This is a genomic window from Dactylosporangium sp. NPDC051484 (assembly GCF_040689395.1).
Taxonomy (GTDB): domain Bacteria; phylum Actinomycetota; class Actinomycetes; order Mycobacteriales; family Micromonosporaceae; genus Dactylosporangium.
Genome location: NZ_JBFAZX010000023.1, coordinates 57,351 through 113,780 on the forward strand (window position 1 = coordinate 57,351; position 56,430 = coordinate 113,780).

General features: G+C 68.7%; 57 protein-coding genes, 2 tRNA genes and 3 pseudogenes (1 of these 62 cut by a window edge). 21 read left to right on the top strand and 41 right to left on the bottom strand.

The genetic code is table 11. From position 1 onward, the window contains the following. From AB0367_RS28875 to AB0367_RS28890, 4 genes are all read right to left on the bottom strand, one after another. Positions 1–309, bottom strand: partial view of a DUF4407 domain-containing protein gene (locus tag AB0367_RS28875; RefSeq protein ID WP_366229599.1) — the beginning only. It extends 2,352 nt beyond the left edge of the window; 309 of the gene's 2,661 nt are visible here — the first part of the coding sequence; it begins with the start codon at positions 307–309; its stop codon lies off the left edge, out of view. Further along, positions 306–1,028, bottom strand: a complete 723-nt coding sequence (locus AB0367_RS28880) for an FHA domain-containing protein (protein ID WP_366229600.1) — start codon at positions 1,026–1,028, stop codon at positions 306–308. The genes AB0367_RS28875 and AB0367_RS28880 overlap by 4 nt, the downstream gene beginning before the upstream one ends. Continuing rightward, on the bottom strand, positions 1,025–1,177 hold the full coding sequence (locus AB0367_RS28885) for a hypothetical protein (RefSeq protein ID WP_366229601.1): 153 nt from the start codon (positions 1,175–1,177) through the stop codon (positions 1,025–1,027). The genes AB0367_RS28880 and AB0367_RS28885 overlap by 4 nt, the downstream gene beginning before the upstream one ends. 260 nt (positions 1,178–1,437) lie before the next feature. Beyond that, positions 1,438–2,406 (bottom strand): NAD(P)-dependent alcohol dehydrogenase, encoded by a 969-nt coding sequence (locus AB0367_RS28890; protein ID WP_366229602.1) that lies wholly within the window; start codon positions 2,404–2,406, stop codon positions 1,438–1,440. Between the two features lie 93 nt (positions 2,407–2,499). Here AB0367_RS28890 and AB0367_RS28895 point away from each other — a divergent pair, with 93 nt between their 5' ends. Continuing rightward, the gene (locus AB0367_RS28895; protein WP_366229603.1) at positions 2,500–2,811 is read left to right on the top strand and encodes a thioredoxin family protein; all 312 of its coding nucleotides are present in this window, start codon (positions 2,500–2,502) and stop codon (positions 2,809–2,811) included. 49 nt (positions 2,812–2,860) lie between these two features. Here the strand turns inward: AB0367_RS28895 and AB0367_RS28900 are convergent, their stop codons facing one another. The 5 genes from AB0367_RS28900 to AB0367_RS28920 all read right to left on the bottom strand — a co-directional run bounded on the left by AB0367_RS28900 (position 2,861) and on the right by AB0367_RS28920 (position 8,976). Further along, positions 2,861–3,970: a hypothetical protein gene (locus AB0367_RS28900; RefSeq protein ID WP_366229604.1), complete on the bottom strand. Its 1,110-nt coding sequence runs from the start codon at positions 3,968–3,970 to the stop codon at positions 2,861–2,863. A gap of 44 nt (positions 3,971–4,014) precedes the next feature. Then, the gene (locus tag AB0367_RS28905) at positions 4,015–6,963 is read right to left on the bottom strand and encodes an AAA domain-containing protein (protein WP_366229605.1); all 2,949 of its coding nucleotides are present in this window, start codon (positions 6,961–6,963) and stop codon (positions 4,015–4,017) included. After that, positions 6,960–8,288 (bottom strand): serine/threonine protein kinase, encoded by a 1,329-nt coding sequence (locus AB0367_RS28910; RefSeq protein WP_366229606.1) that lies wholly within the window; start codon positions 8,286–8,288, stop codon positions 6,960–6,962. Before AB0367_RS28910 ends, AB0367_RS28905 begins: the two co-directional genes overlap by 4 nt. 169 nt (positions 8,289–8,457) lie before the next feature. Then, the gene (locus tag AB0367_RS28915; protein ID WP_366229607.1) at positions 8,458–8,649 is read right to left on the bottom strand and encodes a hypothetical protein; all 192 of its coding nucleotides are present in this window, start codon (positions 8,647–8,649) and stop codon (positions 8,458–8,460) included. Between the two features lie 3 nt (positions 8,650–8,652). Continuing rightward, positions 8,653–8,976 carry a hypothetical protein gene (locus AB0367_RS28920; protein WP_366229608.1) on the bottom strand — a complete coding sequence of 108 codons (324 nt, stop codon included), beginning with the start codon at positions 8,974–8,976 and terminating at the stop codon, positions 8,653–8,655. Between the two features lie 497 nt (positions 8,977–9,473). On the opposite strand from AB0367_RS28920, the gene AB0367_RS28925 reads away from it, so the two are divergent. Then, the gene (locus tag AB0367_RS28925) at positions 9,474–12,563 is read left to right on the top strand and encodes a DUF3427 domain-containing protein (protein ID WP_366229609.1); all 3,090 of its coding nucleotides are present in this window, start codon (positions 9,474–9,476) and stop codon (positions 12,561–12,563) included. A gap of 160 nt (positions 12,564–12,723) precedes the next feature. Here AB0367_RS28925 and AB0367_RS28930 read toward each other — a convergent pair whose 3' ends face one another. The 3 genes from AB0367_RS28930 to AB0367_RS28940 form a co-directional block, all read right to left on the bottom strand. Further along, on the bottom strand, positions 12,724–14,439 hold the full coding sequence (locus AB0367_RS28930) for an Hsp70 family protein (protein WP_366229610.1): 1,716 nt from the start codon (positions 14,437–14,439) through the stop codon (positions 12,724–12,726). A 95-nt stretch (positions 14,440–14,534) separates the two neighbouring features. Next, positions 14,535–15,197, bottom strand: coding sequence for a response regulator transcription factor (locus tag AB0367_RS28935; RefSeq protein WP_366229611.1), 663 nt, complete (start codon positions 15,195–15,197; stop codon positions 14,535–14,537). After that, entirely contained in the window at positions 15,194–16,345 is a 1,152-nt protein-coding gene (locus AB0367_RS28940; RefSeq protein ID WP_366229612.1) for a histidine kinase, read from the bottom strand. The genes AB0367_RS28935 and AB0367_RS28940 overlap by 4 nt, the downstream gene beginning before the upstream one ends. A 234-nt stretch (positions 16,346–16,579) precedes the next feature. Here AB0367_RS28940 and AB0367_RS28945 point away from each other — a divergent pair, with 234 nt between their 5' ends. Both AB0367_RS28945 and AB0367_RS28950 read left to right on the top strand, forming a co-directional pair. Further along, complete coding sequence (locus AB0367_RS28945; RefSeq protein ID WP_366229613.1) at positions 16,580–17,266, top strand: hypothetical protein; 687 nt, start codon at positions 16,580–16,582, stop codon at positions 17,264–17,266. 293 nt (positions 17,267–17,559) lie between these two features. Then, a complete protein-coding gene (locus AB0367_RS28950; protein WP_366229614.1) occupies positions 17,560–19,314 on the top strand; it encodes an ABC-F family ATP-binding cassette domain-containing protein in 1,755 nt (584 codons plus the stop codon). Positions 19,315–19,436: 122 nt separating this feature from the next. Here the strand turns inward: AB0367_RS28950 and AB0367_RS28955 are convergent, their stop codons facing one another. From AB0367_RS28955 to AB0367_RS28970, 4 genes are all read right to left on the bottom strand, one after another. Then, on the bottom strand, positions 19,437–20,213 hold the full coding sequence (locus AB0367_RS28955) for an ABC transporter permease (RefSeq protein WP_366229615.1): 777 nt from the start codon (positions 20,211–20,213) through the stop codon (positions 19,437–19,439). Further along, complete coding sequence (locus AB0367_RS28960; protein ID WP_366229616.1) at positions 20,210–21,214, bottom strand: ATP-binding cassette domain-containing protein; 1,005 nt, start codon at positions 21,212–21,214, stop codon at positions 20,210–20,212. Before AB0367_RS28960 ends, AB0367_RS28955 begins: the two co-directional genes overlap by 4 nt. Before the next feature lie 162 nt (positions 21,215–21,376). Continuing rightward, entirely contained in the window at positions 21,377–22,252 is an 876-nt protein-coding gene (locus AB0367_RS28965; RefSeq protein ID WP_366229617.1) for a permease prefix domain 1-containing protein, read from the bottom strand. Then, positions 22,249–22,644, bottom strand: coding sequence for a PadR family transcriptional regulator (locus AB0367_RS28970; RefSeq protein WP_366229618.1), 396 nt, complete (start codon positions 22,642–22,644; stop codon positions 22,249–22,251). The genes AB0367_RS28965 and AB0367_RS28970 overlap by 4 nt, the downstream gene beginning before the upstream one ends. 355 nt (positions 22,645–22,999) lie before the next feature. Between AB0367_RS28970 and AB0367_RS28975 the strand changes: the two genes are divergently transcribed. Continuing rightward, the gene (locus tag AB0367_RS28975; RefSeq protein ID WP_366229619.1) at positions 23,000–23,239 is read left to right on the top strand and encodes a PspC domain-containing protein; all 240 of its coding nucleotides are present in this window, start codon (positions 23,000–23,002) and stop codon (positions 23,237–23,239) included. An 86-nt stretch (positions 23,240–23,325) separates the two neighbouring features. On the opposite strand, the gene AB0367_RS28980 is transcribed toward AB0367_RS28975, so the two are convergent. From AB0367_RS28980 to AB0367_RS28990, 3 genes are read right to left on the bottom strand one after another with little or no spacing between them, the layout of a single operon-like run. After that, a complete protein-coding gene (locus tag AB0367_RS28980) occupies positions 23,326–23,700 on the bottom strand; it encodes a type II toxin-antitoxin system death-on-curing family toxin (RefSeq protein WP_366229620.1) in 375 nt (124 codons plus the stop codon). Next, on the bottom strand, positions 23,697–23,900 hold the full coding sequence (locus AB0367_RS28985; RefSeq protein WP_366229621.1) for a hypothetical protein: 204 nt from the start codon (positions 23,898–23,900) through the stop codon (positions 23,697–23,699). Before AB0367_RS28985 ends, AB0367_RS28980 begins: the two co-directional genes overlap by 4 nt. Positions 23,901–23,916: 16 nt before the next feature. Next, a complete protein-coding gene (locus AB0367_RS28990) occupies positions 23,917–24,558 on the bottom strand; it encodes a hypothetical protein (protein WP_366229622.1) in 642 nt (213 codons plus the stop codon). Here AB0367_RS28990 and AB0367_RS28995 point away from each other — a divergent pair. The 3 genes from AB0367_RS28995 (at position 24,532) to AB0367_RS29005 (ending at position 25,972) form a co-directional block, all read left to right on the top strand. Continuing rightward, the gene (locus tag AB0367_RS28995; protein ID WP_366229623.1) at positions 24,532–24,864 is read left to right on the top strand and encodes a helix-turn-helix transcriptional regulator; all 333 of its coding nucleotides are present in this window, start codon (positions 24,532–24,534) and stop codon (positions 24,862–24,864) included. The genes AB0367_RS28990 and AB0367_RS28995 overlap by 27 nt on opposite strands. 232 nt (positions 24,865–25,096) lie before the next feature. Continuing rightward, the gene (locus AB0367_RS29000; RefSeq protein ID WP_366229624.1) at positions 25,097–25,279 is read left to right on the top strand and encodes a hypothetical protein; all 183 of its coding nucleotides are present in this window, start codon (positions 25,097–25,099) and stop codon (positions 25,277–25,279) included. Positions 25,280–25,318: 39 nt separating this feature from the next. Continuing rightward, on the top strand, positions 25,319–25,972 hold the full coding sequence (locus tag AB0367_RS29005; RefSeq protein ID WP_366229625.1) for a hypothetical protein: 654 nt from the start codon (positions 25,319–25,321) through the stop codon (positions 25,970–25,972). A gap of 120 nt (positions 25,973–26,092) precedes the next feature. Here AB0367_RS29005 and AB0367_RS29010 read toward each other — a convergent pair whose 3' ends face one another. Together AB0367_RS29010 and AB0367_RS29015 are read right to left on the bottom strand one after the other, a co-directional pair. Next, a complete protein-coding gene (locus AB0367_RS29010) occupies positions 26,093–26,224 on the bottom strand; it encodes a hypothetical protein (RefSeq protein WP_366229626.1) in 132 nt (43 codons plus the stop codon). A 74-nt stretch (positions 26,225–26,298) separates the two neighbouring features. Next, positions 26,299–26,364: pseudogene (locus AB0367_RS29015) on the bottom strand (hypothetical protein); the annotation flags it as partial. 304 nt (positions 26,365–26,668) lie between these two features. Between AB0367_RS29015 and AB0367_RS29020 the strand changes: the two are divergent. The 3 genes from AB0367_RS29020 (at position 26,669) to AB0367_RS29030 (ending at position 28,271) form a co-directional block, all read left to right on the top strand. Further along, positions 26,669–27,559, top strand: coding sequence for a hypothetical protein (locus tag AB0367_RS29020; protein WP_366229627.1), 891 nt, complete (start codon positions 26,669–26,671; stop codon positions 27,557–27,559). An 89-nt stretch (positions 27,560–27,648) separates the two neighbouring features. After that, on the top strand, positions 27,649–27,990 hold the full coding sequence (locus AB0367_RS29025; protein ID WP_366229628.1) for a hypothetical protein: 342 nt from the start codon (positions 27,649–27,651) through the stop codon (positions 27,988–27,990). Positions 27,991–28,139: 149 nt separating this feature from the next. Further along, positions 28,140–28,271: a hypothetical protein gene (locus AB0367_RS29030; protein ID WP_366229629.1), complete on the top strand. Its 132-nt coding sequence runs from the start codon at positions 28,140–28,142 to the stop codon at positions 28,269–28,271. Here AB0367_RS29030 and AB0367_RS29035 read toward each other — a convergent pair. Beyond that, positions 28,268–31,144: a hypothetical protein gene (locus AB0367_RS29035; protein WP_366229630.1), complete on the bottom strand. Its 2,877-nt coding sequence runs from the start codon at positions 31,142–31,144 to the stop codon at positions 28,268–28,270. The two genes, AB0367_RS29030 and AB0367_RS29035, sit on opposite strands and share 4 nt — an antisense overlap. Before the next feature lie 199 nt (positions 31,145–31,343). Between AB0367_RS29035 and AB0367_RS29040 the strand changes: the two are divergent. Then, positions 31,344–31,514: pseudogene (locus AB0367_RS29040) on the top strand (type II toxin-antitoxin system RelE/ParE family toxin); the annotation flags it as partial. 1,174 nt (positions 31,515–32,688) lie between these two features. Here the strand turns inward: AB0367_RS29040 and AB0367_RS29045 are convergent. From AB0367_RS29045 to AB0367_RS29065, 5 genes are all read right to left on the bottom strand, one after another. Continuing rightward, on the bottom strand, positions 32,689–33,810 hold the full coding sequence (locus AB0367_RS29045; RefSeq protein ID WP_366229631.1) for a hypothetical protein: 1,122 nt from the start codon (positions 33,808–33,810) through the stop codon (positions 32,689–32,691). Between the two features lie 48 nt (positions 33,811–33,858). Then, complete coding sequence (locus AB0367_RS29050; RefSeq protein ID WP_366229632.1) at positions 33,859–34,167, bottom strand: calcium-binding protein; 309 nt, start codon at positions 34,165–34,167, stop codon at positions 33,859–33,861. 180 nt (positions 34,168–34,347) lie between these two features. Beyond that, on the bottom strand, positions 34,348–35,577 hold the full coding sequence (locus AB0367_RS29055; protein WP_366229633.1) for a hypothetical protein: 1,230 nt from the start codon (positions 35,575–35,577) through the stop codon (positions 34,348–34,350). A 243-nt stretch (positions 35,578–35,820) separates the two neighbouring features. Beyond that, the gene (locus AB0367_RS29060) at positions 35,821–36,327 is read right to left on the bottom strand and encodes a PIN domain-containing protein (RefSeq protein WP_366229634.1); all 507 of its coding nucleotides are present in this window, start codon (positions 36,325–36,327) and stop codon (positions 35,821–35,823) included. Beyond that, positions 36,324–36,596 (bottom strand): hypothetical protein, encoded by a 273-nt coding sequence (locus AB0367_RS29065; RefSeq protein ID WP_366229635.1) that lies wholly within the window; start codon positions 36,594–36,596, stop codon positions 36,324–36,326. The genes AB0367_RS29060 and AB0367_RS29065 overlap by 4 nt, the downstream gene beginning before the upstream one ends. 540 nt (positions 36,597–37,136) lie before the next feature. Here AB0367_RS29065 and AB0367_RS29070 point away from each other — a divergent pair. From AB0367_RS29070 to AB0367_RS29085, 4 genes and pseudogenes are all read left to right on the top strand, one after another. Next, positions 37,137–37,643, top strand: a pseudogene (locus AB0367_RS29070) (type I restriction enzyme endonuclease domain-containing protein); the annotation flags it as partial. Next, on the top strand, positions 37,636–37,905 hold the full coding sequence (locus AB0367_RS29075) for a type I restriction enzyme endonuclease domain-containing protein (RefSeq protein WP_366229672.1): 270 nt from the start codon (positions 37,636–37,638) through the stop codon (positions 37,903–37,905). The pseudogene AB0367_RS29070 and the gene AB0367_RS29075, both read left to right, overlap by 8 nt. 209 nt (positions 37,906–38,114) lie before the next feature. Beyond that, positions 38,115–38,747: a DUF433 domain-containing protein gene (locus AB0367_RS29080; protein WP_366229636.1), complete on the top strand. Its 633-nt coding sequence runs from the start codon at positions 38,115–38,117 to the stop codon at positions 38,745–38,747. Beyond that, entirely contained in the window at positions 38,737–39,144 is a 408-nt protein-coding gene (locus AB0367_RS29085; RefSeq protein WP_366229637.1) for a hypothetical protein, read from the top strand. Before AB0367_RS29080 ends, AB0367_RS29085 begins: the two co-directional genes overlap by 11 nt. Positions 39,145–39,359: 215 nt before the next feature. On the opposite strand, the gene AB0367_RS29090 is transcribed toward AB0367_RS29085, so the two are convergent. Then, positions 39,360–39,432: transfer RNA gene (locus AB0367_RS29090), tRNA-Thr, on the bottom strand. Between the two features lie 236 nt (positions 39,433–39,668). Between AB0367_RS29090 and ugpC the strand changes: the two genes are divergently transcribed. Continuing rightward, positions 39,669–40,760 (top strand): sn-glycerol-3-phosphate ABC transporter ATP-binding protein UgpC, encoded by a 1,092-nt coding sequence (ugpC, locus tag AB0367_RS29095; RefSeq protein ID WP_366229638.1) that lies wholly within the window; start codon positions 39,669–39,671, stop codon positions 40,758–40,760. A 71-nt stretch (positions 40,761–40,831) separates the two neighbouring features. Here ugpC and AB0367_RS29100 read toward each other — a convergent pair whose 3' ends face one another. The 3 genes from AB0367_RS29100 to cysS form a co-directional block, all read right to left on the bottom strand. After that, on the bottom strand, positions 40,832–43,591 hold the full coding sequence (locus tag AB0367_RS29100; protein ID WP_366229639.1) for an Hsp70 family protein: 2,760 nt from the start codon (positions 43,589–43,591) through the stop codon (positions 40,832–40,834). A 68-nt stretch (positions 43,592–43,659) separates the two neighbouring features. Further along, on the bottom strand, positions 43,660–44,754 hold the full coding sequence (gene rlmB / locus AB0367_RS29105; RefSeq protein ID WP_366229640.1) for a 23S rRNA (guanosine(2251)-2'-O)-methyltransferase RlmB: 1,095 nt from the start codon (positions 44,752–44,754) through the stop codon (positions 43,660–43,662). A 4-nt stretch (positions 44,755–44,758) separates the two neighbouring features. Further along, a complete protein-coding gene (gene cysS / locus AB0367_RS29110) occupies positions 44,759–46,165 on the bottom strand; it encodes a cysteine--tRNA ligase (RefSeq protein WP_366229641.1) in 1,407 nt (468 codons plus the stop codon). 166 nt (positions 46,166–46,331) lie between these two features. Here cysS and AB0367_RS29115 point away from each other — a divergent pair, with 166 nt between their 5' ends. After that, the gene (locus AB0367_RS29115) at positions 46,332–46,964 is read left to right on the top strand and encodes a helix-turn-helix domain-containing protein (RefSeq protein ID WP_366229642.1); all 633 of its coding nucleotides are present in this window, start codon (positions 46,332–46,334) and stop codon (positions 46,962–46,964) included. 10 nt (positions 46,965–46,974) lie between these two features. Here the strand turns inward: AB0367_RS29115 and AB0367_RS29120 are convergent. From AB0367_RS29120 to AB0367_RS29135, 4 genes are all read right to left on the bottom strand, one after another. Next, positions 46,975–47,047, bottom strand: a tRNA-Arg gene (locus AB0367_RS29120). Positions 47,048–47,078: 31 nt separating this feature from the next. Next, entirely contained in the window at positions 47,079–47,423 is a 345-nt protein-coding gene (locus AB0367_RS29125; RefSeq protein WP_366229643.1) for an ankyrin repeat domain-containing protein, read from the bottom strand. Between the two features lie 226 nt (positions 47,424–47,649). After that, entirely contained in the window at positions 47,650–47,892 is a 243-nt protein-coding gene (locus AB0367_RS29130) for a hypothetical protein (protein ID WP_366229644.1), read from the bottom strand. A 111-nt stretch (positions 47,893–48,003) separates the two neighbouring features. Then, complete coding sequence (locus AB0367_RS29135) at positions 48,004–48,417, bottom strand: hypothetical protein (protein WP_366229645.1); 414 nt, start codon at positions 48,415–48,417, stop codon at positions 48,004–48,006. Between the two features lie 65 nt (positions 48,418–48,482). Between AB0367_RS29135 and AB0367_RS29140 the strand changes: the two genes are divergently transcribed. Continuing rightward, positions 48,483–49,247, top strand: coding sequence for a methyltransferase domain-containing protein (locus AB0367_RS29140; RefSeq protein ID WP_366229646.1), 765 nt, complete (start codon positions 48,483–48,485; stop codon positions 49,245–49,247). 75 nt (positions 49,248–49,322) lie between these two features. Here AB0367_RS29140 and AB0367_RS29145 read toward each other — a convergent pair whose 3' ends face one another. Continuing rightward, positions 49,323–49,997 carry a hypothetical protein gene (locus tag AB0367_RS29145; RefSeq protein WP_366229647.1) on the bottom strand — a complete coding sequence of 225 codons (675 nt, stop codon included), beginning with the start codon at positions 49,995–49,997 and terminating at the stop codon, positions 49,323–49,325. A gap of 327 nt (positions 49,998–50,324) precedes the next feature. On the opposite strand from AB0367_RS29145, the gene AB0367_RS29150 reads away from it, so the two are divergent. Further along, positions 50,325–50,855 (top strand): hypothetical protein, encoded by a 531-nt coding sequence (locus tag AB0367_RS29150; protein ID WP_366229648.1) that lies wholly within the window; start codon positions 50,325–50,327, stop codon positions 50,853–50,855. Positions 50,856–51,049: 194 nt separating this feature from the next. On the opposite strand, the gene AB0367_RS29155 is transcribed toward AB0367_RS29150, so the two are convergent. Both AB0367_RS29155 and AB0367_RS29160 read right to left on the bottom strand, forming a co-directional pair. Beyond that, entirely contained in the window at positions 51,050–51,589 is a 540-nt protein-coding gene (locus tag AB0367_RS29155; protein ID WP_366229673.1) for an AAA family ATPase, read from the bottom strand. 226 nt (positions 51,590–51,815) lie between these two features. After that, on the bottom strand, positions 51,816–52,685 hold the full coding sequence (locus tag AB0367_RS29160) for an AraC family transcriptional regulator (RefSeq protein WP_366229649.1): 870 nt from the start codon (positions 52,683–52,685) through the stop codon (positions 51,816–51,818). A 261-nt stretch (positions 52,686–52,946) separates the two neighbouring features. On the opposite strand from AB0367_RS29160, the gene AB0367_RS29165 reads away from it, so the two are divergent. Next, positions 52,947–53,654, top strand: a complete 708-nt coding sequence (locus tag AB0367_RS29165) for an SDR family oxidoreductase (protein ID WP_366229650.1) — start codon at positions 52,947–52,949, stop codon at positions 53,652–53,654. Positions 53,655–53,826: 172 nt separating this feature from the next. Here AB0367_RS29165 and AB0367_RS29170 read toward each other — a convergent pair whose 3' ends face one another. The 3 genes from AB0367_RS29170 to AB0367_RS29180 all read right to left on the bottom strand — a co-directional run bounded on the left by AB0367_RS29170 (position 53,827) and on the right by AB0367_RS29180 (position 56,188). After that, a complete protein-coding gene (locus tag AB0367_RS29170) occupies positions 53,827–54,273 on the bottom strand; it encodes a hypothetical protein (RefSeq protein ID WP_366229651.1) in 447 nt (148 codons plus the stop codon). A 248-nt stretch (positions 54,274–54,521) separates the two neighbouring features. After that, positions 54,522–55,073 (bottom strand): hypothetical protein, encoded by a 552-nt coding sequence (locus AB0367_RS29175; protein ID WP_366229652.1) that lies wholly within the window; start codon positions 55,071–55,073, stop codon positions 54,522–54,524. A gap of 317 nt (positions 55,074–55,390) precedes the next feature. Further along, positions 55,391–56,188, bottom strand: coding sequence for a class I SAM-dependent methyltransferase (locus AB0367_RS29180; RefSeq protein WP_366229653.1), 798 nt, complete (start codon positions 56,186–56,188; stop codon positions 55,391–55,393). Between the last annotated feature and the right edge of the window lie 242 nt (positions 56,189–56,430).

Sequence of the window (56,430 nt, forward strand, 5' to 3'; positions counted from 1 at the left end):
CCGGCCCGCGGTGATCGGCGTCTTGCCATCGTTGGTCTCGTCGAGCTTGCCGTAATGGATCGTGGAGACGAGCCACCGGTCGATGTTGAACACGAAGACCGCCCAGAGCAGGCTGAACGGTGTGTACGCCCACCAGGGCCCGCCCAGCGAGAGCGTCAGCGCGAACGTCATCGACACCGACGAGGCGAGCGCGGTCAGCAGGACGGAAAGCCCGAGCGCCTGGTACCAGGCCCGCTCGGTGCGCGACTTCAGGTGTGCCCGATCGGCGCCGGCACACGAGTAGAGGAACTGCCCTGCCCGCGTTGTCATCCGTTCCCTCCGTTGAGGCCTTCTCGCACGATCCGGAACTCCGTGTCGCCGATCCGCAGCAGTTGCCCTGCCCGCAGCTGCACCGGCTGTGTGATCCGCGCGCCATCCACCCACGTCCCGTTGCGAGAGTTGAGATCCTCGCAGCGCAGCCGGTCCGCGTCGACGGGGCGTATCCGCGTGTGATGACGTGACACCCGCGGATCGAGCACCCGCCCCGGCCCGTGGCCGCCCCGCCCGAGCACCAGCCCGCCGGTGGGTACCGCGAACGTCTGGCCCGCGGCCTGGGAGCGCAGCGCGAGCCCGCCCTCGGGCGGATACGGCATTGTCGGCACCGGCGCGGCGTGCTCTGGCCGGTGCACCGGCACGTGGTTGCGTACCCGGGGCGCCGCGACCCACAGCCGCCGCCGGGCCCCGCCGTGCGGCCGGACCTGGATGCGCACCGACGCAGTGCCGTCCGGGTCGAGCCGCTCCGCGACCCGCCGTTCCATCGCCGGGAGCCCGGCCTCGAGCACCGTCGCCAAGCGCTGGTACGCCTCCCGCGGCAGGTACAGCACCGCGATCGGCGGGTAGGCGACGGCGTTGCCCCACCACAGCGCCTGGGCCCGCAGCACGCGGACGACCGCCCGCTCCGCGAGCGGCGCCGACACTCCGCCGACGGCCGCCACGAGTTCGTCCACGAGCTCCCACGCTCGCAGGACGACCAGCGACGGCCTGCTCACGCCAGTACCCGGATGACGAGCAGCAGCGCGAGGCATGCGACGGCGAGCGCTATCCCGATCACGCCGAGCGCGGCGCAGGTGACCAGCGCCGCCTTCGGCCGGGTGAGATGCCCGACGGTGCCGCGGGGCCACCCTTCTTCGCCTGTCACGATCCCCGCCCTCCCCTGGTAGCCCCCGTTCGTGCTACCACTCTGGGCTACCTGGGCCGTCGCGGGGCTTCCGAGCCCTCGGACTACGTCCGCCGGACCGGCCTGGCGCGCAGCAGTGCGCGAGCCCGGCGTGACAATATGCGACGAAGCGGGATGTGGAGATCAGCTGTTTGGTCCGGACGGGATGAGCATCGACCGGCCGATCGGCCCATGGGATCTGGACCTCGTCGGGTCTGGGCAGCTGGGAGAGTTCGGCTACCTCATACCGTCACGACGACGTTGCCCCGCTTGTGTCCCGTCTCGACGTATCTGTGCGCCTCGACGATCTCGTCCAGGCTGTACTGGCGATCGACCACGATGCGCAGCCCGTCCCGCTCGAGCAGCTCCCGCAGGTACCGCAGCGCCTCGTGCTTGCGCACCGACATGCCGGCGCGGACCCGCGGCCCGGGGCGAAGTCTGGTCAGGATGGCCAGCACGACATTCCACAGCCCGGTGGTCGACAGGTAACAGCCGGTCGGGGTGAGCACCCGCCGGGCCTTGCGGAACGAGCTCTTGCCGACCGCGTCGAACACCACGTCGTAGCGCTCCGCCCCCGCGGTGAAGTCCTCGGCGCCGTAGTCGACGACCCGGTCGGCGCCGAGCGATGTGACCAGCTCCACGTTGCGCGCGCCGCAAACGCCGGTGACGTGCGCGCCGAGGTGCTTGGCCAGCTGTACCGCGTAGCCGCCGACGCTGCCGGCCGCCCCGTTGACCAGGACCCGCTGTCCAGGCCGAACGCCGGCGAGGTCACGCAGGAAGTACAGCGCGGTACTGCCCCCGTCGACGGCGGCGACCGCCAGCTCGTAGGGCAGGTTCGCCGGCTTGGCGACCAGGGAGGCGTCGGCCGGCAGGCACGCGTACTCGGCGTACCCGCCGAGCCGGAACGCGGTGAAGCCGTAGACCTGCTCGCCCGGCCGGAACGTGGTCACGCCCCGGCCAACGGCGGCGATCTCCCCGGCCAGCTCCATCCCGAGCACCCGGGTCCGCCGCCGCGGCCGCAGCACCCCGATGACCAGCCGTCCCCAGATCGGCCGCCCATGTCGCATCAGGCACTCGGCGGTGGTGACGGTGGTGGCGTACACCCGGACCAGCACCTGCCCTGGTCCCGGCTCGGGGCGGGAAACCTGCCGAACCTGCAGCACCTCTGGCGGGCCGTACCTGGTGAAGATCGCTGCTCGCACTCGATCCATGCTCGCCGCACGCCCTGCCCAGCCTGAGCCCAGCTGTGCCTCAGGCTCCGCCCGGGACGACTCGTCGCCGCGCGGAGGAGCAGTATTGACGGCATGCAGGTGACGCTGTGGTACTTCGCGGACTGCCCGAACTGGCGTGTTGCCGACGACCGGCTGCGCCAGGCGCTGAACGAGACCGGGAACACCGACGCCGAGGTGCGATTGATGGCGGTGGAGACGGAGGAGGAGGCCAGCGCGGTCGGCTTCGCCGGCTCCCCATCGTTCACGGTCGACGGCGTCGACCTGTTCGACGGGGCCCGGCCCGCGGGCACCCTGGCCTGCCGGATCTACCACACGCCAACCGGCCTGGCCGGCGTGCCCGAAGTGGCTGACCTGGTCGCCGCACTCGCTGCAAGACGACCCTGATCCTGCGAAGCGGGCGTCGGGCGTTCTCCGGCTGGTCGCCGTTGACCCGTCACTCCAGCGCGTCCAGGCGTGCTGCGTCCTCGTCACTGGCGTGCGCGCGCAGCTCGGCCAATGTCGGCTCGGCCAGCTCCAGCAGCCGCGCCAAGTCGGCCATTCGCTCGATCAGATCGACGCGGGCCCCGACGGCGCGGCTGCGGGCCATCGCAAGAGCACGGTCCAGCAGCACGCGGCGGCGAAGCGCCGCGTCATCGCACCACAGCTGCGCGAAGTGCCGCCGGCGCAGCTCGAACGAGCCAACGCGGCTCGGCGGGAGCTTGGGCGGGCCCGCGAATGCTTCGGCGCGCAGGGTCACCCGCCAGACACCGTTGATGAGCTGCCGGAGGGTGCCGCGCCCGTACTTCCCTTCCGCGAGCCAGCCGGTCCAGATCTCTTCCGGGTCTCGCGTCTCCTCCGCCCCGATCAGGTCGTGGATCGCCGGGACGTCGGCGCAGACCCCTTCGAGGAACGCGTCCCGCCGCGGTGCCGCGCTGCTGTAGACGATGACACCGCTGTCGACCGTCTCCACGAGGTACACCGGTAGAAACGCGTCCTGATGACTCTCGACCGCAATGTTCCGCAGGAGCCTCGGCACGTTGAACTCGGTCCGGTCGGGGCGTCGCGCCAGCCGCGCGACGGATTCCGGGATGAACCACGTCGGGGCGAACAGCCCGGTGAATCGGGACCGGTCGGCGAGGCGGTCCTCCGGCACCTCGGGCGTCGGCAAAATGGCCACTGACCCGTCGTAATGCCCGCGCGGCAACGGGCGATGGGTGAACTGCTCGAACAGCAGGTCCTGCCGGACCTCCTTCGGCTCAAGGCGGACGCCCACGCGCAGCGCCTCCAGCCCGAGTGGGGTCAGCTCGGCCCGGTCGCCGGAAAACCGGACGTGCCCGATCCGCGTGAGGAACGCAAGGCACCGCTGCACGAGCGATACCTGGATGCCCAGGAACGAGGCGAGCTCCTCGGGGCGTGACATGGCACCCTCGTGGATCGCGCGCACGAGGAAGCGGTCGACGATTTCGTACGCAGGCTCGTCGTAGACGCTCGCCGAGACCTCGACCCGCCACAACGGCCAAAACACCGGAAAGAGCCGCAGCGGCTGTACCGTGGGCAGCGTCATCGTGTGCTCCAGTGCCCGACGCGCGGGGAAGATCACCTGACGGCTCACAGAAGCCCTTCCAGCTGCTGCTGTACCTCGCGCGACGGCCGCAGGTCGCCGGAGTGGGTCAGGTGGTCGGTCAGCGCCAGCATGAGTTGGGCGAACGGCCTGTCCTTGGCGGCCCGTAGGGTGCTCCCGTCGCCGACGAGCACCAGCTGGCGCCGGGCCCGGGTGATGGCCACATTGATCCGGCGGAGCTCCTTGAGGAAGCCGATGTCGCCCTGCTGGTTGCTGCGTGTGAAACCGTAGACGATCAGATCCCGCTCGCCGCCCTGAAACGCGTCGACAGTGCCGACGTTGTCCGCGATAACGGTGGCGTCGCCAAGCGTCTTGGTGAGCCGCTCGGTGACAAGTTCGACCTGGGCGCGGTATGGCACGATGACCGCCCAGTTCGGGTACTGGTGGACGTACCAGGTGATCAGAAGGGTAATAAGGTCGGCCTCGAACGGATTGATGTAGCCGCCCCGGCCCCACTCCTCCTGGCGGCGCCCCGGCCGCTCGGCCCGGCGGGCCATCGGCTGATCGGCGGTGTCGACCATCGCGAACGGCGCGCGGAAGATGGAGTCGGACGGCCCGCCGGGATGTTCGGTACGCAGTACCCCCGAATAGAAGCGGCCGGAGACGAAACGGGCGAGCGGCTCAGGCATCCGTCGCTGGATCGTCAACATGACCCGGTGCTGGTCGTCGGCGCTGAGGTAGAGGCGCTCGAACGCGCTGCGGCGCAACAGGTCGGCGACCTGCTCGGCGGCCCCGCCACGCAGGCTCTCCATCCAGCCCTTGACCTCATCGTCGAGATACGGCGGCAGCTGGTGGTGGTCGCCGACGAGCACGCTCCGTTTGGCCCGCACGAGCGGGACGAGCAGGTTGGGCGTGGAGATCTGGCCGGCCTCGTCAACGATCGCGAGGTCGAACTCGAGCTCCGCCAGCAGCGCCGTGGTCGCGGTGCCAACGCAGGTGGCCACGACCACGTCGGCGTAGCGGACGAGCTCCCGCTGCAGCTCCTCGTCGGCGTCGCGAACACGGTCCCGCCATTGCGCCAGCAGGCCAACGCGAGCGCGTACGGCGGTGACAGCCCCGGCTATCAGCCGGCGGTGCTGTTCCCAGCCGTCGAGATCATCGGCGCCCGGAGCCGGGGGTAGCCCCGGGGCCGCGGGGACGGGCCGTAAGCAGTCGCGAATCACCTCGGCGGCCTTTCCGGCCTGTTCCAGGGCCGCTCGCCGTTCGGCGGTCGCGGCGTCCCGTGCGGCGGCCCACCGGACCGTCTCAGGGTCCCGCCCCGCCAGCGCGTCGGCCTGCGCCAGCAGGCCGACGTGGGCAGCCTCTGCCTGGCCCGCGGCGGCCCGGATCGACCCGGCGGTCGCCTCGGCCGTCTGCGCCGAACGCCATCGGCGGGCGGCGAGCCAGCGGAAGAAGAAAGCCAGCAGACCGCTGCGGGCCCGCGCATCGGCCGCGGCGAAACGCTGTCGTACGGTGGCCAAGTGCCGTTCGGCGTCGGCGAGGTCGACCCGCACCCGCTGCAGGGCCGCTCCGGCCGTTGTGAGCTGGGCCGCTATCGGTGCGATCGCGTGCTGCCGAGCCGCGTCGTTGGCGGCTGCTGCCGCCTGAGCCCGCATATCGGCAGCGCGCGCCTCGTCGACCTGGGCGCCGAGAAATTCCAGCCAGCGCACGGCCGGCGCCGACGAGACGGAGCCGGACGGCTGAGCGTCCGCGAAGGCCGACAAGCGCGCTGCCGTGCCCTCCGTCGCCGCGAGGATTTCGTCGCGCAGCCCTTGCACCTGGGCCTCGACCATGAACGTCCGCGCTTGGCTCGTCATCGAATCCTCGTTGCCGACCCGCACCGCCCGGATGTGTCTCGGCAGGCGCTCCAGCACGTTGTCCACCGCACGATTCGTGTGCGATGTGACCAGCACCCGCTCGCCGAGCGCCACCGATCCCGCCGCGATCTCGGTGATCGTGCGGGTCTTGCCGGTGCCTGGCGGCCCGAGCACCAACAGCTGGTCCGGCACTCGAAGCGCACTTCGGAAGGCGGACAGCTGCCCGGGGTCGAGCGGCTCGCGCGGCGCCACCACGGCGGGCGAGAACGGCCGCAGCCGCCGGTCTACGAGCTCGGCAAGCAGCCGGGGATTCGCCGCCCGCCCCTGTCGCAGGGTCTCGACGGCGTCCAACTGCGCCTTGTACACCCGGTCACTCGGCAGTTCGTGCAGCCCGCCCTGGTCCGGGATGCTCCGATAATCAACGACGCCGTCAAAACGGACCACCACGTCGAGACCGTCAACGCGCACGATGCGCCCACGCAGGCTGGGCACTTCGGCGATGAATACCGGCGCGCCGGCGGACAGCCGCGCTTGGCGCGCGAGCGTGAACGTGTATACGCCCCGGCCGGAATGCCGCTCCTCACGAGTGCTGCGCTTGCGGGCATACTGCGCCGGCGGCGTGGTGCGCTGCCGCTCGATCTCGATGTCGCGGGTCGCCTCGATCACCTCGGTCAGCAGGTCGAGATAGGCGACGTGGTGAGGCGGGTGTGCCGACGCCGCGGCGCGCTGCGCGTCGAGCAGCGACCACTCGCGGGCAATCGCCGGCCACTGGGCCGACCAGCGGGGCGGCACGTCACGCACGTGTTCGAAGGCCCGCCAGTCGGCGGTGCCCACGAGCGTGAGTGCGCCGCGAAGCAGGCGCTCCTGGTCCTTGAACGTCAGCCGGGCGACGTGACCCAGCCGGTAGGCGTCGCCGTGGTCGCTGACATAGAGCGTCGCCGCGTGCCGCTGGGTGTAGACGACGAGCCTGGCGGGCGACTCCTCGACGCGTGCGGGAAGCGTCCCGGCGGCGCACAGCCGGGCCATCTCGCCGATCAGTGTCAAGGCGTTGGTCGTGCGGTCGCGAGCGAGCTGCTCGACCGTCTTCCCCGAGGGCACCACCGCGATCGGACGGGACAGCCGGACCGGCCGTACAGTCATGCGGCGCCTCCCAGCGAAAGCGTCCGACGGGCCCGGCCGAGCGCATCGCCCAGCTCCCGAACGCGAGGCCGGCCACCCGGGTCGGGCCCGAGCGCACGCAGCAGCAGGTCGTCGAGCGCCTCCGGGAAAGCGGGCAGCGTCGCCCGGACGGGTGGTGTCAGCAACGGCACTGGGGGATGCCCGGTCAGCGTGTGATGCACCAGCGCTGCGACCATCTCGACGTCGACCGCCGAACCGGGCGCCCCGCCCGCCTTCGCCAGGCCGGCCCACCCCAGGTCGCGCAGAACCACGCCGCCGGGGGTCACGACGACTCCGTCAGGCGTCAGCGCCCGATGGAATCGCCCGCGCCCGTGCAGCGCGCCGAGAGCGGAGCAGACCCGGGCCGCCGCAGCAAGCGCACGGGCGGCGGTCATGCGGTCGAGCGCTACGGCTGACGGCCCGAACGCCTCGCGCCAGGTGCGCCCCTCCGGCCGCGCCATGACGAGGGTCGTGGCCACCCCACCCTCGTGGAGATCGAGCAACTCCGGCCAGCCGGGCCCAGCAGGGCGTTCACGCAGCAGCCGCGCCTGCGCCCGCAGTGCCTCGCGAAGCTCACTCGCGCCTGGTCCGACGGCCTGGCGCAGTCGGACGCGGACCGACTTCGGCCCGATCCGGGCGGCGGTGGCCTCGCGCCAGGTGCCGGTGCGGTCGGCGGTGTGCTCCTCGGTGGCGTCCGAGTGCAGCAGGTAGACGTGCGGCCCGACAATCGCCTCGTTGCCGGGCCGCCAACGCCGATCCGGTCCGCTGCGGATGACGGCCGGCGGCGACTTCGGCCGCTCGTCGCGATAGGGCTCGTAGAAACTGCGCCGGATGTGTCGGGCGGCGGGTTGCAGCAGCAGGCCGCGCAGCACCGTCTCGTCCCACAACTCGATCGCGACGCCGGTGGCCGCCTCCTGCGCGAGCTTCCAGGGCCGCCACCACTGCCGCTCAACTGGACCCAGGCTCGCCGGGGTGCACAGCACCCAGCGCTTGACGGTGTAGCCGTGCTGAGCGGCCGCCGTCACGGCACGCTGAAACGAGTGCTGAATATTGGTCCGCTGGCTCGGCCCGACGCCGCCCATAAGGTATTTCGCCTGGAAGATCTCGACGTCGCCGTCGAGCTCGCCAACGAGCACGTCGATACCCCAGTCGCCAGGGGCGTTGGCGTAGACGAGGCTCCCTGATCCGGAGATCGCTTGCACGAGCAGCGCGAGCATCTGCTCGAAGTCCTCCGGTGCGCCGGACTCGCCCGCCCGGCTCCGGTGCGCGTGGAAATTGATCGGTGGCTGACCGGCCGACATCACCACGGGACCGCCACTCCCCCCGGACCTGATCGCAGTGCGTCAATATCAAATCACCGTAATGGGGCCGCAGCAAAGATCGCAAACTGGTCACTGCCGTCGGTCAGTACCATGTCGGGGCTTCACGAGGTCTTGGAGGTCGGGTGGCGCGTCGGCGAGGCATCCTCGCCCAGATTCAACGGGCACATGCGCAGCAGGTGCGGGCCAACAACACGCGCAGGCGGCGTACGTTCGGCAGCAACAGGCCATGCGTCGGGCGGCCGAGCAGGCCACGAAGGCTGCTCAGCGGACCGCAGACGAACGCGAGCGCCTCCACCTGGAAGCCCGGGCAGTCGAGGTCGGCGCCGACAACGCCGACCTTCAGCACAACTCACAACTGGAGGAGCTCGACGATCTGCTGCGGGCTACGCTGGCCGTGGACGAGCATGTGGACTTCGCACGCCTGAAGAAACCGTTTCGGTTCCCGCCGTTCGCCCCCGGCGCACTCGGGCCCCCGGTGCCGGCGCCGGATTGGCGGCAGTTCGGCCTTCTCCTCCGGCCAGCCTGAGCAAGATGTTCGGCTGCCCAGTCCCGGTTCCAGCTCGCGCAAACCCAGCACGCCGCCGCGGAGGCCGATCGGCAGCGTCGGCTGGCGGCTGCCCACGGGGCATACCAGCAACAACGTCAACAGGCCGATGCGGAGGTCGCGGCCCACAATGCCAAGGTGGACGCTTTGCGGCGGCATTCCACGCCGGCGAGCCGGAAGCGGTCATCGACTACTTCAGCATTGTGTTGTCCAACTCCATCTACCCCGACGACTTCCCACGAACTATCGGTTGGCCTACGCGCCGGAGTCCCGGCAGCTCGTCGTGGAGTATGACCTTCCGCCGCTGGAGGTCGTCCCGGCCGTCAAGGAGTACCGCTGCGTCAAACCCGCCACGAGGTAACGTCGACCGCCCGACCGGCCAAGGAGATCAAGGAACGGCACAGTTGACTGGCCGCGATCGCCGATGATCTGCGGTCAGCCCGGCACGTGGAGATGTGCTGCAGGAGCCGGCGCCGCAGGCCGCCCAGGCATCAGCCAGCGGTAACGGCATCGCGCTGACCCCATACCCAGGCGACGGCCTATCGCACGGCCGACCTGCAACCAGGCCACCCAACACCCGTGACTTCACGCTGACAGGGCAGTGGATCATAAGGCAAACTGATGCGGTGGCTGACGAGTTGCCGGCGGGGCTCTACGAGATTGTCGTAACGAAGGCTCTCGAAGAGCAGCTCGTGAATGTCGACCAGGAGCTTGTCAAGCGGCAGGGTCTGCGGTCAGCCGACGTAGCTGATCGAATTGCGCTGCTGCTCGCCCGGCAGGTCGAGCGCGCGCTCGACGCCGTGCCTGAAGCTCACCGCGTTGCGATCGGCGTCGAAGTGGCGCAGCGCCTGCTTGAAACGCTCGGTACGCGGCTGCCACGAACGGAGCCGGCGCTCGAATCACCGCTGGCACCGGGTCAAGTGTTGAGTGCAGTCGGCGAGCGACGGCCCGACGGCTCTGTCCGCCACGCGGGGCGGCCTCTCATTCCGCTGCTGGATACGACGCTGCTGACGAACGCGCCCGGCGAACCGCGAGTGGGGAGCCAGGTCCTCACCGAGATTGAGTCAGCCGACGCCATCGACCTGGTGATGGCGTTCATCCGAACGAGCGGTCTACTACCAATCATCGGCGCGCTCCGCGAGCATTGCGCGCGGGGAAGACCGCTGCGCGTGCTAACGACCACGTACACCGGCTCAACCGAAGGCAAGGCGCTCGACCTACTGGCGGATCTCGGCGCCGAGGTTCGGGTCTCCTACGACGTGACCACAACCCGCCTTCACGCCAAGGCGTGGCTGTTCCGTCGGCATACGGCTTTCAATACGGCGTACGTCGGATCGTCCAACCTCACACACTCCGCCCAGGTGGCCGGTCTGGAATGGAACGTCAGAGTCTCGGCCGCCCGCAACCCTGACGTGGTCAAGAAGATCGAGGCGGTCTTCGAGAGCTACTGGCAAAGCGGCGACTTCGTCCCCTACGTCAAGGCAGACTTCAAGCAGGCGCGGTCACGCCAATCCGATGGCAGCAACGTTTCGATGCTGAGTCCACTTGAGGTCCGCCTCGAGCCGTTCCAGGAGCGGATGCTCGAGCTGATTGAGCTCTCTCGCGCGCGGGGTCATCACCGCAATCTGCTGGTCTCAGCGACCGGCACCGGAAAGACCGTGATGGCCGCGGTCGACTACGCGCGTTTGCGCCAGAAGTTGCCCCGGGCACGGCTGTTGTTCGTCGCGCATCGCGAACAGATACTCGACCAGAGCCTTGCAATGTTCCGCCACGTGATGCGCGATTACTCGTTTGGCGAGAAATGGGTCGCAGGTGCGCGCCCGACCGCGTTTGACCACGTCTTTGCATCTATCCAGACGCTGACGGCCGCCAACCGGCAACACCTCGCCCCAGACCACTTCGACGTCATTGTCATCGACGAGTTCCACCACGCCGCCGCGCCGTCGTACCGCGCCATCATGGAAGAACTGACGCCACGCGAACTGCTCGGCCTGACCGCGACACCAGAGCGCGCTGACGGCCTGCCGATCCTGCACTGGTTCGGCGATCGCATCGCTGCGGAGCTGCGCCTTTGGGATGCCATCGAACAACATCGTCTGGCGCCGTTCGCCTACTACGGCATCCACGACGGCGTCGATTTAAGCGACGTTCCGTGGCGTCGCGGACGTGGCTACGACGAGGCCGCACTGACCGATGTGTACACCAGCGACATGGCCTGGGTCCGCTTCGTCTACCAACAACTCGAACGGCACGTCACGAATCTCTCGACGATCCGATGCCTGGGATTCTGCGTGAGCGTCGCCCACGCCCGCTTCATGGCGGAGCAGTTCCAAAGGCTCGGCGTAGCCGCGGTGGCAATCTGGGGCGAGACGCCAGAAACGGAGCGCGCCGCCGCGATCCGGGATCTGGCAGACGGCAGGCTTCAGGTCATCTTCTCGGTCGAGCTGTTCAACGAAGGTGTCGACGTACCGAGCGTCGATACCCTGCTCATGCTGCGACCTACCGAAAGCGCCACGCTGTTTCTCCAACAGCTGGGCCGGGGGCTACGGATCGCGAAGGGCAAGAGCGTCTGCACGGTGCTGGACTTCGTCGGCCACCACCGTCGGGAGTTTCGCTTCGATCTGCGGTACCGCGCGCTGCTCGGCGGAACCCGCAGTGACCTCGAACGAGCCGTCGAAGACGGTTTTCCATTCCTGCCTGCCGGTTGCCACATGGAGCTTGACCGGGTGGCGCGCGAGGTCGTGCTCCGCAGTATCCGCGAGGCCATCCCGTCACGCTGGCCGTCGAAGGTGGCCGAGCTCCGAGCACTGGCGCAACACCAGACCGAGGTGACCATGGCGAAATACCTCGCCGAAACGGGCCTCGAGGTTGCCGATATCTATGCCAGCAACCGAGGCTGGTCAGCGTTGCGCGAGGCCGCCGGCCTGCCCGTGGCGCCCACCGGGCCACATGAGCAAGCCCTCCGACGCGGGATCGGTCGCATGCTGCATGTCGATGACCACCAGCGTGTCAACGGGTACCGCTCGTTGCTGGACCACACGAACCCACCCGAGGTCGACGCCATGAGCGACGTCGAGCAGCGCATGACGCGGATGCTCCTCGCCAACATCGCCGATCAGGTGGTCACAAGGGAAACACCGCTGCAGTCCGCAGTCGACATTCTCTGGTCGCATCCGCAGGTGATCGTTGAACTGCGCGACTTGCTCAACGTCCTTGGCGAAGCCCCGCGCCATGTCCAGCATCAGGCTCTGACGGGCATTCCGCTGCAGGTGCACAGTCAGTACACCCGCATCGAGATCCTCGCAGCGGTCGGCGAGGGCAGCGGGACGAAGACGCCCCAATGGCGCGAGGGTGTGTACGACGCGAAGGCGGCCGGTGCCGACGTATTCGTGTTCACGCTCGACAAGACGAGCGGCGACTTCTCGCCGACCACCCGCTACCGCGACTATGCAATCAGCCGCGACCTGATCCATTGGGAGAGCCAATCCACCACGTCCGCCGACAGCCCGACTGGTAGGCGGTACCGCAATCACGTGGCGATGGGGCGCTCGGTCCTGTTGTTCGCGCGGACACGGGCCGATGACCGGGCATTCTGGTTCCTCGGCCCCGCGACCTACGTTCAGCACGAGGGCGATCGACCAATGGCCGTGACGTGGAAGCTCACGACGCCGCTATCAGGGGATCTGTTCGCCGCATTCGCCGCCGCCGTTGCATAGTTACTTCGACCTGAAAAAGCGAGTTCGAGCGCGGTATGTGACGGATGGTTGTGACGGTCGCGGTGGCGTCGAGCAGCCCGCACCGGTAGCAGCCAGGAAGCGATCGCCGAACAGTCGGCGCCGCCGGCGAGGAGCAGGAACAGAGCATCGCCCTCTCTTGTCATGTCCGCCAGCGCCGGAGCAGTCGGCGCAGTGGCAGCAAGGCGGCCAGATTGCCGGCGACGAGCAGTGCGAGCAGCACGAGCGTCAGCCAGAAGCCGGCGCCGGTACCCACAAAGTCGCGCGCGTCCTGCCCGGCGGGCACCGCGCTCTGCTCCCGGATCCGGTCGGCGAGCCTGTTCACCACCAGCACCTGGCCGGCGACCAGCGACAGTCCGGCCAGCGCACCAAGCCCTGCCACGAGCGCGCGGCGGCGCCGCTGCCGGGTCAGCGTCAACGCCGTGACCAGCGCCGCGCCGAGCACGAGCAGTGCGGCCGCATAGAACGGCTGCGGTTCGATCCGGTCTTCCCGCCACTCGGTTGGCGGGCGCAGGTGGTCGGGCTGCACGTGCGGTTTGCCGCCCAGCGCGAGGTCGAGTCCGTTGTACTCGGTCGTCCCGCCCGGCTTGGCGCGTCCGTAGCTGTCCGGCACGCAGGAGACGGTGGCGAACGGCAGCACAAAGCACAGCAGCGCCAGCACCAGCGTCGCCGGGCTGAGCCACCGCCGGCGAATGGGTGTCCGCCTCGGGGTTGACCCGCTGGGTGCCGTCGCCACCCGCTCGCTGGACGGGGCCACGACCGGTACCGTCGCCATTGTGGGCTGCGCCTGTATCGCGCCCTCGGCGACCACCGTCTCCGGCCGTTCGGCCACGGTGGGCGCCACCCCGAGGCGGGCGTGCAGCAGCCGGCCGAGCAACGGCATCCGGCTGCCGCCGCCGACCAGGAAGACGCCGGCCAGATCGTGCGGAGCCAGCCCCGCCGTCGCCACCATCTGGGCGGCGACCTCGGCGACCGGGGCCAGCAGTGGCGTCGCCGCAACCTCCAGTTCCTCGCGGGTCAGGTGCAGGTCGGTCGGGTACCCGGGCATGTGCACCGGCGCGACGCTGAGCCGGGACAGGCTCTCCTTCGCGGCGCGTACCTCCTGCCACAGCACGAGCCGGTCGCGACGCTCCGCATTGGTTGCCGGTGCCGCGAGGCGCCGCCACGCCTCGGGCGCGTCGCCGGAGACCAGCTGGCCGAGGACGCCGACCAGTGCTGCGTCGACGTCCAGGCCGCCGATGTCGAGGCCCTGCTGCGCGATCACGGACAGCGCCGTATCGGGCGCAGCGCTACCCGCGCCGATCGCCGCTGAGGCGCGGACCAGCGCGACGTCCGCAGTGCCCGCACCAACGTCGACGACGAGCAGCGCTCCATCCGGTGGGAGCCCATGGCGCAGCGCCGAGGCGTAGTAGGCGGCGGCCGCGATGGGCTCGCTGATCAGCGTCACCGTGCCGAGTCCTGCCCGCACGGCGGCCGCGGCGAGCACCGCGCGCCGGGAAGCGGCCCAGGTGCTGGGGACAGTCAGCACCGCCGGGCCGGGCTGGCCGACCCGATTGACCTGCTCAACGACCGCCAGCAGTACCGCGGCCAACGTGTCGGTCACGGCAATCGTGTGGGAACCCAGCAGGACCGTGCCGTCGTCGACCCGCCGTTTCGGGTTCGGCTCGAACGCCGCCGGGTCGGCGCGCGCCAGCCGTTCCGCGTCAGTGCCGACGATCAACGCCCCGTCCGCCCCGGCATAGACGGCCGACGACAACTGTTCCCGGCCGTCGAACAGCAGCGGGCGGATCTGGCCGTCCGCCCCGCGGAGCACAGCAACCGTGTTGGAGGTACCGAGGTCGATGGCGAACGGGTACACGAAGGCAACGTACGCCGAAGCACCGACGCATGCCTACCGGGCAGCCGCCTCCGAGCTGGCGCGCGGGGACCTGCTGCTGCCGGGGTGACGGCCGGTCAGCCGGTGTCGTCGCCGGGGCGGATCAGGCCGCTCTCGTAGGCGAACGCGATCGCCTGGGGACGGTCGCGCAGGCCGAGCTTGTCCAGCGCCCGGCCGAGGTGGGTCTTCACGGTCGTCTCGCCGAGGAAGAGCCGCGCGGCGACCTCGGCGTTGGACAGGCCCCGGCCGACCAGCGCGAGTACCTCCGCCTCGCGACCCGTGAGCCGGTCCAGGGCCGGGGCGCGGGTCGGCGCCTGCGGTGCGCGCGCGTAGCCGCCGATCACCCGGGGCACCACCGCCGGGTCGATGAGCCCGCGGCCGGCGGCGACCTCCCGCAGCGCGTCGAGCAGCTGCTCCGGCGGCGACACCTTGAGCAGGAAACCCGCGACGCCCGCACGCAGCGCGCCGTCCACGAGCACCTCCTCGTCGAAGGTGGTCAGCACGAGCACCTTGACCCCGGGGTGTGCCTCGGCGATCGCCCGTGCCGCGCCGATGCCGTCGAGCCCTGGCATGCGGGCGTCCATGAGGACCACGTCGGGGTTGAGCGCGGCGACGGCTCGGACCGCCTCGTGACCGTCCGCGGCCTCCCCGACGACCTCGAGGTCGGGTTCGTCGGAGATGAGCAGGCGCAGACCGGCCCGTACGATCGCCTCGTCGTCCGCCAGAAGCACCCGGATCATCGCATCTCCTCGCCGAGCGGAAACCGCGCGTACACCTCGAAACCGCCCTCGGTGCGGGGTCCGGCCCGCAGCTCACCGTCGAACATCGCGACCCGCTCCCGCATGCCGACCAGCCCGTGCCCGCCGCCGGGGGACGGGCCGGGTGCGGCGCCGCCCCGCCCGTCGTCGGCGACGCGGACGCTAACGGCGGCCGGCTCGTACGTCACGACCACCGTGGCGGACCCAGCCGCAGCGTGCCGCAACGTGTTCGTGAGCGCCTCCTGCGTGACGCGATAGGCCGAGACGTCCAGCGCCACCGGCAGTGGCACGGGCTCGCCCTCGACCCGCAGCGTGACGTCCAGCCCTGCGGAGCGGACATGACCGACCAGGTCGTCGAGCCGGCGCAGCGACGGTGTCGGGGCGAGGCCGTCGGTGTCGTCGGGACGCAACAGCCCGACGACGCGCCGCAGCTCCGTCACCGAGCGCCGCCCGAGCTGCTCGACCTGGGTCAGCGCATCGCGCTCGACAGGACGGTCGCCCAGCCGGCGGCGCACCACGCCGACCTGCATCGTCATGACGCTGACCGTGTGGGCCACCGCGTCGTGCAGCTCGCGGGAGATGCGGGCCCGCTCCTCGTCGACGGCCGCACGGGCCCGAGCCTCGCGCTCCGCGTCGAGCTGGGCGGCCAGCAACGCCAGCTGCCGAGAGCGCGCCTGTTCGCGGCGCAGCAACGTCCCGAGCCCCCAGGCGGCGCCGACCAGCGTGCCGAAGAACACGAACTCCCACGCGCCCTCGCCGATCCAGACGAGCGGGGCGGCCGGCACCACCGCGGCGGCGACCGACGCGACGAGCGCCCGGCGCGGCGGGCTCCGGTACGCGGCATGGACGACGAGCACCAGTTCCGCGATGAGCTGGGAGCCGCCGACCCCCGGGCCGCCGATCAGGATCACGTACGGGAACGACAGCATCGCCACGGTCATCCCGGCGACCGGGAACCACGCGGCGAGCGGGAAGCACAACGCCAGGACCACGACCATCGCGACCGCGGCCAGGCGGGTGTCCGTGGCTCGCGGATCGCCGTAAGCCTCCACGAGCGCGAGGGCGGCGAACAGCACCCCGGCGCCGCCACCGACGACCAGCCACTGCCGCTGACTGCGTGGTACGCGCACCCAGGCCTCCTCTCGCCACCGACGGTAGCGACCGCGCGGCCACGGCGGGATCAGATCCGGGGACGACGTCACCAGCCCGAACGTCCTCCCCGGGAAGGACCTCTGGTGCCCGCCGGCCGCCCCGGGATCGCAGCCGGAGGGGCCCTGCACGCCGATCCGCCAGGCGTCGCACGGCCATAGCGTTTGCACCACGCCGAACACCGGCGCCCGCAAACCCCGAGAGGATTCAGTGCGATGTCCGATAACGCCGCCACCACCGCCACCACGCCGACCCCGCTGCGCCGGCTCGCCGGCGGTGCCCTCGTCCTGGCCCCGTTCGTCATGTTCGGCGGCATGCTCACCTCGCCACCGCAGGCCGACGACACCTCAGCGGCGTACCTCAGTTCCCTCGCCGACGACTTCGGCCTGTCCGTACTGTCGGCGAACCTCCTCCACTACGCCTGGGTGCTCATCGCGCTCGGCGTGCCGGCGACGCTGACCCTGCTGCGCGGCCGGCGCGGCCGGACCCTCACCGCCGTCGGGGTCGCCCTGACGACGTTCGGGGCGATCCAGATGTCGGGCATGCTGCTGTCGGACTGGTTCACCGGCGCGATGCCTGGCGCGGTGCCGCTCGCCGACGCGGTCAAGGTGTTCGACACCGTGGCCGCCGACCCCTCGATGGTCCTGTGGCGGCTCACCGGCGTCGCCGGCGGGGTGGTCATGCTGCCGCTGCTCCTGGCCGGCCTGGCCCGCGCCGGAGTGGTCGGCTGGTGGACCGTGCCGGTGATCCTGGTGCCGTTCATGGCCGCCGCGCTGCTGCCCGCCGTGGTCGGTGCCGTGGTCGCGCTGGTGTGCTACGCGCCGCTCATGCTCGTCGGCGTCCGCCTGGTGCGCCGCACGGCCACCGACGTCGTCCAGGCCGAGGCGTTCGCCACGGCCTGATCCCGGCCCACCGTGCGGGTCGTCAGGCGGGCAGCTGCTCGAAGAGGTCTTCCCCGCGCCGTTGAGCTGCAGCTCAACGGCGTCTGCGGCCGGCCGCAATGCATTTGGCCGACCCGCATGATCAATGTAGCCTCGTGACCATGAAGTACACAGGCATCGCGTCGATGAGGCTCCGCACCCGCCGCTGACGGCGGCGCACCGAGCGATCCTCATCTCCTGCCCCGCCGTCCCGGCGTCCTGCCGGGCGGCTTGTTGTGGCTGCCCGGCTCAATCCCGAGCTGCGGAGCACCCCTGTGTCTATCACTCGTACGAGTTCATCGAGCCTGCCCCAGACCGACCTTCAGGTCCACCGCGATCCGGCCCGCACGGCCTGGTCGGCGTCGGTGGACAGCCCGATCCCCGCAGGTGAACACGCGCACCTGCGCGCCGAGGACGTCAGCGTCGTGCTGGGCGCGCGGCAAGTCCTCAACCGCGTGTCGGTCACTGTCTCCTCGCGATCCCGGCTGGCGATCGTCGGGGAGAACGGCCGTGGCAAGACGACCCTGCTGCACGTCCTGGCCGGTCTCGTGGCCCCTGACAGCGGTTCGGTACACCGGGCGGGCACCATCGGGCTGGCCGAACAGACCCTGCCTGCCGGCGCGGGCCTGACGGTGGGTGCGCTCACCGCCGAGGCCCTCCGCGCGGCGCACACGGCCCTGGCCGCCCTGGACGAGGCATCCAACGACCTCGCCGAGGGGGTGGACGGCGCCGAAGATCGCTATGCCACTGCGCTGGACGCGGTCACCCGCCTGGACGCCTGGGACGCCGAGCGCCGTGTCGACATCGCTCTGGAAGCGCTGAACGCCTGCACCGACCGCTCGCGTGAGCTGAGCACCCTATCGGTCGGGCAGCGCCACAGGGTGCGTCTGGCCTGCCTGCTGGGGGCTGCGTACGACGTACTGTTGCTCGACGAGCCCACCAACCACCTGGACGCCGACGGCTTGGCGTTCCTCGCCGATCGTCTGTGCGCCCACCGAGGCGGCCTCGCCCTGGTCAGCCATGACCGTGCCCTGCTGCGCGCCGTCGCCATGGAGTTCCTGGACCTGGACCCCGGCGAGAACGGCATGGCGCGTCTGTACGCCGGCGGCTACGACGGCTGGCAGGAAGGGCGCCGGCGCGAGCGTGAACGATGGGAACAGGACTTCGAAGCCCAGCAGGCTGAGCACCGCCGGCTCACGATGGCCGTCGATCAGGCTCGCGACCGGCTGAGCACCGGCTGGCGACCCGCGAAAGGCACCGGCAAGCACCAGCGCCAGTCCCGAGCTCCCGGCGTGGTACAGGCACTCAACCGTGAGCGGGAAGCGCTGGAGGCGCACCGGATCACCGTGCCCGAGCCGCCGCTGTCGCTGCGCTGGCCCGAGCTGGCCACCCGCAAGGGCGCCGCGCTGGTGCGCGTCCACGACGTGCGGGTCGCCGGGCGCCTGGTACATCCGGTCACATTGAGCCTCGACGGCGGGGACCGTCTGCTGATCACCGGCGCGAACGGTGCGGGCAAGTCCACCCTGCTGTCCGTCCTGGCCGGTCGGCTGCGACCCACCAGCGGGACGGCCCACCACCTGCCGGCCGCCCGTATCGCTCTGGTGGCCCAGGAACTGCCCGACTGGCCGGCCGACGCCACCGCACGACAGGTGTACGAGCAGCACACCGGCCGCCTGATCGCCGAGGGCCGGATCCGCGAGGGCGACCTCGTACTGCTGAACTCCACCGGACTGCTGGACCGGGAAGCATCCCGCACCCCGGTGCAGCGCATGTCCCAAGGGCAGCAGAGACGCCTGGATCTTGCGGTGCAGTTGGCCGCCCGGCCCGATCTGCTCATCTTCGACGAGCCGACGAACCACCTGTCGGCCGCGCTGGTCGACGAGCTGACCGCGGCGTTGCTGACCACGCCCGCCACCGTCGTCATCGCCACACACGATCGCCAGCTGCTCGGCGACCTGGCCAGCTGGCCCCGCCTGCACCTGACACGAGTAGCGGAGGAGGTCAACCGCGGCGGACAGCCGGTCGACTGACATTTCGGTGGGGACGCAGGCGCTACCGTGCGTCCCCACCGTCGGCAGCCGTGCCGGGGCTGATGCCAGACGCCGGTCTCGGCGGGGAGCCGACCCGACCGGGTGGTCAGGGCCCTGCTGCTTTACAGAGAACGCTGGTAGAAGCGGTACGCGCGGGCCGCCAGCCAGGCCATCAGGACTGCCAGCGCCGACAGCAGCGCCATGCGGTCGAGCACGATGCCCCAGTCCGGGGTGGCCATCAGCGCCTCGCGGCTGGCGACCGCGGCCCAGTCCACCGGGTTGAAGCGGGTTACCCGTGCCACCCAGTCGGGCATGAGGGCGGGCGCCATCATGATCGAGGAGAGGAAGGCCAGGGGCAGGACCAGGAACTGGGAGACAGCAATGAGTGCCTCCTGCTGGTGGACCACCAGCGCGATGGCGTTGGACAGCGCGGCGAACACCACGGCGATCAGGATCGCGCAGGCGAGCACGACCAGCAGCCCGGCGCCGCCGCCCGGGTATCGGGCGCCGGCCAGCAGGCCGGTGGCGAACATGATCAGCGACTGGACAAGGGTGACCAGCGCCTGGTGTGTCAGCCCCGCGGTGACCATTGCGGAGCGGCGGATCGGGGACGTGAGGGTACGGTCCATTACCCCGCGCTCCATGTCCTGCACGATCGACGTGCCGCTCCACCCGGCGGACATCATCGCGGTCATGATCACGACTCCGGGGGTGAGATAGTCCAGGTAGTTCCCACCGCCGAACCCGGGCAGCTCCGCGACGCGGCGGAAGAGCTGGCCGAACAGCAGCAGCCAGATCATCGGCTGGACGAGCGTGAACAACAGGTACGCGGGCTGGCGGGACAGGGTACGCAGCGAGCGGCCGGTCAGCAGCCGGGCGTGGGTCAGTGCGAGGGTCACAGCAGCACCGCCTCTCGGTCGTTGCCGAGCCGGTCGGCTTCACCGAAGCTGCGACCGGCGTGATGCAGATACACGTCGTCCAGCGATGGCCGAGCGACACCGACCGCGGTGAGCCCGATCCCGGCGGCGTCCAGTGCGGCCAGCACGCCGGGCAGCACGGCTGATCCGTCGGCGACGCGAGCCTGCAATGCCCCGCCCTCGGCGACGACGGCGCTGACGCCGGGGATCGCCCCGATCACGGCGCGAGCCCGGTCGGCGTCGGCTTGCCGGGCAAGGGCCGCCCGGATCGTGTCCCCGCCCAGCGCGCTCTTGAGCTGGTCGGGGGTGCCGGCCGCGACCACCCGGCCGGCGTCGACGATCGCCAGCCGCGCGGCCAGGTGGTCGGCCTCATCCAGGTAGTGAGTGGTGAGCAGCACGGTCAGCCCGTCCTGGCGGGCCAGCCGCGCGATCTCGGCCCACAGCTCCATGCGCGCCTCCGGGTCCAGGCCGGTGGTGGGCTCGTCCAGGAACAGCACGCGCGGCCGGTGCATGAGGCCCATGGCCACGTCAAGCTTGCGCTGCATGCCGCCGGACCAGGTGCCGGCCAGCCGGCGACCGGGCCCGGTCAGGCCGAACCGCTCCAGCAGGCCGGCCGCGCGGGACCGGGCGTCCCGGGCGGACACGCCGTGGATGCGCCCCTGGAGGACCAGGTTCTCGAGGCCGGTCGCGACCGGGTCGAAGCCCGGCTTCTGGGAGACGTACCCGATGAGCTGCCGGACCCGTTCCGGGTGCTGCACAACGTCGATGCCGTGGACTCGGGCCCGGCCGGCGTCGGGCCGGCTCAACGTGGTGAGGATCCGGACAGTGGTCGACTTGCCGGCGCCGTTGGGGCCGAGCAGGCCGAAGACGGTGCCGGGTTCGACGGTGAAGCTCAGGCCGGTCAGGGCGTGGACCGCTTTCGTACCCTTCCCGTAGGTCTTGCCCAGCTCGACCGCCTCGATGGCGGGTGCCGCTGCGGGCATCGTGCTCTCCTTCCGGTGAAGGAGCCGGCGGGGCCGAGAGGGGCGGTGAGCTACCGTGTTACTGCGGGCACGCACGGCAGGCTCGGCCGTCTCGGTCGACGACTCCGGTGTGTCATTCCGTGGTCGCGGTGTTGGCGCACCGCGGCCACGGTTTCCGAAACTTCAGGACTCGGCCACGAACAACATGCGCGCGACCAGGATCATCATCGCTACAAGGCCGCCGACGATCGCGAGCCACGACCACAGCCAGCCCACCGTCAGGGTCAGCAGGACGAACACGGCGATCGCGATCAGCCAGCTGACCACGGTGTAGATGCCGAACCGTGCGGCGGCCGAGGGATCCTCGGTGAAGCGGTTGCCGACCGCGGCGTGCGACTCGGCCATGCGCATCACCCACTGCTTGTGCCGGTTCGTCTGGGTCGCTCCGAGGTAACTCAGGATCCCGATGCCCCCTACCGCCGGCGCCGCGCCGACGTAGGCCCAGGTGAGATCGGCTCCACGCAGGTAGAGCCAGCCGCATGCCAGCCCGGCCAGCGTCAGCGTTACCCCCACGCCATACCCGGCGGCACGGCCGGTGGGCATCGGGTGGTTACTGGTGGTCTCCTGGCGCAACGCGTCGGCGGTGATCGCACCGGAGGACAGCGCGACGACGAACGCCGCCACGGCCTCACCGGCCAGCGGAACACCCCCGGCCGCAGCGGCGAGCGCCAGCACGGCGAGGCCGGTGACGCCGACCACCGATAGCATCACGGTTCGGAGCACGAAAGCCGGGCGCGGACGGACGCGGAGGAGCGCATTCGCCACGTACGCGGAAGGCTCTGTGCCGTCGACGATCGTGTGGATGTCGCCGAGCTCCTCGACGGCCCGGCGCGCCGCGGCGCCGCCGGAGAGGCCCTCGGCCTGCAGCTCGGTGGTCCGGGCGACCAGGTTGGCACGGACCTCCTCCTTCAGGTCTTGGCGTTCGGGGGTCATCTCGATGCCCGCGAATGCCTCGTCAAGCAGGCGGTGAACGTCCGCGGTGTCGTTGGGGTTGGTCACGATGATCGCCTTCCGAAGGCCGAGTCGCGGGGACCAGCGTTCCGGTCCGGGTCGAGCAGGGTGTCGATGAGGTCGCGGGTGAGCGCCCAGGCCGCGATGTTGCGCCGGTACACGGCGCGGCCCGCGTCGGTGATCCGGTAGTACTTGCGCCGGCCGCCCTGGCTCTCGTCGCCCCAGTAGGCCTCGATGAGACCGTCCTTCAGCAGCCGGCGATACGTGGCGTACAGAGTCGCCTCTTTGATCTCGTGCCGCCCGCCCGTGGCCTCCCGGATCCACTTGAAGATCTCGAACCCGTAGCGGTCCTCGCTCCGCAGCACCGCCAACACGATCGTGTCGGTATGGCCACGTAGCAGGTCCGCCGCGAGGACATCCTCCTGCCCGTTCTCTGTCACAGCGACTACTATATCAGGACTAGTACTTGACGCAGTATAGCGCCGGATCGTTGACAGTGCACCGAGGACTCGGATGGGCCCTCACCAACTGAGCGAAGCGCCCCACCGGAGTTGAAGCTACGTGCCCCTGCCGCGGAAGCCGGTGACAACCCGTAGCACCGCCAAGCGCTGACCAGCTTGCGCGTGGGCCAGGGGCCAGCGGCGGGCCGCGTCAGCGACTCGGCGTGTGTCGCTCCCGGAGGCGGTTCGGGGTCGCGCAGCCAGGGGCGGCCCGGGGTTGGTCCCTGATGTCCTGACGCCGCTGCTGCGGCCATGCTGGATGCATCAGATGTGGTACCTGAAAGAGGAGCTCAACATGGAAACCGTGTACGGCTCGATGCGCCAGCACGGCCTGGTCCGCCCGGCGCAGGGCCGCATCCTCGGCGGCGTGATCGCTGGGCTCGGGCAGCGCTTCGGCATCGACCCGTGGCCGGCGCGGCTGCTGTTCGTGCTGATCCTGCTGGCCATCCCCGGCAGCCAGATCCTGATCTACCCCATCTTGTGGATCCTCATGCCGACCGAGACGCCGATGACGCCGGCAGTTCCCTCTCCCTGATCGCGTTCGGTGACCAGCACCTGTAGCACATCGCGGCTGACTCCTGGCCTCCGCTGCCGTGTCAGCTGTACACCCATAGGGCCGCGTTACGAGATGCCGGCTTCACGTAAGGCAAAGGCGATCTCAGGCACGTCGAGTTCTCCCCTGGCGACGCCCATGGTGAGTTCGTAGGCGTCATCGTTTGACATGGTCAGCGCCTGCCCGTTGATCTCGCAGAACACCGCCATGGCCGCGAAGCCGAGCCGCTTGTTTCCATCGATGAGAGCGTGGTTGCACACGAGCGAGTGCAGGAGCGCGGCAGCCTTCTCCGGCAAGGTTGGGTAGGCGTCGTAGCCGAAGACGAACGTCTGTGGGCGCGCGGACGAGGCGTTGAGCAGCCCGATGTCGCGGACCTTCGGCTCGCCGCCCAGCGTGCGCTGCGCGATGTACAGCAGATCCTCAAGACCGAGGTACAGCGTCATTCGCCGAGCCGCCGGATCGCCTCCGAGTACGTGGGCAGGACCCGATCCAGGGCGCGGTCGATGAGCTCACGCTTACTGTGTCGCTCGATGTACTCCTCGATGGCCTTGACCGCAACCGCCTGCATCGAGGTGCCCTCGTGCTCCGCGCGGACGCGCAGCGCGTTGGTCTGCTCATCGTCAAGTCGAAGTGTCATCGCCATGGCAGTGATGATACCACTAGTGATACCAATGCCTCTCGCCTCGCAGGTCACACCACCTCAGCGACGACCGTTCTCCACATGCGTTGTGTGGAAGCAGCACCTGAGGGAACTGTGCTTCCCAGAGCCTGCGGACCTTCGGCGGCAGGTACATGCCAGTCCATTCAGCGGCGAGCCGGTCAGCGTTGAGCCATGCGGCGAGGTCGGCGACGGTTTGCGCCTCTTGCAAGACGGTCTTGTACATGGTGACGAGCCGTTTCGGGTCGTCGAGGTCGTAGACAGGATGGCCGGACCAGTCGAGATGATTCGGCAGGGTGACCGTGCCGCTGGTAGGGCCGCTGAGCTGGGAGAGGCTGTCCGCGACGACGACCGGCTTCCGTTCGCCGTAAGACATGTAGTCAGCCGGCGACATGGGTGCCGGCGTGGCCTTGGCTTTGCCGCGCGCGCCGCGCTTCCACCGTTGCTGCGGCGGCAGGATCTTCTGGGCGATGGATTCGCGGGTGAGGCCGCTACGGCGGACGAGCTCGGCTTGTGTGACGTGCTGGGCGGCCTTGACAATTTCGGCGTCGAGTTCGCTGTTGACGCGTTCGAGCTCGGCGCGGAGCTTAGCGCGGCGCTTGCCGAGCCGGTCGACGTGGCTGAGGTCGTACGCGGCGGTCACGATCTCAACGAGAGCCTAGCGCTTGGCCTAGTACTAGGCCAAGCGTGCGCTCACCGCCAGGCTGCCAGTGTCCGCAAACGCGGAATTGATCTGCACCCGTTCAGTGAACATCAGGCGACACTTGAAGAGGAACTGCGTCTGGCCGTTGGCCTGACGGCACTGCGCGAGCGGGCTGGCCTGAGCCGGGCGGAGGTTGCCGAACGTATCGGCGTCTCGCAACCTCGCGTGGCCGCTATTGAACGGTCCGCGAACATCACACTCGCCGGAACGTTGAGTGCCGCTGTGACCTACCTAGCTGATTTCTAGGTAGGTTACAACCGCTCGGTGGAGAGCCGTTATGCCCGGCTCCGACCTCTTTACAATGTTCCGCAGCACCGTCGAGGCGTCGCCCAGCCCGTCGCTCGCCTCGGTGTCGTGGGAGCCCAGCGACCCGGCCGTCGATCCGCCAGCCCGAGCCGCCCCGCCTTCGCCCCGGGACGTTGTGCTGTACGCCGCCGGGTCGATAGGTTGCCTTGATGATCAAAACGGGGACACCGCAGTGATCCGCCGAGAGGCCGTGTGGTCCACGATCGGCGCCGTCCTTTTCGTCCTACTCCTCGGATACGTCGGCGTGCTCGAACGGCTGTCGTGGTGGCTGGTGCTACTGCTGGCCATAGCTCTCGGCGCCCTGTCCACGCAGGTTACTGACGCTCTTTGGCGCAGACGGCAGGGGCCGAAGTGAACAGCACCCCGACTCCCACCCCCGAAGGAGAAGCCGGACATGGCCGCTGAGCGGTCCCGCGATGACCTCGACGCCGCGCTGGTGAAGTCGCTCAACGCGCTACGCCTGGTCGGCGACAACCGTGAACTTCGGACCGTCCTAAATCGCGAGCTTGCCGAGTCGACCGTCGGCCTGCGCGCGCACTTCCCCGACGCCACCGGCGCCCCAGACTGGGTCGGCCGCTCGTGGCCGTACCGCGAGCACATGCGGAAGCTGTACGCAGAGGCCGGCTACTCGCGTGACGAGGCCAGACGGGCACAGCCGTCGATCCGGTACCACGTCGCGAGCCTGGTGCGGGAGCAGCTCACACCTGAGCAGGTTGCCGATCTCGGCCTGCACGAAGACGACCTTGTCGAACGGGCGCGGACGTCACGTAAGGCAACGCGGGCACTGCTGAGCACGGTCAACCCGGCTGGCAAGGACGTGGTCGGGTCGGCCGAGGCGGGGCTGCTGCTCCTCCAGCGGATACCGGTCGAGTCCGTGCAGGCGCTCGATGACACTGAACGTGCACACCTGCGCGATCTGCTCGACCAGATCGTCGAGCGGGTAGGCGCACTGCTTGGCTCGGTGCGGCAGGATGCCGCCCGGCCTGTCGCCGCCGAGGTGGACGGGCAGCACCGCAAACCGCTCGACCGGCTCAGCCCGGACGACTGAACACAACGAACGCGGCCCCGCTCCTTCGTCCTGGAAGTCGGGGCCGTTCGCTGTTCGGCGAACTGCCAGTCTGGGCGTTACCGGGCATTTCGCTCATGGACGCCGTCTCGTCGGGCATGGTTATGCCAGGACGACCTTTGCGCCGCGAGAGAAGCTCGAGTCGTGGACCTCGAGCGTCACAAGCTTGACATTCGCGGCGACGTCGAAGACGACGATGACGCTGACCTGGTTGCCCGGGTTGATCTTTTCCAAGAACGATTCGCCGTTGGGTTGGCGTACAGGCTGGCGACACCGTCGGTTTCGTAGCGGGCGACGGCGGCGTCGTAGGCGACGACGTTGCTGTCGTCGAAGGTTCGGGCGTCGTTGCCGATGTTCTTGACCTGCAGCGTGATCTGACAGAAGCGGCCTTGCGCCTTCTACCCGGCGATCTGTGTCTTGCCGCAGTCTGGGCCTTTGGTGACCTTAAACTCGAACTTGCCGTCCCGAACAGCGGTTCCGGCAGCCGCGACGTCCGAGGTTTTCGGGGCAGCGGTCGCTACTTTCGCAATCGTCACGCGAGTTGCCAGCAATACGAGATGGAAGCCCACGTCGGTACACCGACCCGCTGATCGCGGCGTGGAATCTCAGCCGGTCATCGGGCGGAGATGTTGACTCAGCGGTCGACCAACTGCGAGCGCGGGCACTCCGGGAGCGGCTGTGGAGATAGGGCGTCACGTCGAACTCGTCGCCACCGCGTACGCCGACGAACTGTCAATACGATCCCTCGCGGAGATCAGTGCGATCACCGCCGACCAGAACGTGCGCATCATCGGCGGGCAGATGGCTTCGCTGCTCCTGACCGCCTTTCCCGTCCCAGGGATCGATGTACGCCGCACCCGCGACGCCGATGCCGCCATCACCACCGAACTCGCCGGCTCCCGCGTCATCCATCAGCGCCTCCTCGACCACGGGTTGTTGACGCTCCCGCAAGACTTTTCGGCCGTCGTTGACATTCGCTACCGTACGGTCCGCGGATGCAACGGTCGAGCTGTGTACCCCCGGGATCCGACCATTCTGACCTGTCCCGTGAGTGGCCATCCACCAGGGAACTGCGTCGCCTCGGACTTCAAGCTCACCCGGCACGGGATGGCGGGAACCAAGGTTGATCCGCAACCGCTCATCACCTACGAGCCTTATCTGATCGATCAGCTCAAGCAGCATCTGATCCTGACCTACGAGCAGATCCACCTCAATGCGCCGAAAGCGAAGATCATCGTGGTCGGGTACCCGCATCTCTTCCGCGACGGCGCAACAGACGGTTGCATGGGGGTGACGCCCGAGGCGCAGGCCTGGATGAACCAGATGGGGGTCAAGCTGACGCAGACCATCACCAATGCCGTCCAGACCGTGAAGGTGGACTACCCGGACACGCAGATCGGGTTCGCCGATCCTACGGCCGCGTTCACCGGACACGGAGTATGCGAGCCCGACCACCCCGAGTGGATCAACGGCATCGACCTCTCCAACCAGGTCTTCAGTTACCACCCCAACATCAACGGCCAGATCGGATACGCCGGCGTGGTGAACGCGGCAATCGTCAACAACTGACGGCCGGCGCGAAGCGGAAGGAACCAGCATGACGGGACGCACGGTACTCGGAGCATCGATCTGGCGTCCCGTCGCGCTCGCCGCGGGGGGTGGGCTTCGTCCTGCTCGCCCCCGCGGCGGGCGTGCTGTTGCATCAGGAGCGGAGCAACTCGCAACGGTTCGACTTCTGGCCGTTGCTGGAGTTGCTCGCTTACCTGCTGCTGGTCCTGCCGTGGTTGGGGCCGCTCGCGCTGCGGTTGCTCGGTGTGCCGTGGCCGTGGGCAGTCGGCCTACTCGGCGAAGTGCTGATGCTTCCGATCTACCTGGCGTTCTACCGCCCCGGCGGCGTCAACCATTCCTGGTGGGTCTACGGACTCCAGGCCGCACTTGCATACGGCCTGGCGGCAATAGGGCCGGCCATTTTCGGAAGGTCGTCCGCTCAACCGAAATGACGACAGGAACTAGTGATATTTACGCAACGTGAATCGGACCATGTCTGCGTGGAGTACACGAGCCTCTCGACCGGTGTGACCGCGAAGTGCCGGTCGAAGCTCTCCACCGTCGTGTCCAACAGGCCGGAGTCGACCTTACAAGGCGAGTCATGTCCATACTCGCGAGTATGGACATGCTGGGGCTGGGGCCGCGGGAAGCCCCGCTGGCCCCAGACCTGCACGGCAACGGCACGACCGCCGAGCTCGGTCGCGCCGTCGCCGAACGCGTCCTCGAACGCTAGTACTGCACGAGCAGGTACTGCGACGTCTGATCGGTCGTGCTGCCATCGGCGCGGCGGCCGATGACGACCAGGTTGTGCGAGCCGGCCTCCGAAGGCGTCCACGTCACCGTGGCGTGGCCGTTCACCGCCGCGACGTTCTTCGTGTCGCCGTAGTCAAATCGGTAGTCGAACGACACGACCCCGTCGGTGCCTGCCGTGAACTCGAACGTCCCCTCGACCCCGGCGCCACCGCCCCACACGTAGGGCGCGTACTGCGCCGAAACCACCTTCGTCGCGGTACCGACAAGGAAGCGGTATTCGGTCACCGACGAGAGCTCGCCGCCGGGCAACACCTGCTGAACGTACAGCGTATTCAGCCCGTTGTGCGTCGGCGTGATCTCGGTGTACGTCGTAGTGCTCTCCGGCGTCGGCGGCACGGCAACGACCGGCCCGTCCTCGAGGTGGTATCGGAACTCCACGATGTCCGGGACCAGCTGCGAGTAGAAGCCCACGTTGCCCGGGATGCCGATGCCGCCCGTCGGGTTGTACGCGTTCCACGCGCCGTAGACGGTGACCTTGTCGTCCTTGGCGATGATGTACTGCCGGCGCTGCTCCGACTCCGTCCCGTCGGCGGCGACGCTACGGACCAGAACATTGTTCAGTCCCGGCGAGAGTGGCGTGTATGTCACCGTTGCCGTGCCGTCCGCGTCCACGGGCACGGTGAGGTCCTCGGCGCCGTAAGGCAGCGTGTAGCGGAACTGCGTCGCGGGCAGCGCGGCCCGGAACGTGACCGTCACCGGGTGGTTGATGATCACGTCGCCGGCCGGCGTCCAGGTGACGACGGGACCGGAGAAGACCTGGAAGGTGTACCGCGTCTCCGGCGATCGGCTCCCGTCGGCCCGCACGGCCTGCGCGATGACCGTGGTGTTCCCTGCGTGCGTCGGTGTCACGTCGATGTAGGCATAGGTGTCGCCGTTGCTGGAGATCGAGGTCTCCGGCCCGCCGTCGAAGCGGTAGACGAACCCGGTCAGGTCCGGCAACTGGCTGCCGAACTCGATCCGCTGCGAGATCCCGACGCCGTCGCGCCGCGGCGAGTCCGTCTGTCCCCACGCGTAGACGTACGGCCGCACCGAGATGATCGAGAAGTAGTACTGCGTCTGCTGCGAGACGGTCCCGTCGGCCGACACGGAGCTCACCAGCATGTTGAAGAACCCGGGTGTGTCGGCCGTGTACGGCAGCACGGCACTGCCGTCCGCCCTGGCGTCGACCCGCCCGCTGCGGTCGCCGATGACGTACTGGTAGGCCACCACCCCGGACCGGCGCGGCTTGAACGTGAACGAGCCGGCCACGCCCTCGACCTGGTCGGTGAACACGTCGAACTCCGCCGACTGCACCACCGGCTCGTCGCTGACGACGGTCGACAGCTTGCCCTGCCCGATCATCTTCGTTCCCGTGTAGGCCCGCAGCGTGATGTCGACGTACCCGGTCTGGGTGAACGTGATCGGCCCGCTCGCCTTGCCACCGGTCGTCGGCAGCTTGACCTCGGCCGTCCCCGGCAGCTGGTACGACATCACGGTCGTCTCGCTCGCCGGCGCGTTCAGGTTGATCGTGCTCGGCAGCCCGACCCCGGCCACGTCGACGGACCCGTACGGCGAGGTGTTGCGCACGAAGAACCGGTAGTTCTTCTCCGGCCCGCGGTTTCCGGCCTCATCGACGGCGGCCACGTACAGCGACGCCATCCCGGACTTGTCCGGCGTGTAATCAAGCACGCCCCTGCCGGACCGGTTCGCCTTCACGACCCCGGTGTGCCCGACGATGTCCCGCCAGTAGAACGCGGCCACGTCGGGGTCCCCACCGGCGTCGAACCGGAACCGGCCGGCCACCCCGGGCCCGCCCGACGGCACGTTACCGGCCGGGTACTGCTTCGAGGCGACCCCCGGCTCATGCGCGGGCGCCGTCTTGTCCACGGTGAGGTAGCAGGTCTTGGCCCACGCCCCGTAGTCGGTGTAGTCGTAACCCCGAGCGCTCCAGGCGACCAGGGTCCCGTCGGCGTACCCGCTGAGGTCGGTGGACGCCTGGAACACCCCACCGCCGTAGGTCCCCCCGCTGAACTCCCGCCGCTGCTCCGGATGAGCGGAATCCCAGACGGCGAAGATCGCGTTCTTGGGATCGTTGACATCGCCATCGGTGACCTTCGCAGAGAAGGTCGGATACGACCCCGCGGTCGGATGCTTGGCAGCAGTACCACAGGCGCCGTCCGGATACTGCAGCTTGAGCTCGGACGCGACCGCCAGGTGGTTGCCGCTCACCCCGATCCGCGGCTGCTGTACCGACCGCCCGAGCCGCTGATCGCCCTCAGAGGCCGCCGCGACGCGCAGCTCAACGGTGAGCGCCTTGTCCCCGCGAGCGACGGCGACCCCGATCGCCTCGGTGAGATCGAACCCGAACCCACCCGGGCAGGACCAACTCCCGGCCCCGAGCGACGCCTGCCCGATCCGCTCAATCTCCTGCGGCGCCCGATTCCACGCCGTGTTGTCCTTGACCGCCGACGTGCGCCAGAGTTCGACAGGTGCGGCGGCGCCGCAGTCGGTGACGTTAGTCTCGTTCGAGTACAGGCTTGCCAGGTGGACGGCCTGGCCCTTCAACCCGGTGAGGTCGAAGGTGAAGTACGACCGCCGTGTGTGCGTCTTCCCGGCGGCGTCGAGCGTCGTGCCGACCGGCAGGTCCCCGGCCTGGTTGACGAAGCTGGTCAACGGGCTGCGCGAGTCGGTCCAAGCCCACTTGGTGGGGCTGAGGTTGACAGGTTCGGCCTGAGCGTGCACGGGCTGTGCGGTGGCCGCCACGACAACGAGCGCGGCGCCGGCGGACAGCAGAATGCTGCGTACGCGTGCCATATGGGTGTTTCCTCCCCGATTCCCGGCCAGCGATCGCCGACCGGGCACCGGGGATCGTAGACCCACCAGCGAGCGCGGTGTCACCGAATATCCATAATGGACAATATTCACCAGACCGCCGATTCTGCAGCAAACCGCAACGGCGCTGCTGCACCACGCAGGCCTGCGCGACGTGCGCCCGCACGATGCCCGGCACACCGCGATCAAGATTCTCCGAGACCGGGGCCCGGCGCTGGGTCGACCGCTGGTCGACACGGTCGAGGGCAGCCGGCACGCCAATATGAAGGAACTGCGACCCGGCTCGACCGGCCGAACTGAGATCCGCCTACTCTTTGCCTTCGACCTGCAGCGGCAAGCCATCCTGCTCGTCGGCGCACACCCAGACCCGCCACGCCACCGAAGTCGCCCGACGCGGCGGGGCGCTGGCTCGTGGTCGGTTCCTAGGCCGGCTAACTGCTGACTCGGCGGGGTTCGGCTACGGCGTGAGCGACGGAGACAGGCTCGGATCGGGAAGCAGTGACCCCAGCACACCCGCGCCGCCGCAGAGTAGGCATGGCAGCAGACAGAGGAAGATCACGGTCGCGCAGATGATGACCGTGATCCAGATGGCGGCGTGCGGGCCGCGGAGCCCTCGGCCGGGCGGCGCTGGCGGTGGTACGGCTACATAGAACTGGCCGGTCGGCGGCTGATACGAGCCGGGCCCGTATCCGGCGGGGCCGTACCCGCCGGGCGGTGCCGATGCGGGCCGGAAGTCAGGCAGGCCGGGTTCAGGGTTGGGCGGGTAGGTCACAGGGTTTTCTCCGAGGCTCGGGCGGGGACGCGCCTACGGGGAGAAGCGGCCCGCCCGGTTTGCGCGCTCTCGCGGCCGGAGCCCGTCATGGCGACGGCCGGGACACACGAACGCTAGCTGACGGGCTACCCGCTGTAGAGTGCCGACGCCCGCCCGTGTCCGCCAGCCCTTGGCGTCGGCTTTGCTCGATCAGCCCGCCGATTCAACCCAGTCGGGTGTCACGCCCCGTACGCAAGTCGCCCGTTTCCGCCATTGATGAGCTTCACCGTTGTGTCGAGCATGGATTTGAGCTGAGCTCGACCACCTGGAGCAGTGCCCAGTTGTTTCGGTGGTTCGGTGCGTCCAGCAGCCGCTCCTGTCAATCGTCGGCGTACTCACGAAGGGCGAGGACCTTCTCGTCTACCGCGTCGTCGAACGTCGAGGCGTCTGCGGCCACCGGCACCCCGGAAGAAGGACGGACCAGCCGCCGTCCTCGGCCACCACTTGTGGTGATGGCAGAACACCAACAAGGCTCACCCTCAGGCGGTCGGCATCCACGACCGCTGCCCGGCCTGTCTCCCGCTGCACGGTCGCCGCCCGGCCGCAGAGAGCAGCGTCGAGGAGATCCTTGAAGTGCGCCCGAGCAGCCGTGCAGCTGTCGAAATGCACGGCAATGGGCATGCGCTCCAACCGTTCCCCATCCAGCCTGCGACCGCGCACGTACGTCACGTACGTGACGTACTTCGAGCCTCTTCCCGCCGACAGTGCCCTGCGCTCATGACGGCATCTCGCTGGCGGCGCTCGCGATAAGGCCGGCGCGTTCGAGGCGGTCCAGCAGGCTCGGCTTGCGGGCGTGTTCCAGACGCAACTGGTGCATCCGCCCACGGAATGCCTTGCGCCCGCCGTCGCGTTCGCCGAGCGCCTTCAGGTCGGCCAGCAGTTCGACCGCCGAGTCGTACTCCTTGGGCTTCTTGGTCGCGATCAGCTCCGCCACCTGCTGCCAGGCCCGCTCCGGGTCGGCGGCCAGCGCGTCGAGGCGCTGCTCGCGGGCAGCGGCGGCCGCTGCCTCCTGGCGTGCCTGCTCGGCCGCCTTACGCTCCTCGGCCTGCCGCTGCCGGCCTGCCCAGCGCGTCTCGGCCCCGGCCAGCAACTCGCCCACCGTCCGACCGCCACCCACGGCTTCCGCCACCGCCCCGCCGCCGTACCGGCGCAGCAACTCGGCGCGAAGGTGCGCGCCGTCGCCACGCAGCAGCCGCACGATGACCTCGTCCTTGTCCGCCACCGGCAACCGCCGCACCCACTTGGCCAACGCTGCCGCCGAAGGCGCCTGCGTGGTCAGGGGCGCGCTGGCCTGGGCCGCCGTGTCGAGCAGATCCTTGTCCAGGCGCAGAAAGTCGGCGAGGCTCCGCAACGGCCCCGACAGCTTGCCCAGGCCGGGCGGGACCGGCGGCTCCAACTCATCCTCGTCCAGCTCCCGGTCCTGCACGCACAACAGCCACGCCAGGTACAGCAGCCGGGTGTCGCCGGCGGCCAGCTCCGCCCGGACGGGAACGATCGACGCGAGCGCGGCTTGGTCGTCCCACCACTCTTCGTCGCCGTCCTCGTCCCTGCTGTACAGGTCGAGGATCACGTGCTCATCCGTGGCCCACGAGGAAGCCGAGTGACCCACGCAGTGCGTTGCCGCGAAATCCGGATCCAGCAGCTGTACCGGCAGCCGCAGCGCAATCCGACGAGTACCCCAGTTCGCCAGATAGAGGTGAGCATCGAAGTACCGCTCCATCCACTTGCGCGGATCAGCCTTCAGATCACCCCACTGGTAGTCGTTGACGAAGCTCGACGCGCTGATCCGGCCACGCGTCGACACCGCCCGCAGCTCGTCCTGCTCGGCCGCCGTCAATGCCCGATCGATCGCCACGAACTCGTAGTACTGGTACTCGCTCACAGGTCATCCGCCCCAGTACCGGTACGCCTCGATCCACTGCGAGCCGTCGGGCGGCGGATCCGGTAACGGAAGGTCCAGGATCGCGATCGCTTGCCGCTCGCGACCCCGATGGCAGATGGCCACGATCCGGTCGCCGCGCAGATCCACTCGGCGCACCGTGACCTCGACGCCGAGGACCCGCGTGGTGAACGGCAGCGCGAGGTTGTCCTCGATCATGGTGAACAGGCCCGTCAGCTGCTCGTCCTCGTTGTAGCAGTCAACAGTCGCCTCCTCGACCAAAGCATCGAGCTGCGACCGGCTCAGCGAACTCACCGGCGCAGAGTAACCCGACCATCGACAGACCCGCGTGGGAGGCCGCGTCGTGCCGCGGGCGAGGACTTCGAGTGATCGCCAGCGCGGCAGCCGCAGTCCGCTCGCAGCGGGACAACTCGTGGCGCGTGGTGGTCGGCCGACCAGACACGGCGCACAACCGGTCCGCGAGGTCTCGCTGACTCAGGCACGGAACCGGTTGGCGAGGCGTTCCGCGTTTAACTGGCCGATCACCTCGTCGACAGCGTCTTTGTCGCGGGGGTCGATGCCGCGGGCCTGCAGCTCGGCGGCGATCTGCTTCGCCGGCCCCCAGGACGTCTCGTCGTCGACCGCGTGCTCGAACTGAGGCAGCCACGTGTCGACCATGGCGGTCACCGGCGTGATCCACTCGTCGGCAACGCCACGGCGCTCGAGCGCGAACCGCAACCAGCTACGGAGGGCGTCGGGCAGGGCGATCCGGTCGTCCGCGTCGAGGAACGCCTTTCTCGGCAGCCAGTCGGCGAGGAACATCGCGACCGCGTCGGGGCTCCAGCCGAGCGGGCGATTGTTGAGATACCCGTCGCCGTAGTCGAGAAAGAGGTCCGCCAGGCTCCGGTATGCCTCGGAGTCCGTCGTCAGCTCGACGAACGCCTCGACGAGTTCAGCCCGCTCCCCGTCGGCGAGGGGCTCGAACTCTGGCCGCTCCGGGAGGTACGCACGGGATCGCGCCCAGGCGAGCGCCCGCAGGTCAACGAAGTCCTCGTCGTCGTGGCGCGGCCAGACCATGTCGGTGTACCGCAGCGAGCCGGCCAGGTCGGCCAACGCGTCGGTGACAGGTGCCTCCTCGATCGGCATCGGCACCTCGCCGGGCTCTCGCGCCCCGTCCCACGCCTCGGCTGCGCCGACCTGCAGCAGCGACAACTTCTCCACGAGCGTCCCGCCGGTGGCGAGGATCTGTGCGAGCAGTGTGTGCGTGCCGTACTCGATGAACAGGACCCGTTCGCTGTCGTACACGTCGACGGCGCGGAAGGCTCGCACCGGGGCGAATGCCGCATCGAGCCACGGTGGCTCCGGCTGAGACTGCCGCAGCATGTCGATCGTCTCGTCAAGCAGCGTGCGTTCACTCGGCGGGGCGACCCTGCGCAGCGCTGCCACGGCGGCCAACCCGTGCGCCGACGGACGGGTGCTACAGCGGCCGACGACCTCCAGGCAGAGGGTCCGCTCGGGCTCCCTGTCGCCGAGCGGGGCGGCCAGCCAGGCCTGGCCGAGCCAGCCAGAGGCCCATTGTTCAACTTCGAGCGGATCGGTGTACATGAGCAGATCGTGGGCGGCCCGGACGAGCCGGTCGGAGGGCCGCAGCGACCGGACAGGCTCCTGACGGCGGGTCTTCGGCTTGCCTCGGCCGGCCGGGCGTCCACGACTCTTCGGACTCATCTCGACAGTTCACCACACCACACCGGCGAGCCTACGACTGGACATTGCCCTGCGAGTAGCAGCTATACCGTGTCGAACAGCATCCGTGAGCCTACGGTTGATCGCATCAATGTCGAACGGTTTGGAGCCCGGCCGCCCTCCGTTCAGTCCTCGATCGGCGCGTCACCGCATCGAACAAGGTCGAACCTGCACCAAGCGGCCGAACCGCTGCCGTAGTGCCGGCCAGCCTTACGCGAGCGGCGATCAACGCCGGCGGTGCCGGCGCATCGCATCGACCCGACCTACGAACTCGCGGGCACGCAGCACCGGCACGCCACGCCAGGGCGACATGCTGGTTAGGTCGGCATCCTCGGAGACGATTAGCAGAGCACCGACCTCGGCCGCCAGGTCGAGGACCAGATTGTCCTCGTGGTCGCGACAGTCGTGGACGGTCCGGGGCGGAGTGAAGACGCCCCCGTCGGACGCCTCCGCCATCTCGATCAGGATTTCTCGATAGTCGTCCGCCTCCTCCTTCGGAGTGCCGACAACCTGCATGAGCACTCGGACGGTGTTGTCGAGGATGTGCGGCGACAGCCACAGCGCGAACTCGGCCGCATCGTTCACGATGCCGAGACAATCAGCGAACGGGTTCCCGGACGTCGGTGGCGGCGACGGCCACGACAGGTAGGGGCTGTTGCCGGTTGCGATCGCCTGGACCAGGACGTTCACGTCGAAGACGACCGGGGTCGCCACCGGACCGGGAAGGCTCACTCGCGGCTGCCTTTGTACGCCTTCGTGATCAGGTCTGATAGGTCTTCAGCGGAGACACCCTGCTCGGCGAGGCGCCGATGATTGGCCGCCTGCAGTTCGCGCAACCGTTCGGCCCGGCGAAGGGACTCCATCACCTTCAGCGTGGCGCGCAGGTACGCCGAACGATTGCCACCGCCGAAGTGCTCCACAAGCCGGTCCAGCCGTTCGCGGTCCTCGGCGGAAACCGCGAACCCGACAGTCTGAGAAGCCATCGCTACCACCTCCAGCACAGCCTACATCGCATCGCATCTCATGTGCAATTGGTTGCACATGAGCGCCTAAATCATCCCGCCATGAGCGGGTGACGACCGATGACAGGAGATGTTCCGGTATCGCGCCGAGGATCGACTGGCTCCCGATGACCAGCACGTCGGGATCACTCACGATCGCGGACACCGCCCGCAGCACATGTTCAAGCTGCCCACGCCTCATGCGAACAACGCCACCCGGGGGGTGGGTCGAGTCGAACGCCGCCAGCACCTTCAGGCGCTCCCGCCCGGTCAGCAGCCCAGCGAGGGGGGTGTTCCGCCGGAACTCCGACCAGGCGGTGCAGGGCGTCGACATCGAGGTTCAGGGTGCCGGGGTTCCTGTCGGCGAAAAGCGCCGCGGGCCGTTCAGATGGACGAGTCGCGCCATCTCGTCACCATATCGGCCCTGATCTGTGGTGTCCGGATCTACCGCGACGAAGGACCATTTCGCACGTTCGAGTTCGAGGTGTTGGCCTGCGGTTTGGTCGCGACTTCGGGTACCACCTCGATCGGGTGGATTCGATGTTCACGAGTTTCGGACCCACCTGGGGCGGTGGGAGCATCGGCGGGTCTGGACCGGAGCGGGCCGATGCCGCTGATGTCAAACAGCTCACCGCGAGCGCGATCGCCGTGGATGAGGTCGTCGACATCTACGAGGCAGCCGGCATCCAGCGCCCAGACCTGTCGCACCTGGACGAAGACTTCATGCGCAAGTTGCGGGAGAGCCAGCGCCCGAACCTGGCCATCGAAGCCCTGCGCCGCGCCATCGAGCGCGAGATCCGTGCGGCCCACCCGCACAACGTCATCGCTCAGGAGGGCTTCACCGACAAGTTGCTGAAGACGATGCATCGGTACACCTCTGGCGGCCTGACCGCCGCCGAGATCATCGCCCACCTCGTGGCCTTGGCACAGGAGGTCTCCGCCGATCGTGGCAGGGCGGCCGAGATGGGCCTGTCCGAGGACGACTACGCCTTCTACACCGCCGTCGCGCAGAATCAGTCAGCGAAGGAACTACTTGGCGATGCGGTGCTGGGCGACATCGGCAAGGGACCTCGTTCGAGAACTACAGGATCTGCCGGTCGACTGGTGGATCCGCGAACAGCCGCAAGCGCTGGTACGCACCAAGGTAAAGCGGCTGCTGGTCCGCTACGGATACCCACCAGATGCCAGCCCTCAGGCCGTCGAACTGGTGCTGCGCCAGACTCGCACGTACGCCGAGGACACGGACATGACGGCCAACAAGATGATCGCCTGGGAGTGGCTTACGGAAGGCTCCCCGCTGGCTGTCTGACCGTATCGCAGGTCGCCCAGCGCGGTGATCGACGACCTCCGTGAGGTCAGCCCCATCTGCGCTGGCGACATGTGGTCGCTTCTCAGGAGAGCTGACGCAGGTGCATATCGTCGAGGCGCGGCGTACCGCGAGCGGGTTCACGTGCGGCGTAGGATCGCTGCGTGGCGCGTCGAGGCAGGCAACGGGATCAGCGGTTCACCGCTGCCCTCATGACTGCTCAGGTTGCGGGTGTCCACCTCGGCATCAGCCCGAACACGATCAAGGAGTGGATACGGCCCGGCGACGAGGCGGCGGTCATGCACTCGGTGTCCCCGCAGACCCCACACGGCCCGCGCCTGCCGTTCATCGCCCTCGCCGAGGCGCAGATTCTGCGCGAACTGCGCAACGCCGCCCTATCTATGCAGCACATCCGGGCCGGCGTCGCCCGGCTCCGCAAGGTCACCGGCGAGGAGTACGTTCTCGCCACTCGCACCATCGCGACTGATGGCGTTGACCTGCTGTTCAATGCAGCATCCGAGGTCGCTCCGGAGTGGGTGCGGGCGGTTGACGGCCAGGTGGGCATCCGGCAGGTCATCGAGACGGCTATCAAGTTCGTGTCCTACGCCGACGACGGCTACGCCGAGCGGGTCACCCTGAAACCCTACGGTGCCGCGCAGGTCATCATTGATCCGCGTTTCGGCTTCGGACAGCCAGTCTTCGAGGCCAGCAAGGTCCCGGTCGAGACGATCGCGGACTTGTTCTACGGCGGCGGCGAGTCGGTTGAGGACATCGCCGATGAATACGACCTGAGTACCGATGAGGTGGAGACCGTACTGCGCGTGATGGCCCGGCGTGCCGCTTGAGTTTCTGGCCGACCGCAGCCTCGGTAAGCGCGTCGTCACCTCGCTCCGCGAGGCCGGACTGACGATCCACACGCTGGCAGATGTCTTCGGCGAGGCAGACTCGCAACTGGTCGAGGACACGAATTGGATCGCCTACGCGGGCAGTCACCATTGGGCGTGCCTGACCAAGGACCGCCGGATCCGACACGTAACGATCGAGCGCGACTGTGTCGTTGACCATGGCGTGAAGCTGTTCGCGTTGGCCAACGCGAATCTCAGCTTCGCGGAGATGATCGCGGAATTCCTCGCCGCGCGGCACCGAATGGCTGATCTATGCGCCGATGAGAACAGCGGCGGGCAGATCTGGGTGGTCCAACGAGACGGCCGGCTCGAGTTGGTCTGGCCGCAGTACGACTGAGCCAGAGGGCGACGAGAAGAACTAACTCAGCTCGATCACCCGCTGCCGGCAGAGCACCGACTGGCTCTTCGGATCGCCCGCCACTGGCACGGCGCCTGAGTTTCTACTACCGATCTTGCTACCAGTTGCACGAATTCACAAGATCATCTAACTCTCACATTAACGGCAACCAATACAGCACACCCGCCACCAGCGGTAGCGAGTCTGGAAGAAAGAGCCGACGGCGGGACTTGAACCCGCAACCTTCCGATTACAAGTCGGGTGCGCTACCAATTGCGCCACGTCGGCCCAGGCCGACCTTCGTCAGCCTAGCCCACTGATGGTACTTGGTCCCCGGCCCGGCACGCGGCCCAGATACCCAGGCTCGAAAGGTATCAAATCACCACCAAATCGGACCCTGACCTTGGCAGCGGGGCAACGACCGCTTACTGTTGCCCTACTCCTCATCCTGCACCGCCGCAGGCCGGAGGTACTTCTACTCGGATCGTCCGGCACGTTCCTGCCGGTGGAAGGTGGCTATCCCTATGGCTACGGTCACATACGCCAAGGCGTCCCGGGTCTACCCGGGCACCCCGCGTCCCGCGGTTGACCAGCTCGACCTCGAGATCGGTGACGGCGAGTTCCTCGTCCTCGTCGGGCCCTCCGGTTGTGGCAAGTCGACGTCGCTGCGCATGCTCGCCGGTCTTGAGGACGTCGACAGCGGCGACATCCTGATCAACGACCGCAACGTCACGCATCTGCCGCCGAAGGCGCGCGACATCGCGATGGTGTTCCAGAACTACGCGCTGTACCCGCACATGACGGTGTACGAGAACATGGCGTTCGCGCTCAAGCTGCGCAAGACGCCGAAGCACGAGATCGACCGTCGGGTGAAGGAAGCGGCCGCGATGCTGCAGCTCGAGGACTACCTCGGGCGTAAGCCGAAGGCGCTGTCCGGTGGTCAGCGGCAGCGTGTCGCGATGGGTCGCGCGATCGTGCGTGAGCCGCAGGTCTTCCTCATGGACGAGCCGCTGTCGAACCTCGACGCCAAGCTGCGTGTGCAGACCCGTTCGCAGATCGCGACGCTGCAGGCCAGCCTCGGCATCACCACCGTGTACGTGACGCACGACCAGGTCGAGGCCATGACGATGGGCCACCGCGTGGCGGTGCTGCTCGATGGCGTTCTGCAGCAGGTCGACAGCCCGCGCGCGCTGTACGACCGGCCGGCGAACGTGTTCGTGGCCGGGTTCATGGGCTCGCCGGCGATGAACATCAAGACCGTGCCGCTGAACGACCAGGGTGGGCGCTTCGGCAACGTCATCCTGCCGCTGACCCGCGAGCAGATCGCGGCGGCGCAGGCGGACGGGGCCAACGGCCGGGTGACGGTCGGGTTCCGGCCCGAGGACACCGACCTGGTCGGGCCGAACGACGGTGGCATCCCGATCACGGTCGACCTAGTCGAGGAGCTCGGCTCCGACGCCTACGTGCACGGCACCGTGGCGCTCGACGGCCAGGACGAGCGGTTCGTCGTCCGCGCCGACCCGCGCAACACGCCGCGCCTGACCGAGATCGTGCACGTCCGTCCGCACGCGAACACGCACCACGCGTTCAACGCCGCGACCGGCCGCCGGATCTGATCGCCGAGCACGCTGAAGACACAACGAGGGCGGCGCCGGGTTTCCGGCGCCGCCCTTCGTGTGAGTGCGGATCAGGCGAAGTCCCAGACCTGCAGCTTCCCCTCGCCGACGCAGGCGATCTTCGAGTCGTTCCAGGAGCAACTCGTCCCGAAGACCTTCGGCAGGGTGCCGAGTGCCACGCGGTCGCCCGTGGACGCGGTGACGCCGACCAGCGCGACATCCCCGGGATACGACGACGGGGCCTTCGCGAAGAACAGCAGGCTCCCGTTCGTCACCCGCAAGCCCAGCGCACTCTGGTCCTCGGGCTTGAGCAGCTGCCCGCCGTCCTCGTCGAACAGCCAGCTGGCGTCGCCGTTCGGATACGACGTGGCCAGGACCTGCTTTCCCACGGGTACCAATGCGTCGGTGCCCTTGGCGTCGCGGTGCCAGAGCTCTTTCTTGTCGGCGATGGACAGCACCCGCAGTACGGTGTCGGAACCGTCCGAAGCGGCGCGGTCCAGCAGGCAGAACCGGCCCTTGCCGCAGGTCGAGACCGAGGCGATGCGGTGCTTGTCGTCGGAGGTGTAGAGCTGATCCGGCTCGCCCTGCTTGCTCAGGTCATACACCTTGACCGTGTACTTGGTGCTGGTGCCGTAAACGAACAGCATGTCGTCGGCCATCGCGTAGTCCGAATAGTAGCTGTCCGCGGTGTTGGTCCAGCTGCGCAGCACCTTGCCGCCGGCCGACGCGTCCCGCAGGTTGATCTTGTCGCCGTCGACCGAGACGTATGTGGTCTTGGACTTGACGTCGCGGTTCGTCGGGCCGCCGGAGAGGTCGGACGGGCCGCGGCCGTCGGCGGCGTTGACCGGCCCGAGGATGGCCGTGCCCTTCTTGTCGTCGTCGACGGTCCATTTCCAGGCGCCATCCCATGCATACGCGTTCGTCTTCTTCGTGGCGCCGGAGTGGACCACCCAGACCGAGTCGAGGAATATGACGCGGTCGTCGGAGGCGAAGTCCTGCTTCGCGCGCTCCTTGCCGTTCGAGGCACTCAACAGCCTCAATGTTCCCTTGGTACCGCCGCCGATCAGGATCAGCCCGTCCGGACTCGGCAGCAGTTGCCAGCGGTAACTGTCGGAGTCGAGATCGTAGGCCCAGACCTTTTTCTTGTCGTCGAGGTCGTAGGCGACGAGGTGGAACTTCTTGTCCTGGACCCAGCCGGCGTACGTGCGCGAGCCCAGCGTGGCCGTCACCGGATAGCTGATCGCGTCGGCGGCGGCGAGATCGAGCGAGCCGGCGCCAGCAACGGTCTTGAAGTCGACGGCGTTGACGCGGTCACGCCAGAAGAAGAAGTACCCGCCAGCGGCCACCAGCGCAAGCACGACGACCGCCGCGACCGCCCCCACGAGCAGCCCAGGCCGGCGGCGCTTCACGGGAGTGTTGGGGTAAACCGGCGAACCACCAAAACCGCCAGAAACCGGCGAGCCGGAAAGGCCGCCCGAACCCGGAGCACCAGCAGGACCACCCGAAACCGGCGAGCCGCTGAAACCCTCAGAAACGGGAGAAACTGGCGCGGTGGGAGGAGCGTTGAAAGCGGTGGGAGGGGCGCTGAACGCAGCGGTGGGAGGGGCGCTGAACGCAGCGGTGGGAGGGGCGCTGAACGCAGCGGTGGGAGGGGCACTGGGAGGAGCACCGAACGCGGCCGGCGGAGCACTGACAGCAGCCGGCGGAGCGCCGAAGCTGGGGGAAACCGGCATGCTCTCCGTCTGGTAGCCGGCCGGTACCAGCTCGGCCAGCGCCCCCTCCGCGACCGGCAGCTCCGGCTGCTCCAGGACCGTCGGGGCGATCCCCAGCTCCGCGTGCAGCAGCCGCGCCGCCAGAGGCAGCCGCGACGAGCCGCCGACCAGGAACATTCCGGCCAGCTGGTCGGGGCGCAACCCGGCGGAGTGCACGACCTTCCCGGTCTCCCAGACGGCCCGCCGGATCAGCGGCTCGGTGACCTTCTCCAGCTCCTCGCGGGTCACGTGCAGCGCCTGGTCGCGGCCGGGCACGGTGATCGGGGCGACGGTGGTGCGGGACAGCATCTCCTTGGCGCCGCGCACGTCGTCCCAGAACAGCCGGCGGTCGCGGCGCTGGGTGGTGGTCGCGGGGTTACGCAGAGCGGCCCAGGCGGCGGGCGTGGTCTCGTTGATGATCGCCGCGAGGTGCTCGATGATCGCGGCGTCGACGTCGAGGCCGCCGAGGTCCTCGATGCCGCCGGAGCCGGCGACGGAGAAGCGGCCGTTGTCGTTGCGTACGACGGCGATGTCGAGCGTGCCGCCCCCGAAGTCGAACACGGCGAGCGCGGCGCCGACGGGGACGGGGCGGCGGAGCACGTCCGCGAAGTACCGTGCCGCGGCGACCGGCTCGGGCACGAGCTTGACCGGCGGCCAGCCGGCCCGCCGTGCCGCCTCGGCGAGGGTGTCCCGGCGGCGGCTGCCCCAGGCCGCGGGGTGGGTGAGCACCGCGGCGGGCAGGAACCCGACCGCCTCGACGGCGGCACGCGCGACGGCGGCCAGGATCGCGGCCAGCATGTCGACGGTCGGGATCTCGCGGTCGCCGAGCAGGACGGTGGGCTCGTCGATGCGCCGCTTCGGGTTGGGCTCGAAGCGGGACGGGTCGAGCCCGGCCATGCGGTGCGCGTCCCGGCCTACGTGCAGCCAGCCGTGCTCGTCGACGTACACGCCGGAGGGCATGATCGGCGCGCCGTCGACGAGCAGCGGGCGGGTGCGGCCGTCGGGGTGCCGGATCACCGCGACGGTGTTGGACGTGCCGAGGTCGACCCCGATGGCGAAGCCCTGCTGAGGCTGAGTCACCGGCCCATATTAGGGTCGCCTACAAAGATCTCCAGCATGTGCAACCGCACGCCGGGAAGCTCGAGAAGCTACTGCGTGCGCCGGCGGGCCACCTCGGCCAGGGTCACGGCCGCCGCGACGGAGGCGTTGAGCGACTCCACCTCGGAGACCATCGGAATGCCGACACGCAGGTCGCAGGTCTGCCCGACGAGCCGGGACAGGCCGCGTCCCTCCGAGCCGACGACCACCACCAGCGGTCCGACCGCGGCTTCCAGCTCGTACAGCGAAGTCTCCGCGTCGGCGTCAAGCCCCGCGACGATGAACCCCTCCTCCTGGCACTGCTTCAGCGAGCGGGTCAGGTTGGTCACCTGCGCCACCTTGACCCGGGCCGCGGCGCCGGCGCTGGTGCGCCAGGCGGTCGCGGTGATCGCGGCGGATCGGCGCTCGGTCAGGAACACGCCGTGCGCGCCGAACGCGGCCGCGGAGCGCAGGATCGCGCCGAGGTTGCGCGGGTCGGTGATGCCGTCGAGTGCGATCAGCAGCGGCGCCGGGGACTCGAGCGAGGCGGCGAGCAGGTCCGCGAACGGCTCATATGCGAACGGCGGCACCTGCAGGCCGAGCCCCTGGTGCAGCACGCCGCCGGTCATGCGGTCCAGCTCGTTGCGGGACACCTCGAGGATCGCGACGCCCCGCTCGGCGGCGGTGCGCACGGCCTCCTTGACGCGCTCGTCCATCTCGATGCCGAGGGCGACATACAGCGCCGTGGCCGGCACGTGCGTGCGCAGCGCCTCGACGACCGGGTTACGCCCGACGAGCAGCTCCGGCCCTTCCTTGGGCTGCGCGGCCTTGCGCCCCGGCGAGACCCGCGGCGACGACCTCACGGGCGCGGCAGCCTTCTTCTTGACGCCGAACGGCCCCTTACCGGCCGTCCGCTTCGTCCCCGGCTGGCCGACCTTCGGGGCACGCCCCTCGGCCGCCGCGGCCCGGCGCTCCTTGTCCTGCTTCCAGGCGGTGCGCTCCGGGAGCTGCTCGTCCCCGGAATACCCCTTGTGCCAGGGCCGCTCGTCGGCGGGCAGGGTTCGGCCGCGCCCGGCCAGCGACTGCCGGTTCTTGCCGCCAGAGCCCTTCACGGCGCCCTTCTTCGAGGCGACCCGCTTGCCGCGGCGTTCGGAATTTCCTGGCATCGGTTCAGTGCTCCAAGGTCCATCGTGGACCGGCCGCGGTGTCCTCCACCACGACGCCGGCCTGCTTGAGCTGGTCGCGCACCGCGTCCGCGGCGGCCCAGTCCTTCCGGGTGCGCGCCGCGGCGCGCTGATCGAGGGCGAGCGCCACCAGTGAGTCAACCACCTTGGTCAAATCGCCGGTGTCGGTCGAACGCCACTGCGGGTGCAGCGGGTCGACCCCGAGCACGTCGAGCATCGCGCGCACCTCGGCCAGCGCCGCGCGGATCGCCGGCACGTCCCCGGCGGTCAGCGCCGCGTTGGCGTCGCGGACGGTGTTGTGCACGACGGCCACCGCCTGCGAGGTGTTGAGGTCGTCGTCCAGCGCCTCGGCGAAGGCCGCCGGCACCTCGCCGAGCTCGCCGGCGCCGACCTGCTCGGCCGCGCGCAGCACGAAGTTCTCCAGCCGCCGATACGCCGTGGCCGACTCCGCCAGCGACTCCACCGAGTAGTCGATAACCGACCGGTAGTGGGGCGCCAGCAGGTAGTAGCGGACCTCAACCGGCCGTACACCCGACGCCTCCAGCGACTCGAGCGTCACGACGTTGCCGATGGACTTGGCCATCTTCTTCCCGCCGAGGTTGAGCAGCGCGTGGTGCACCCAGAACCGGGCGAACCCGTATCCGGCTGCCCGCGACTGCGCGACCTCGTTCTCGTGGTGCGGGAACTGCAGGTCGAGGCCGCCGCCGTGGATGTCGAACTCGGTGCCGAGGTACCGCCAGGCCATGGCCGAGCACTCGATGTGCCAGCCGGGCCGCCCGGGCCCCCACGGCGAGGGCCAGTTGGCGTCGGCGGGCTCGTCGGGTTTGGTGCCCTTCCACAGCGCGAAGTCAAGCGGGTCGCGCTTGGCGCGGGCGGGCCCGTCGGCCGCCGGCTCCATCGAATCGGGCCGCTGCCCCGACAGCGCCCCGTACTGCGGGTAGGACCGCACGTCGAAATACACGTCGCCGCTGCCGTCCACGGCCGGGTAGGCGTGCCCGTCCGCGATCAGCTGCTTGATGAGCTCGTGCATCTCCGGGACGTGGCCGGTCGCCCGCGGCTCATACGTGGGCGGCAGCACCCCGAGTCGCTGATAGGTGGCCGACAGCAACCGCTCGTTGGCATACGCGATCGACCAGAACGGCTGACCGGCCTCGATCGCCTTCTGCAGCACCTTGTCGTCGATGTCGGTGATGTTGCGGATGAACGTCACCGCGTAGCCGGACTTGGCGAACCACCGGCGCAGCACGTCATAGTTGACGCCGGAGCGCAGGTGCCCGATGTGCGGACCGGCCTGCACCGTGAGCCCACACAGGTAGATGCCGACCTGCCCGGGCGTCTTCGGGACGAAGTCCCGGACCGATCGGGTGGCGGTGTCATACAAGCGAAGCGTCACACGTGCAAGAGTAGCTTCCGCACCCGTCCCGCATCGCCCCCGGAGGCCACATCGGGCAGCGTGCCGCCCGGACGTCTGACCGGTCAAGATCCGCCGGATGTCACACCCCGGCGCCCGCCCCTCCGCGGCCGTGCGGCAGACGCCGACAGTCACATAACCTGTGCCGATGGCAACCGAAACGGCGCAGACGCTCGACCGCGGCCTGCGCCTGTTGCACCTGGTCGCCGACACGCCGACCGGCCTGACCATGACCGAGGCCGCGACCCGCCTCGACGTCGGCCGCGCGGTCGTCTACCGCCTGGCCGCGACCCTGACCGAACACGGCATGATCCGCCGCGACCGCGCCGGCCGCCTCCGCCTGGGCGCCGGAGTGCTCCACCTGGCCCGCCGCGCCCAGCCCCTGGTGGCCGACGCGGCACTGCCGGCCCTGCGCCGCCTGGCCGAAACGGTGGGCGCGACGGCTCACCTGACCATCGCCGACGGCGGCGAGGCCTACGCCCTGGTAGTCGTCGAGCCGAGCTGGACGCAGTTTCACGTGGCGTACCGAACGGGCTCCCGCCACCCCGTGGGCTCGGGCGCCGCGGGCAAGGCGATCCTGGCCGGCCGCCAGGGCGACTACACGGCCGTGACGACGACGGGCGAGCTGCAACAGGGCGCCCACGGCGTGGCCGCCGCCGTCCCGGGCGTCGAAGGCCTGGAGGCGAGCGTCGGCATCGTCGCCCTGACGGAACTGGACCCGGCCCGGGTTCCGCCGGAGGTCGTACACGCCGCCACCACCGTCGCGAAGGCACTGTCCTAGATGCACGGGGCAAGGCCGGCCGGAGTCGAACCGGCGTCCTCCCGATTCGGAGTCGGGTGCGACAACCTCTGCGCTACAGCCCTGCCGCCTGGCAGCCTACTCACCGAAAGCGGCCTAGCGCGGCCCGCGCAGGAAGGCGAGATCGAGCCGGTTCGTGGTCAGCGGCATGCGGCCGAACGCGCCGTTCGCCCTCACCCGCGGATCGGCACCGGCCGCGACCAGCGCCGTGACGAGGTCGGGCGAGCCGTAGTCGACGGCCGCGTGCAACGGGGTCTCACCACGCTCGTCGCGCGCGGCGATGTCGAGGCCGGCGGCCAGCAGGCGCGGCAGCAGGTCGACGCCGTGCAGGCAGGGCAACAGATGCAGCAGCGTCCGGCCACGCTCGTCACGCACGTGCGGGTCGAGCCCGCGGTCCAGCGCGGCGGACACGGCATGGGCGTCGCCGCGCCGGACGAGCATCACTCCTAGGCGGCGTCCGTCGCCGGCACAACAGCACATCGCGGTCGAAAGCCGGTTCCCTGGAGAGCGAAGATAATCCCGAGGTCAAGGCAATGTTTCCAGGAACGCACGGCGATCCCGTAGGCGGGACGGCACCGACGATTTCTGGCTGGCGCCGCAACAGTGCAACCGGTGGCCCAGCCTCGACTTCACCGCCGAATCCTGTGACCCTTGTCCACGGCTCGTCTCAGTCCTCAGTCTCGACGACCTCGGAGAAATGGGTGCTGCGCCACATCTCGTGGTCGTACATGAGCACCGCAACCGCGTGTACCGCGAAGTTGATCACCCCGACCACAATCAGGACCAAGCCCAGCACACGCATGAAGTTCCAGGGGGGATCAACCACCGCCGCACCAAAGAGCACCACGCCTATGGCGGTGGCCACAACCGCGATGAAAAAGAACTTCAGGGTCACTGCCGGGTGTTTCACGTCGTCTCCTCTACCGGGGCCGGTCCGCAGCGTATGACAGTCCTGCAATGAGCGAGACATAGAACAGGCGCTTTGTTGACGCTCCCGCAAGACTGACCCCCGATCAACGCGTCAGCGGCCCGCTGGACAGCGGCGGCGTCGCTGGCCTGTTTCGCGGGCAGCTCTTTCAGCAATCCACCCGCAGCCGACCCGGCTCGTCACCGGGGCGCCGAACTGGTAGGCGTCGTTCGTGCCGACATCGTTCAGCGCGGCGGTGTCGAAGCCCGGAAGAAGCGGTACGTCGGCGTGCATCTTCGCCGCCTGCTCGGCTACCCGCCCCGGGGTGATGATCTCCGCTGGGAGCGCGTCCAGCCACGTACGGGCGTCGACCTGGACCACATGGGCGAGCACCCGATCGAAGTCGCTACGCGTCCACGCGGTCCCGGTCCGCAGTTCGACGAAGGAACCGGCGCGAGGGTGGAGCATGACCGCGAAGTCACTCGCGCTGTGCCGGAACAGCTCACCCGGCCGCCCATCGACCTGCACCGGCTCCGGGCTGCTCAGCCGTCATATGAGGTGCAGGCGTATCGCGAAGCCGCTACGGTCGGCGGGTGAACGGCCGGCGTGAATTCGAGCAGTTGGTGGCCGAAGCGGTTGATGCGCCGCTGAAGGGCTGGGACTTCAGCTGGCTGGCCGGCCGGGTCTCGGGGTCGAATCCGTCGTGGTCGTATCCGGAACTGGCCGGCGAGTTGGTGCGAGGCAGTACAAGCCTGCTTGACGTGGACACAGGCGGAGGCGAACTGCTGGCCTCGTTGGCGCCGTTGCCCGCGCGCAGCATAGCGGTCGAGGGTTGGGCACCGAACTTTCCCGTGGCTCAGGAGCGGCTCGTTCCGTTAGGCGTGGATGTTCGCTACGCCCCTGGCGTGACGCTGCCTGTCGACGAGCGGTCGGTCGACATGGTCCTCAGCCGGCATGGCCGGCTCAACCCCGACGAGGTCGCCCGTGTCCTCATGCCCGGCGGCAGACTTCTGACCCAACAGGTCGGCAGCGACGACTGCACAGAAATCAACAATGCCTTGGAGGCGCCCGAGGCCCACGCCAGCGTGTGGAACGCGCGCATCGCAGCGGACGCACTGACCACAGCGGGTCTCACGGTGCTCGACGTACGGGAAGAATGGCCGTCCTTCACGTTCTATGACATCGGCGCGCTGGTCTACCAACTGCGTGCGGTGCCGTGGCAGGTTCGGGACTTCACAGTCGGCCAGTACGAGGAGCCTCTACGGCGGATCGATGAACACATCCGGACGAACGGCGAGTTCCGAGTTCACGCGCACCGCTTCCTCATCCAAGCCCGTTCGGCGCGAACGAACGCGTGAGGCTTGATCACCTGCCGCCGTTCGTGCGCGCCGCAGGTCGCCGCTCGTCACGGTCGGTGTTCACCGGGGCCGGCCTCAGGCCAGGGGCGCGTACCATCGCGCGCCGGTGAGCAGGATCCGGGTGGCCTGGTTCTGGTTCCACTCGACCCGCATGCCGTGTTCGCGAAGCACCGGAAAGACGAGCTCGTTCAGTAGGCGCTTCACGTTGGCCTGGTACCAGGCCGCCTTTGCGTCCTCTGAAAGGGCGTCATAGACGGCCTTGTCGAAGTCCTCCGGCGGATAGGCGCCGTAGCCGAGATAGACCGTGCCGTCGGGGCTGGAGATCAGTGATTCGGTGTCTTGCTGGTGATACCAGAGGTACCCGTGCCAGTGCCGGGACTTGTCGCGCTCGTCGTGAATCTCGGCAGCGGCGCAGGTGCCGCAGCAGGTGAAGTTCTCCCTCGCCAGCACGCCGATCTGGTTGAGCTCGGCGAAGGCGAGGGTCAGGTTGCTCTGCACGGCACCCCATTCGCGCTGCTGGGCTCGCCGGACGTCAAGCGCCGTCTCGTAGGCCGCCGCGAGCTCCTCGTCGGTGACACCGTGGCGCTCCTCATCATCGTCGAGGTAGTCGACGAACTCGCCAGCGTCGTCCTCACCGCGCACGATCCAGGCCCAGATCTCGTCCTCGATCTCGGTGCGAGCCGGCTCTGGAACCCGATCGGGCAGGAACCTGACACCATCAGGACGGTCGTTGTAGGCCCATTCGCTCACACGGGCGATCATGACATGAGCACCTGTACCGCGCATAGGTAGACCCGTTACCCGCGCGAAGCCATCATTTGCGTGGACCTATGCTCGTGCTCTGGTTGAGACGATCCTCGAAGACTGACCAATGTTGTCGTCCCTGACGCCGATACAGCAAACCGCGCCAGGCTGGCGATGGTCGGCCCGGCCTCGGCCGGTTTCACCCGCTGCACCGCCCAGCGCGCCGGGTGTCGTCGCCTGGTGAGACGCGCCGGGGGCTGTCCGGCCGCGCCTGCCGTCAAGCCGTTCCTCGGACGTGACTTGCCTGTGACGGTAGATGCCGATGCTGGAGGGGTGCGACGTACGGGGGTGCTGGTCGTGATCTCCGCGCTGGTGCTGGCCGGGCTCACCAGCTGCAGCGCGGCAACCGAGGGCGCGGTCGGGATCCGGCTGGACGCCGACGGCAGGCTGGTCGGGGTGCTCGCCTGGTGCCCGGGCAAGGCCGGCGCCGACGAGATCGTCCTGTACCACGCCAAGGACAACGGCTCGGTCGCCGACGAGGTGGTCCGTCTCGACCGGGATCCGGGACGTGACGCCCGCATCGCTGAGGACGTCGTGCTGCTCGATCCGGGGAGCGGCTGGCATGCGAATCGCACACCGTCCACTTTGGATGACGACCGGGTGTACGACCTGCGTGCGTGGAACAGCAACGAGGGAGCGGTGGTGGACTTCCCGTTCCGGATCAGCGAGATGCGCGGCCGGACCGGCCCCGACGTGATCCTCACGAAACGGTGGGAGGGCAGCCCCGATCGCGGCCGCTACGTCGCCACGTTCCGGACGCCCGAGGACTTCGTCCACTACGCCAACGCGGTGTGTGGCGGCTGAAGAAGTCCGCGATGCATAGGCGGCGGTCGCGGCGTTGGCACGGGAACGAGAACCAGGCCCGCTCGCTGCGGCCGTTTCTCGCCCATGGCGACGAAGTCGGCGATCGGGGATTGGTGTCCGAGCCGGGAGTGGCGACGGAAGAGGGCGGACTGCTCACCTCACCGTTTCGCTAAACCCGATCTTGAGCCCTACCGTCAGGTCTGTTTCAGGGCGGCGAGGACCGCGTCCAGCCGGCCGTCGAGCGGTCCGCCCAGCTCCAACACCGGCGTGTCCTCCCAGGCGTTCAGTGGGTCGTCGTAGACCAACTCCACCAGCGCGTCATTCATTCGCGCGCGAAGGCCAGGCATCTCCACCGCCGGTAGAATTTGCTCCGTCTCGGGTGTGATCACCGTGATGACCAACAGATCGAGGCTCGCAAACGCCGAGCGTAGCGGTGCGCCATCGACTCCCTCCGAGAGGTCCGCGCCGGTCGCGGCCAGATATGCGAGGTAATCCAACGGCGTCCGGTCGAAGATCGTCCCGGACGGCGACGGCGACGAGCGCAGGCTCCGCACCGAGCGGGCCAGCAACGCCCGGTAGTCCTCCAGCGACGGCGGAAACTGAAACTCGTAGCCCTCCTCTTCGAGCAGGTAATACGGCTCATCCGCCGCGACGTGGCCCGGTAGGTGCGCGCACAGCGCCTCGACAAGCGTCGTCTTCCCAGTCCCGTGTGTCCCGGAGATCCCGACCCGCATACGCACTCCTGCCCATCGGAAGATCCCGACAATCATAACCTTGGTCTTCATTCGGGAACGCGTAATCAACATCGATGGCGAGTTTGTTGGCTGGCTCGCGGACATGCCGATGAGCTCGCGTTCATGTCTAGATGCTGGCCCGGCCCGCTCGTTACACCGATTTCGGTGGCGAGCGGGCCGGGCCGGATCGCTGAACTGGATGGTGTCTGGATGCCTGCCGGGGTCGTTACGCCGGTTCGACGGGCAGCCAGAGCTCGCAGGTCGCGGTGCTGTAGTCGTCCGCGTGCTCAAGCACGGCGACGATTTCCGGACCTGGCCGCAGACGCCACGGGTTGGAGGGGAACCACTCGGTCGCGGTCGCGGCCCAGGCCTCCTGCAGAGCCTGCGGATACGTCCCCGCGGTCCGGAAGACCGCCCACCTGCCGGCCGGGACCTCGATGGTGTCGAGGTCTTCGGGGACCGACGTATCCGCAGAGACGGCGACCCCGTGGAGGTAGGTCAGCTCGCTGCCTTCAGCGCGGTCGGGATCGAGGTCGTCGCTGACCGCGAGCAAGCCCACCGGCTCGGTGTTACTCAGGGCCTTCAGGTGCAGATGCTTCTCCTTCGGCAGCGCGGTGATGTGCTGCTGGATGTGCGGGTTGATGCCCTGGTGGATCAGCGGAACGCGGGCTGCGTACCCCACGAGCCGGAACGCGGGGTGGTCGACGATGCGGGTGTCCATGCGTTTGCTCCCTTCGACGGTCAGGCGGAACCTGAGCTGCGGTTGTGTGCGAAGGGGGCCTCCATCGCGGCGGACGTCACCGGGGCCAGCGCCGTGGACCGCCCGGAACGCTCGTCCGAACGCCTCGGTCGAGCCGTATCCGTGCCGGACAGCGATGGTCAGCAGATCCTCCTCGCCCCGGACGACGTCGGCGGCGGCGACGGTCATGCGGCGGCGGCGCACGTACTCTGACAGCGGTATGCCGGCCAGCGATGAGAACATCCGCCGGAGGTGGTGTTCGGTCGTGCCGAGCGCCCTGGCCACATCCTTGACGTCGAAATCCTCAGCAAGGTTTTCCTCGACAAGGTCGACGAGCCGGTTGAGTGCCGAGATCATGAAGCCTCCTTCCGACGTCAACCTTGGCCGAAGGGGCACCGGCTGCGCCCGATCGCTGTGGCCCGATCCGATCATGTGCCCCCCTGTGACGGCGCCGACGCGCGCCCATGGCACCGACCGAGCGCGCAGCAGGTCACCGCTCATCGCGGTCGGTGACCGCCGAATGGAGCCGAGGATGTCCGCAACTGCCGAAACGCGGATGTCCGATCGTGGTGCGGTGCTGTTGACCTCAACCCAAGTTCAAGTGCTTCGCTGCCGGCTATGAATCTTGACGGGCTACGCGTCGCTATCACCGGCGCTGGACGCGACACGGGACGGTCGCTGGCAGAAACGTTTGCCGAGCGCGGCGCACAGGTGTTCCTCTCAGCCCGGAGTCTGGTGGCGGCCGAGCATGTTGCCGATCTGATCCGTCGGCGCGGGCGTGGTCATGCGGAGGCATTTCGCTGCGATCTGGGCGAGGCCGACTCGGTACGCGCGTTCGGTTCGGCGTTGGCCGATCGAACTGAACACCTCGATGTGCTGATCAATAACGGTGCCAGCTACATCGAAGGTGACGACCTGGGGGACGTCTCGGACGTGCAGATCGAGAGCGTGATGGCTGCGGGCGGGACCGGCACCATACTGTTGACCAAACATCTGCTGCCGCTGCTGCGAACCTCGCCGCGGGCCGACATCGTCAACATCATCTCCGCCTGCGGCGAGGTCGGGCACCGCCGTTCTGGCGCGCATCCCGCGTTCTACGCTGCCAAGCATGCCCACGCCGGGCTCGCCGAGATCCTCTCGCATCGGCTCAGGCCGGAAGGCATCCGGGTGATTTCCCTGTTCCCGCCAGACTTCGTTCAAGATGGACCGCGGCAGGCGAACAGCGACCTCACCGCAGGGTCGGTCGTCGACTGCGTACTGTTCGCGGTCGGGCAGCCACGGGACTGCTTCATCCGCGAGTTCCACTTCGAGCAGGTCCGGCATTGATCAGGACGTCGAGGCCATCGCGGTCGCGCCGGCTAGCACAGAACCGTCTGCGCTGATTTGCCGCCGTTGGTGCGCGGAGGCCGGCCCAGTGCTCATCACAGAAGGTGACTGACTCGGCGAGGCAGAGGCATCCTGTTCTGCCGATGTGCGGGTCACGCTGCCCTCCGACGGACTACGCGAGTTCCAGCAAGCTCATATCGCCGGTGCGGACCATCCAGTCGACCCAGTAGCCGAGCCGCCCGCAAGTCACACAGCGACTGGTGACCGCTATCGCACGAATGCCGGCGTTGTCGGCGTACAGGGAATAGCCCACGGCGACGTTGAAGTCCTCTTCGTCGCCATCACCGTCGCACTCGCAGACCATGATGGCCGGCTTCATGGCGTCCCAGTACGCGCCGCTGTCTGCGATGAAGTGCTCAGTAGCGCAGCCGCGGCAGATGCGCTGGACCGCGCGTTCTTCGAGGTCGCTATGGACGCCGAAGACCTGTTCGCCACACGCGGCGCACTTGCAGATCCGTACTTCGTGGACGTCGTACCCCTCGGCGCCCTGAGCCATCGCGTACGCCGCGAGATCTTCGATGCCCTCGCCCACTGGCCACCCATCAACCTCACTGATCACCCGACCATTCTCATCGGCCGAGCGCCGGTCCTGGCCACTCCGAACGTTTTATCGGCTGCGCGCTCATGCCGCCGTCCGTGCGCGCAGCAGGTCGCCGCCCGTCACGTTCGGTGACCGACCCAGTGGGGCCAGGGATGTCCTCAACTGGCCGATGAGTGCGCCGTTCATGTCTGGATGCCCGCAGGTCATCCGGGGGCGGCGATGTTTTAGCCGTAGACGGTCGCCACTCCACCGCGTCGTCGGCGGCGTCAGACCCAGAACGGCGCGGCGTGCTCCGCCGCGCGGACAACGGCGCTTCCGTCGATGGTTGCGGAGGTCTGGCCGATGCCTATGTTCCGCCACTCGACGACGAACTCGAAGACGACCGGCGGCGGGAGGGGCCAGAGCCAGAGTCGCTGATGGCAGCGATAGTTCTGCTCGTTGCTGGAGGAGTCGCTGCCGGCCTCGACGAGCATGGGGCGTTCGGGCTTGTCGCTTGGATGGGCCCAGCCCCGAAACGGATGCTCAACGGTCGTGGCTCTCGAGCCGTCAGGAAAACGGACGCCGAACTTCAAGCCTTCCTCGGTCGTCGTGGGGCCGGGCTCAGCTCCGTAGTGGCTTTCAACCACACCTTTCCAGGCCGAGTCGTCCAGCGGTCCTCGGCGGACTGCTAGGTGCAGAGTGAGGATGCAGCCCTCGGGAAAGGCCGCCACGTGCTCCAACGCGACCACTGCCCGCTTGGTCTTTGCGACGAACTGCTGGATCGGCACTGTATGGCCGAGGACATCCGTGGGTGGTGCCTGCCAGGGAGCAGCGTCCATGCACGAGACCCTAGACCGGATCTGGATGCTGGCGTATCAAAATAGGCATCGTCGAGGCGCACGCCGTGGGGAAGCTCCGTCTATGGGCCCGCCGTCGGGTGAGTGGGCCGCCGACGCGCACGCTGGCCGCGGTAGCCGAATCTGGCGCCGTTGGTGCGCGGCGGCCGGCCAGCGCGCGTAACAGACGGTGACTGGTTCGGCGGGGCAAGGGCTTCCTGTCCCGCCGATGACAGTGAGTGAGTCAGGACCGTCATCACTCGGTGCTTCGCTTCGATCTGGCTTTGTTGGCAGGCTTTAACGTGAGCCTCTCGCGGCACTCACCCGGGTTTGCGGCCGGACCAGATGCCTGTTGCTCGCCGCAGGACCCGATCGTCAGCGGGAAATTCCATTACACGATGATGGAATTCGCGGCGGCGGTCGTCCGGCAGATCCTCGATGAATGCTCGGTAACCGTGGCTCAGCGCCCATCGCCATAGCATCGCGTTGTCCGGGAACGCGACGGCGATCTCGGCGCGGTCCATACGGAGGTCCACGAAGCCCGCCTCCTCCAGCAAGTCGGCGGCGTCGACCACTTGACCCATGCTTCCGTTCGGGTGCAGGTAGGCGGCAAACTCCTCGAACAGTGCGTCGAGGCGGCCGCCGAGTGAAGGCGTCTGGATGGTCGGGTTCTTACCGGGGCGGTGGCTGTTGCTCTGACGGGCGCTGCTACCAGTGAACGCGAACCGCCCGCCAGGCACCAAGACGCGATACGCTTCGGCAACTCCAGCCGCCGGATCGTCGAGGATGTGGATGACGAACGAGGAGGCGACGAGGTCAAAGCAGTCCGAAGGAAATCGCAGGGCTTGAGCGTTCATGACGTATGTGACTGCTGCGGGATAGTCCGCGGCGAGCCGCTCGATCATCGCCGGTGCCGCGTCAACGGCTGTCACGACACAGCCTCGCTCAAGGGCTGGCGCGGTTAGCGCGCCACGTCCAGCACCCAGATCAAGGAATCGGCAACCAGCCGGAGGTGCGAGGACGTCCATGATGGCTTCGCCATATTCGGCAAAGAATGGGGCTACCTGATCATAGTCGACAGCGATGCGATCGAACAGCTTCCATGCCGATTCCTCCATGGCGACGAATATCACGGTGATCGCGCGTCTGCGCAAACTATTTCCCACGCTCATCAGACCTGGCAGTGCAACCGGTCCTGGGGATCACAGCAGGGCTGCCGACATCCGCTCATGCCGCCGTTGGTGCGCGTCGCCGGGCCAGTGCTCGTCATGGACGGCGACTGGCTCGGAGAGGCAAAGGGCTTCCTGTCCTGCCGATGAGAGTTCGTTGCACGGCCGGCTTCGGGTGCTGGTCTTGGAGG

Bases quoted from the DNA above. Each gene is read 5' to 3' on its own strand.
- AB0367_RS29175 (WP_366229652.1), bottom strand. From the start codon at position 55,073: ATGGACGCTGCTCCCTGGCAGGCACCACCCACGGATGTCCTCGGCCAT.
- AB0367_RS29180 (WP_366229653.1), bottom strand. From the start codon at position 56,188: ATGGAGGAATCGGCATGGAAGCTGTTCGATCGCATCGCTGTCGACTAT.
- AB0367_RS28890 (WP_366229602.1), bottom strand. From the start codon at position 2,406: ATGGATCGAGTGCGAGCAGCGATCTTCACCAGGTACGGCCCGCCAGAG.
- AB0367_RS29155 (WP_366229673.1), bottom strand. From the start codon at position 51,589: ATGCGGGTCGGGATCTCCGGGACACACGGGACTGGGAAGACGACGCTT.
- AB0367_RS29055 (WP_366229633.1), bottom strand. From the start codon at position 35,577: ATGAGTCCGAAGAGTCGTGGACGCCCGGCCGGCCGAGGCAAGCCGAAG.
- AB0367_RS28895 (WP_366229603.1), top strand. From the start codon at position 2,500: ATGCAGGTGACGCTGTGGTACTTCGCGGACTGCCCGAACTGGCGTGTT.
- AB0367_RS28960 (WP_366229616.1), bottom strand. From the start codon at position 21,214: ATGCCCGCAGCGGCACCCGCCATCGAGGCGGTCGAGCTGGGCAAGACC.
- AB0367_RS28900 (WP_366229604.1), bottom strand. From the start codon at position 3,970: ATGACGCTGCCCACGGTACAGCCGCTGCGGCTCTTTCCGGTGTTTTGG.
- AB0367_RS29115 (WP_366229642.1), top strand. From the start codon at position 46,332: ATGGCAACCGAAACGGCGCAGACGCTCGACCGCGGCCTGCGCCTGTTG.
- AB0367_RS28975 (WP_366229619.1), top strand. From the start codon at position 23,000: ATGGAAACCGTGTACGGCTCGATGCGCCAGCACGGCCTGGTCCGCCCG.
- AB0367_RS29165 (WP_366229650.1), top strand. From the start codon at position 52,947: ATGAATCTTGACGGGCTACGCGTCGCTATCACCGGCGCTGGACGCGAC.
- AB0367_RS29160 (WP_366229649.1), bottom strand. From the start codon at position 52,685: ATGATCTCGGCACTCAACCGGCTCGTCGACCTTGTCGAGGAAAACCTT.
- rlmB (WP_366229640.1), bottom strand. From the start codon at position 44,754: ATGCCAGGAAATTCCGAACGCCGCGGCAAGCGGGTCGCCTCGAAGAAG.
- AB0367_RS29030 (WP_366229629.1), top strand. From the start codon at position 28,140: ATGTCCATACTCGCGAGTATGGACATGCTGGGGCTGGGGCCGCGGGAA.
- AB0367_RS28935 (WP_366229611.1), bottom strand. From the start codon at position 15,197: ATGATCCGGGTGCTTCTGGCGGACGACGAGGCGATCGTACGGGCCGGT.
- AB0367_RS29075 (WP_366229672.1), top strand. From the start codon at position 37,636: ATGCGGTGCTGGGCGACATCGGCAAGGGACCTCGTTCGAGAACTACAG.
- ugpC (WP_366229638.1), top strand. From the start codon at position 39,669: ATGGCTACGGTCACATACGCCAAGGCGTCCCGGGTCTACCCGGGCACC.
- AB0367_RS28945 (WP_366229613.1), top strand. From the start codon at position 16,580: ATGTCCGATAACGCCGCCACCACCGCCACCACGCCGACCCCGCTGCGC.
- AB0367_RS29005 (WP_366229625.1), top strand. From the start codon at position 25,319: ATGGCCGCTGAGCGGTCCCGCGATGACCTCGACGCCGCGCTGGTGAAG.
- AB0367_RS28985 (WP_366229621.1), bottom strand. From the start codon at position 23,900: ATGGCGATGACACTTCGACTTGACGATGAGCAGACCAACGCGCTGCGC.
- AB0367_RS29125 (WP_366229643.1), bottom strand. From the start codon at position 47,423: ATGCTCGTCCGGCGCGGCGACGCCCATGCCGTGTCCGCCGCGCTGGAC.
- AB0367_RS29035 (WP_366229630.1), bottom strand. From the start codon at position 31,144: ATGGCACGCGTACGCAGCATTCTGCTGTCCGCCGGCGCCGCGCTCGTT.
- AB0367_RS28980 (WP_366229620.1), bottom strand. From the start codon at position 23,700: ATGACGCTGTACCTCGGTCTTGAGGATCTGCTGTACATCGCGCAGCGC.
- AB0367_RS28905 (WP_366229605.1), bottom strand. From the start codon at position 6,963: ATGACTGTACGGCCGGTCCGGCTGTCCCGTCCGATCGCGGTGGTGCCC.
- AB0367_RS29080 (WP_366229636.1), top strand. From the start codon at position 38,115: ATGACTGCTCAGGTTGCGGGTGTCCACCTCGGCATCAGCCCGAACACG.